The organism is Algibacter sp. (assembly GCF_049667265.1).
Classification (GTDB): domain Bacteria; phylum Bacteroidota; class Bacteroidia; order Flavobacteriales; family Flavobacteriaceae; genus Algibacter_B.
The window spans coordinates 1-47790 of record NZ_JBATHX010000164.1 but is presented as its reverse complement, the minus strand read 5'-3'; the positions used below and the strand labels follow the sequence as shown (position 1 = coordinate 47790).

The window sequence follows — 47790 nt, the reverse complement described above, 5'->3', positions numbered from 1 at the left end:
GATAGAAACATTTGTACGACCGTTTTCGTGCTTATATTCGGCTAGTTTTGTGATTTCTCCAGTTTCTGAATTCCATAGTTCAGGTATTTTACCATCTACTAAAAAACTACAGTTAAGCGTTTCGGATTTTGTTTGATTATGGTTGTAAACAAAATAAATATCTTCGTCATCAGAACGTCTGTGATAGTAATTAAAATCAGGTTGTCCTTCAACAATTAAATCTTTTTGAATGTTGTTTTCTTTAAAAATTGATTCCCATTGAATATCACTATACACTTTAGGGTTTTTCCATATTTTTTCAACAAGAATTTTAAACTCATCAATCGCTTTTTGGCTGTGATTATAACCTCCCATAGTAATAGGTTTTTCCCCAATAATTATAGCACCTTGTTCGGCTAAATTGGCAATACCTTTTAGCGTTTCTAGATTCATTACATCGCTTCTTTGTAGAACCAAGGCATTGTAGGTAATACCATTTGGTAATTTTAGCTTGCCATTTTCTACTGATAATCGATTAATAATTACATCTGCATTAACACAATCGTATTTATAAGCTCCTGGCAATTTGGGGCGCATTTGAGCAGCATGAATAACATGACTTGGTGCTCTATCGCCTACAAAAACTAATAAGTCTACTACAGGATTCCCTTGGCGTAACATATAAGAGCCTCTTGCTAAATATTGAAACCATTCTGGACCTGCATTTTCCCACCACGTTTGCGTGCGGTCAATATGCGAACCCACAAAACTCATGCTCATACCTGGTTTTACATGCGTATTGGATTGATGTGCAAAACGATGAAACATATACTCGTTAATACCATTCGTCCATTCGTAATCACCCTTTTCTTTGGCTAAAGCTGGATGAAAACCCCAATTTAATTTTGTACTTGTAAAAGCTTCGGCAGAAATCACATTTTTACCGTAAATGTGTCCTGATGATACTGCAGCACGTTTGTGATTATTTGGTTTGCCTAACCAAAATTCGCCCATAGGAATATCGGCACTTCTACCGGCATCTAAACTATTAAATGGCCCAACAAAACCGTAAGGTTCTATGTAAGATATCAAACCATCCTGATGGCATAATTCTGTGAAATAATCAAAATAGTTAGTAACCATTAAGTCGCTTACTAATTGTTTCATATCCCAAAAAACACCTTCAATGGTATCGTTATTTTCTATGTATTTACCAGCATACAATGGCAAAAAGGGCGCAAAATCGTATCCAAAACGCTCTTGGAATTTTTGCTCCATATCATCTGTCCAGTTTTGTGGCCCCACTTCATAACTATCAATTTCCACATATTGTAACGCATTTGGCGCATCAATTTTGGCTTGTTTTACTAATTTTCCAACAAAGGCATCGTAATGAATTTTTAGTGCTTCTTTACTAAATTTATCTACTTCAAGTCCTGTACCTTCATCAGAAGCTGGTTCGTTAGTAGCACCTGATGCTGTAAAACCAAAACGCATAATGGTCCAATTTCCTTTAGGTAATTTTACTTTTAAAACGCCTTCATCATTCATTTTTTCAGTTAAAACTATGATGTCACTTTTTTTGATATATGATTCTGCATCTGGGTTTCCTATCGGACGTTTATTTTTTCTGTATGATATAAATTCTAATTGATTACCTAAGGTATGATTTGCCGATAAATTCATTTCATAAATACCGGTATCTAAATCGGAAATTATTCTAAAATAGCGCGCTGTGATAGGTTCAAAATGTTCTGAAAAATAACATTCATCTTTACCAATACGCTCTTCATTAGGTTGATGCGCTTCTGAAAAATTAATGCCGTCATCCGATATTAATAAGGTTAATTTACCTTTTCTTTTATTAATAAAAACCGACATAGAGCGAATAGTATGTGGCTTTCCGAAATCGTATTGTACCCACTCATTTGCTTTTAAATCGGCATGTGTATTTGTTTGATTATCTGTCGCTAATATTGGATTAAACGCTTTATCTGAAGAGGTAATAATTGGGTTAACACTATTATCAATCAATTCAGTTTCTAAAGCCGGATACGCTACAACAGCAATATCTTTGTAATAGTTATGTCTTGCAGGTGGTTGTGGTAATTTTATGTTTACATTGCTACCTCCTTCTACAATAACTTGGCTATTTACTACCACTTTCATAGCATGTTCTGGTGCTACCCAAGGCCCACCACTAGACGTCCAACCATCACAATTATGAACACCAAAACTCAATCCTAATTTTTCACATTCTTTGGCGGCATGTGATAAAATATCACGATGCTCTTGAGAGTTGTAGGCAACATCTCCTTCTGGTAAACCCATAGACACGTTAAAAACCAGAACGCCACCAATACCGGCTTCTTTTATGGCTTTTAAATCTTTGGTAAAACCTGCTTTGGAGGCATTACTACTATTAATATGGTACCAGGTGCGTGGTTTTGACTCTTGTGGCGGAGTTTGGAAACCGTTTACAAGGGCACTTTTTTTCTTATAATAATTCTCGCCTAGTTTAGTTTCAGATTGTGCAAACCCTTTGGAAAAACAAAGAGTAACTACAATTAAAAAAATCAGCCTCTTACTCATATTTTTAAAAATTGAAAATTAAAATTATTTGTTATCATCATTGCAACTAAACTTAAATATCAAAACGTTTAACACCAATAAAACTACTATTATATATAAAACCAAATCCATAACTTCTCTTTGTTTAATCTACAAACAACTCGTCGATATAAGGGCCACTTTCTCCAGTTGTTTCTAATTTTATATTATTAGCTCCAGATTGTAATACTACAATGGTTGGCACAAACTTCCATTCCTTCTCCCAACCACCAGTAGCATTAAATTCTAAAGTACTTATATACTCATCATTTACATATAGTTTCATAGGGTGTAATTGCCCTTCATTATTGTGCATATATCTAAAACGGATACTATAATCACCAGGTTCTCCATCGTTTTCTTGATACCAAGTAATGGCGCCCTCTTTTCCATCAAACCTCACAAAACCGCTTCCTTTATATCGATGTGCATCATTATCGGATTTTGCACCACCTTCTAAAATGCCATCTTCGGCCGAAATATTAACACCTCTACCTATCCACATATCGGCAGCATGTTCGTTGCCCCAAAACAGGCCTTCATCCTTGCCGAAGCGTTCCTCCATAGTAAATAAGGTTATTCCGTTTTGCTTTACGATGGCTTTTACTGTTGTACCATTTGAAACTTTGAAAGCTCCCTTGTATGAAATTCCATTTGTTTCTGGATCACTTCCATCAATTGTATATTTAATTTCTAAATCTGAAGTATTAGCATTATGTAAAATAGAAATTTGACCTACCGAGATAGTAATCTCATCGGAAACATACAAAGACTTATCTCCTAAAATTGAACCTGTGAAAATTATTGTCTTTACAGCGTTCACTTTTTCTTCCAAAAACAATCTGGATTTTCCAAAAAACAGACTTCTAAAATCGGATTTTGTTCTACTTGTAGGGTCAATGGGATTACCATTTTCAATAGATACTTTTTCTAAATCGCCTTGGATATTGTAATACACTTTATTTTCTCCATAAGGATAGAAGTTATTGTTTTCATCTACACTCTCAGATGTTAAAATATAGCTTGCTGCAAATCCGTCTTCTGCTTTTAATTTTTGTAAGGTGGTTTTCAATTTTGTAGGTTGCTTACTGGTGGTAAATGATGTACGCTTTACTTCCTTTCCATCTATATAAGCAATGGCTTCTAATTTCCCTTCTTCGTACGGCACCATCCATTCGCATTGCATTTCATTCCAAACCGTTCCTGGTTTGTCTTTTCCTAAAGTTTTTCCGTTTAGAAACAATTCCACTTCGTCTGCATTTGAATAGACCCAAACAGGAATAACCGTTCCTTTTTCCATTCTAGGATGCGTCCAATGTGGTAACATGTGAATCATAGGTTCTTTAGTCCATTGGCTTTTGTAGAAGTGGTAAAGGTCTTTTTCGAAACCAGCAACATCTAATGCGCCACCCATAAACAAATTGAATGGTAACCCACCGTGTACCAAACCAGCTTCCCCATAATAATCGAAACCTGTCCATCGGAAATGTCCACTATGCCATGGCGTATCTCGCATGACTTCCCAATATTTTCTTGCTGAAACTCTTACTGTGGCATTATCATAGGATGAGTTAAAACGTTGCTTTCTATTTTTCCAATCTTTTGGATTTAAGCCTTCGTAAAAAAAGATTTCTTTTTCGGTTAAATTGGGTAACTCGTAAGTGCCTGGTAATTCATTATCACGCCACCATGTATGTGTTCTGTAGTACCCTCTTGTTTGCCATGTGTGCGGTGCTTCGGTAGAAATGAAGGATTTATCAAACGTTTTGCCTTCTATAAATGATTTGGTTTCTGAACCGCCATTTACACCCTGAATATCCATATCCTCAGGATTTCCTGCACCTGATGTAAATAAACGTGTTGGGTCTAAACTTTTACCAAATTTCACCATTTCAGGTGCTACATCGCTATGTGTTTCGTTCCCTAAACTCCAAACGAAAATACTTGGATGATTTCTATCTCTGGTTATCCATTCTTCTACATCGCGTTGCCACCACTCGTCAAAAGCTTGTTTGCCATAATCTTCTGGAGCTTTTTTGTGCCAACCATCAAAAATTTCATCCATGACTAGTAAACCAATTTCATCGCAGATATCATAAAACATGGGTGGCGTTGGGTTGTGAGAAGGACGAATGGCGTTGATACCCATATCTTTTAACAACTGAAGTTTCCAGCGCAGCATAGGTTTTGTCCAAGCGCCCCCAACAGGCCCACCTTCCCAATGTTCGCAAATACCTTTTAGTTTTACGTTATCACCATTTAACCAAAAACCTGTTTCGGTTTTCCACTCCACGGTTTTAAACCCGAAAGTTATTTCTACTTCATCGATTACTTTTTTACCATCTAAAATTTTGGTAACCGCTTTGTATAGCGTTGGATTTTCTGGGCTCCATAATTGCGGATTACTAACTGCAAGCTTAATACTGTTTTTTGAAGTCGTAATCTTTTCAGATTTCGAATTGAGTAGATTTCCTTCTGGGGAAAATATTTTTACTTGATATGCTAATTCTTTAAAACTGCCATTAACCTCGGCAGCAATATTAACCATTGCTACTTCAGCTTCAATTGAAGGTGTGGTTATAAAAATGGTATTGGGTTTAAAATGAACAGGATTTACCTCGATTAACTTTACCGGAGCATAAATCCCACAAGGATGGTACCAGCGCGCCGAAGGCTCTAAACTATTATCAACTCTAATGGCAATAGTGTTTTCTCCTTTTTTTAAATATTTTGAAATATTGTATCTAAAACTGATATAGCCATAGGGCCGTTTTCCCAATTGATTGCCATTTACCCAAACTTCGCTATTCATATACACACCATCAAAATTGATGTAAGTTGTTTTGGATAAACTTTTTTTATTTACATTGAATTGCTTTCGATACCAACCAATACCTCCATCATGATAACCACCTCCTTGACCTTGGTCGCCACCTTTTCTAACGCCTTTTTCGAAAGACCAATCATGCGGAACATTTAAAGTTTGCCATTTAGAATCATCGATATTTACTTTTGAAAATGATGGATTATCCTCTTGAATGAATTGCCAATTATTGTTGAAGTTGATAATACTTCGCTGAGTATTACCATAAGAAATGGAAAGGGTTAAAACTAAGAACGTTAAAATGTTTTTCATTTGTTTGTTTTGTTCTAAAAACAGTCTAAAACAAACTTAACTTATTACCTATTTAAAATAATCCTGTGGTGTCCTGTACTATTATGTTTATTTAAAGAAGCTACTTTTTTTTAGGGATATCATTCTGTAAAAAAGGTACTGCGTTTCTAGGAAATTGAGTTTTCAAAAGTGTTTTCATTTTTAATTCAATGGAAGCATATTTTGAATTTCCAGATACATTTTCGAAAGCCAGTAGTCCGTTTTTATGCTCATATAATTCGGCTGCTAAAACTTCGTGAGTTTTAGAATCTCTCCATTCGGTATAGCGCCAATTACCATCTGTTGCAGTGCAACCCATAATTTTTTTGCCTCTAGCATAAACGCTTGTTGCCACGCCGTCCCATATCATATTTGGGTTATCAATTACTGCCAGTAAACTTTTTCCATCGGATTTTGGACCTTCTAATTTGCATAATTCTACTAAAGTTGAAAAAATATCTACATTTTCGACCAAAGCATCTGAGGTTGCTCCAGTTCCTCTGTTTTTGTAACCCGTTTCTCTGCTTATAATTAAGGGCACTCGCACATCAATTTCTAAATTCGAATGTTTGCACCATGCCCCATATTCGCCAATTTTATAACCGTGATCGCTCATAAAAATGACCATGGTATTTTTGCGTAAATCTAAATCTTCCAAAGTTTTCATAACTTTTCCAACCTGAGCATCTATATAACTGATGGAAGCGTGATAACCATGAATTAAAGTTCTTGTTAAATTGTCATCTAAATCGCTTTCTTCAGGAATGCCGTGGTAGCCTCGTAGTTCGCCCCAATTTGTTAAGGCTAATTTGTACATATCTTTTGGTTTTTCTCTTGAAGGGATTTCAAAATCGTTTTTGTTGTATAAGTCCCAATATTTTTTAGGTGCGTTAAATGGCAAATGAGGTTTGCTTAGTCCTACAAACATTAAAAATTTATCATTTTTAAGTTCGTTAAGAGTTTCAATGGCATATTTTGCTGCGCGTCCATCTTTATAGGCTTCATCATCAACATCGGCATCTTCAAAAGCTGGTCCTTTTTGTGGTTTTCCTTCAGCTTTTAACCGTTCTAACAACGTCTTATTTTCAGGCTTTAGATAACTGTTTTCTTCTTTTTCGAAGTGCGTTGTCCAACTTGCTTTATCATCAGAAGTATGATGATATACTTTGCCAATACTTACAGTTTTATAACCGTTGTTTTTAAAAAGTTGCGGCATGGTTACCACATCTTTATGTACTTCACGCAATGGCGTAAAAATACTATATATACCCAAAGTTTCTGGACGTAATCCTGTTAAGGTACTCATTCGCGATGGCGCGCAAATTGCTTGTTGTGTGTATGCTTTATTGAACATTACACCGTTTGAGGCCAATTTATCGATGTTTGGTGTTATTGCTGTTTTACTGCCATAACATCCTAATTCTGCTCTTAAATCGTCTACATAAAAAACAAGTATGTTGGGGGTTTCATTTTGTGCATAGATTTTTAAAACACCACAAACAATATAAATTAATAGGATTAGTTTTTTCATTTAAAATAACTTGTTTTAATTAACGTTAATTGTTTTAGTTAACCTTAACAAATTTAGTTTCTTAATTTTTTGATATTATCCTGTAGTGTCATGTTTTTATTGCAACTAATCAAGGTTTAGTTTTTACAAAAACTTTTCCATCAATGGGTACTTCTAAAAATAGTTGAATTTTATTTTGTAATTGAAAAAATTCACTTTATGTATAAAATAATAACATCTGGGTTTTTATTGATTATCACATTGATTCTTACAATAATATCGTTACCGCCTTATAATAAAGAACGATTAATATTAATATTCTTATTGATAATTATTACTGGAGGATTAAGTATTGGATATTTTATGGCCTCATGGTCAAAAATCAATATGAAGAAAGCATTTCGTGAATCCTTGAAAATATCATTTGGAATTTCATGTCTTATCTATTTAGCCGGATACCTGTTTGTATCAATTCAAGGATTAATATGAAAAACACAATAAATAAAGCCTTATCAACTATTGTTACTATTCCAATTACTTATTTCGTATTCATGTTTGGACAAATGCCTTTAATAGAAGGTTATAATGTTTTTGCACCATATATAGATACTGAATTTGCAGAAAACTATACTCCTGAATTATTTGATAAAATAACTACTAAACTTAGTATTGAAAATGTAAAATCAATTGTTGGTGAGCCATTATATATCTCTCAGGATACCATAAATAACTCCAATAAAATAAAATATAATTACACACAAGATGCCTACTATGCGAAAAATGCAAAATCAAACTGGGGAATTGTTAGAGATTTTGCCTGGTATCGTTCAGTAGTTATTTTTAACGAACATGGAGAGATTACTCGTATAGACAAAGGTTGGAGTTATGATTAAAAATAACCCATCCAAAAAACACAACCTCTAGCTTCAAAACAATAGGCTTACTGTCAGACCCCCGCGTTAGGAATTGAACGGCTTGTTGGATCTCCCTACTTTAGGAGGAGCGACTAGTGAAAGCCTGCCTGCCGGCAGGCCCGACCCTTTTTGGTAACGCCCAAACAAATTACTTAATTGGTTTTGGTGATTGTACAACTGGTTTGATGTTACCTATGTCTTTATTATTACCTGTGTCTTCATTAAAGCCCCAATATGGAATAGCGTGTTTCTCCTCATCGAGTTTATAGTTCCATTTTTTTAAGAAGTCATCTCTTGTGCCAAATTCGTCATTAATAGCGACTAATTGCGAATTTAATTTACTGTCTAAATCTTTCTGAATAGCTTCAAATTCAGCTTTACCCAATAAATTATTCATTTGGTAAGGATCGTTTACATTATCAAATAACATACTTGGGCCATCTGGTGTGCGTGCATAAGTATATTGCTTTGTGCGTACCGCTCTATATGCTGGGTCTTTAAAATTAGCGCCAAAAGGTGCTACATTCATCACTAAAGCTGCTCTGTCTGCATTTGGATCTGGATTTTTAACTAAGCCTGATAAGTTTTCGCCCTCAATATCTTCAGGGATTTTAATATTTGTCAAGGCTAATAAAGAGGGTAAAATATCTGGTGTTGTTATTGGCGCATTGACTGTTGTGCCTTTGTTATTTCCGATAGATGGATAATGAATTAAAAAGGGTACCCTTATAGATTCGTCCCAAGCCAATTGCTTAGTAAAAGCTTTAACACCGTGTGCGCCCATCATTTCTCCGTGGTCTGCAGAAAAAATTATAATGGTATTATCGGATAATCCTAGTTCCTTAATTTTATCTAAAACACTTCCTATTGCCTCATCGGTTGCTGTGGCATGTGCATAATAGCCTTGTAATTCTTTACGGCTTCTATCCACTTGCTCTTTAGTTACGTTTGGATTTATTGTTAAAGACTCTGGCGGATACATATCCTTGTATTTTTTTGGTGCACTATTGTGCGGATAATGCGGTGTTCCTAAAGCAATAAATGCTAAAAATGGAGATTCGTCATTGGCATGCTCTGAGATATACTTATTAGCATCTTTTACAATGGCAAATGGCGAATATTCATCCCAATGTTTCAGCTCTGGGTTATCATTATCATAATAGGGCATTTTGGTATAGTTATGCGAACATTCTAAAGCTTTCCAAAAATCAAAACCTTGGCGTCTTTCTTTTGGGATATATGTAGACCGCCCATGACCATCTAAATGCCATTTTCCCCAGTAAGCTGTATTGTATCCTTCGGCTTTAAAAATTTCTGCCATAGTTAATTCTTCAGCTGGCATATATAAATCGTTTAAAAACATGCCTGTTGTTGTAGGAAATTTGCCTGTTAACAAAGCTGCCCGATGTGGTGTACAAACGGGTGTAACCGAAACTGTATTGGTAAAATTTACAGATTCTTTTGCAAAAACATCTAAATTTGGCGTTTTTACATCTGGATTTCCAGCATAGCCTAAAGCAGATCCTCGCCATTGGTCGGTTAAAATATAAACGATGTTAGGCTTTTTAGAATTTGTTTTCGCTTCTGTTTCTTTCTCTTTTTGGCTTTCTTTACAACTAATAAAAGTAATTAAAGAAACTATAATAAGTAACGTTACTCTTTTCATTTAATCCAAATTATTGTTTTATTCTATTTGTCTTTATTCAAACTTACTTACACCTTCTTTGGTAGCGTAAATTTCTTTAATGGTACCGTCTTCGTTATAATATAAATACTCTATGGCTGTATTTCTTCTAAATTTTGAACCTCCATTCCAACCTTGCCAATGATAAAAGAAAAAATTTTGCTCTTTATATTCTACAATGGAATGATGGTCTTGTCTTTGTTTAGGGTTAAGTCCTCCTTTATAGTCAAAGGGACCATAAGGACTATCTCCCATAGCGTAAAACCCGCCTAAACCTGCATTATATGAAAAATAATACTTCCCTTTGTATTTGTGCATATAACTTGCTTCAAAGAAATTTTTTCCTCCATATTCAATTGGTCTTGGTGCTTCGGCTAATTCTAGAAGGTTATCCTTCAATAAAGCTACTTTGGGTTCTCTAACGCCCCAGTACAAATAAACTTTTCCATCTTCATCTTCAAAAACACAAGGATCTAGCCATTGGCCTTCAACACCTTCAATCCAACCTATATCTTTAAATGGACCTTCTGGAACATCACTTACTGCAACTCCACATCGCATATCATCTTTTGTTCCTTTAACAGAATGCGGATACATTAAATAATACTTATTGTTTTTAAAAATAGCTGTTGGCGCCCACATCCAGCCTTTTGCTCCCCAAGGAATAGTTCTGGAGTGTAATACTTCGCCGTGGTCTGTCCAGTTTACCATGTCTGTTGAAGAAAAAGCGTGATAACCATCCATAGAATCGTAAAAAGTAGCATCCTCCATATCTTGAGATGTGTAAATCCACACTTTGCCATCTTCCCAAATATGAGCTGATGGGTCTGCAGTTCGGATATGACGAATTACGGGATTGTTCTCAGTTTGTTCTACTATTTCTTGTTGTTCTGTTTCTGTCTCATTTAATTCCTTTTTTTGATTTTTACAGCTTATTAAACCAATTATCAAAAAAACAAATCCTATTTTAAATTTAAACTTCATTGAATTAAAGTTTAGCTATGAATTTATAATTCCCTGGCTGTACCAATAATTCAAAAGCATCATTATTTGTTTTCAACAGTTTGATATTAGAATTCTCCTTAAAAGAAACACCATTTAGCATCAGCTCATTTTGAGTATTTGCAGGAATGCTCACTTTTGCAGTCGTATTTGGTGGAACAACCACTTCTAATTGAAATTCATTATTTAAAATCTCCCAAGAAGATGACACTTTACCGTAAGGTGTATTTACACTAGCTGCTGCCGATGTTAACGGCTGTCTAGGTTCTGGGGCTATTCTTATAGACTTATAACCTGCTTCTAAGGGTGCTATACCTGCTATGCGTTCGTACATCCACTCACCAATAGCACCATACGCGTAGTGGTTTAAACTATTCATACTCATAGGGTTGAAACCTTCTTCTTTGCTATAGCTATTCCAGCGTTCCCAAATAGTGGTTGCACCTTGGTTGATAGAGTAAAACCATGATGGATAGGTTTCGTTGAATAATAATTTATACATCAAATCAATTTCACCAGTTTCATCTAAAACTTGCGATAATAATGGCGTTCCTAAAAACCCAGTTCTCAAATGATTATCTGCAGCTTCTATGGTTTCTAAAAGATGCTTTTTTGCGTTTGCTTGTTTATCTTCAGATAATAAATCAAAAGCTAAAGCTAATAAATACGAGGTTTGTGTTTCAGTAACATCTTTTACCTTTCCTGTTTCATCAAAAAACTCATTTTCGAATGCTTCCGCTACAGATTTAAATAAGGCTTCGTATTTTGCTTGCCCCTCAGTTTCTCCCAAAATACCAGCAGTTTGCGCTGTTAATTTTGCTGAATGCGCAAAAAATGCGGTGCCAATTAAACTGTGTGATGTATCCCCTTTATTATTGCCATTTGCCGGATAAGGTTGTAACCAATCTGCAAAAGAGTTCATACTTGAAATATAATCTTTTGAGGTTGCTTTATGATGCGCCACCCATTCCTTCATCATTTCATAATTTTCTTCAAGAATGGCTACATCTCCTGTTCTATAATACACTTTCCAAGGAATAATAGTACACACATCGCCCCAACCTGAACTCACTTTATTGTTGTACAACACATCGGGCACTACAAAAGGTATACCACCATTTTCATACTGGGATTCACGAACACTTTGCATCCAACTTGCCCAAAATTTATAAACATCGGCGTTAAAAATTGAGGTTGGACCAAATACTTGCGCATCACCTGTCCATCCCATGCGTTCATCTCGTTGGGGACAGTCGGTTGGAATATCAAAAAAGTTTCCTCTTAAGCCCCAAACAATATTACTTTGTAATTGATTTAGTTTTTTATGAGACGATGTAAATGTGCCATTCTCCTCAAAATCGGAGTATTGTACAATGCCAGTAACCCAATCTTTTGATGGCTCTTTTGAAGCGTCGTAACCACTTAATTCAACAAATCTAAATCCGTGAAACGTAAATTTTGGAGACCATGATATCACACCATCTTCTGAAGCTGTATAATAGTTTGTAGATTGTGCAGTTCTGTAATTTTCGGTGTAAAATGTACCGTCTGGAGAGAGCATTTCAGCAAACCTAACTTTAAGAGTTTGTCCTTTCTTCATTGGAACTTTTAAAAGCGGCACACCCACCATATTCTGTTTTAAATCAAAAATAGCAGCACCATCCTTTTTAATAAGTCCTTTAGTTGCTAATTCAATTTTATTCTTAACTGTGGTATGACGTTTTGGTTCTAAACGAATCGTATCCTCTACAGAAAAGGCATTTACTGCTTCCCATGAATTATCACCAAAATTATTAGTTGTCCACCCTTCCATTTCTAAATTAGCATCGTAGGTTTCTCCATCATAGATTTCAGAAAGTCTAATTGGTCCGTTTGTTGTTCCTTTCCAGCTTTCATCAGAAACAATAACTTCTTTAGAACCATCTTTCATGGTTAATTCTAACTGACATAAAGCCTTTGGTGTTTCAGTATCCAACCAAAGCGATTTCATCCAACCCAATCGTCCTGAATGCCATCCAGAAGCTAGTTCAACACCAATAGTATTTTGTCCGGATTCAATTAAATCGGTTACATCATAAGTAATGGTTTCAATGCGTTCTTTATAAGGCGTATATCCCGGAGGCATCACATCATCACTTACATCTTCCCCATTTATAGCCACATCAAAAACACCTTTGGCTGTAATGTATAATCTGGCGGAAGCCACATCATTAGACAATTCAAATCCTTTTCTGAAATACTGTGGTCTATGAATAATATTTTCTTGACTACCCATTACCTTCTCTTTTTTGGTATCTAAACCAATCCATTTGGCGCTCCAATCATTATTTGATAAAAGACCCAATTCAAAATGGTTGGTGTCACTCCAAGCAGAAGCTTCTTCATCTTGATTCCAATATTTTACCTGCCAATATACTTTTTGGCGCGATTCCAATGGTTTGCCTTCATATTTAATCCATACAGATTGGTCTGTGTCTTGTTTTTTAGAATCCCATAAATCTGCATTGTCGGGTAATAAATCTTTGCTAGTTGCTACTACAATTTGATATGCAGACTGACTTTTATTATTTTCTAAAACTGGTAATTTCCATGAAAAGGTTGGATTAGCATCGTAAAAACCTATAGGATTTTTAAAGTCTTCAGAAATGCTTAGGTCTTCGGCTGATGCTAAAGTTTCTTTTTCAGCACATGCTATTGAACTGAAAAAAACAGCGCAAATAACGAATTGAAAAACGGGTTTTAAATTTTGTCTGTAATTCATTTAATTAAAGTTTAGATCGGAATTGATATGTACCAGGATTGGCCGTTATTTTAATTAACGTGCCTTCTGAATTTTCTAGTTTTAAGTTTGCATTTTCCTTAAAGTCACTACCATTTACTGAAAGATTATCAATTGTACCATAAGGAATAATAACTTCTGCGGTTGTGTTTGGAGGGATTACTGTTTCCAAATTAAAAACATCATTTTCTATATTCCATGAAGCAGATGCTTCTCCGTAAGACGTATTTACACTTGCTGATGCTGAAGTTAAAAACTGAGTATTTGGCATAGGTGCTATTCTTATTTTTTTATAACCAGGCTCTAAAGCTGCTAAACCTGCTATACGCTCATACATCCATTGTCCAACAGCGCCATAGGCATAATGGTTTAAACTATTCATACTTTGTGGGTTATAACCGCCTTCTTTACTATAACTATTCCAACGTTCCCACATGGTTGTAGCCCCTTGATTTATGGAATAAAACCATGACGGGTAGGTTTCCTTGAATAATATTTTATACATTAAATCAATCTCACCCATATCATCTAAAACCTTTGGCAATATTGGCGTTCCTAAAAAACCTGTTCCTAAATGGTAATCGGCATTTTTTATTTCTTCTAACAAATGTTTTTGCGCTTTTACTTTAGTTTCTGGTTTTAGCAAATCAAAATATATCGCTAACAAATAACTGGTTTGAGTTTGTTTTTTACTTATGAATTTCCCCTCTTCATCAAAAAACTTAGATTCAAAAGCAGCTGCAATGTCATTATATAATGCTTTGTATTTTTTTTCATCTTCCGTTTTACCAAGAACACCAGCTATTTTTGAGACTAAATGTGCGGAGTGTGCAAAATACGCTGTGTTTACAAACAACCTTGGTGTATCACCTCTATTTCCCATTTTCCCATCTTTCTCAGGATAAGGTTGCAACCAATCTGCAAACGAGTGTGTATCTGGAATAAAATCTTTTGCTTTAGACTGGTAATAGCCTACCCATTTTTTACCCATTTCAAAATTCTCTTCCAACACGGTTTTATCTCCTGTAATATTATAGATATCCCATGGAATAATGACACAAGCATCCCCCCAGCCTGAGCTTGCATTATTTCTTTGAAGTACATCAGGAATAATAAAAGGAATTAAACCATCATCATGCTCCGTTTGTGTTTCGCGCATACTTTGTAACCAAGCCGTCCAAAGGGCATGCGTATTAAAATTAAACATGGCTGTTGGCGAAATCACTTGCGCATCGCCTGTCCATCCTAATCGTTCATCGCGCTGCGGACAATCAGTTGGTATATCTAAGAGATTGTCGCGCAATCCCCATGTAATATTACTTTGCAATTGATTTAATTTATCGTGTGAAGACGTAAATGAACCGTTTTCTGAAAAATTAGAATGTTGCACCAAACCTTTTATCCAACTCGCATTTGGTTCTACTGAAGCATCATATCCAGATAATTCTACATATTGATACCCATGAAACGTAAATTTTGGTGTGTATTCAATTACACCATCTGTGGCAGCAATATAATAATCGGTTGATTTTGCCGAACGGTAATTATCGGTATAAAACGTTCCATCAGCTAGTAACATTTCGGAAAAACGGATGGTAAGTGTATCGCCTTTTTTCATCGGCACATTTACTTTTGGAACCCCCAACATATTCTGTTTCATGTTGAATATTACGGATTCTTTTGTGGATGATACAATGGCTACATCTTCTAATATCTTTGTCGTTTTAACCGTTGCATGACGCTTAGGTTCTAGCTTTACACTATCTACCACAGCCTCAGTTTCCGCAGTTTTCCATGATGTATCATCAAAATTAGTCGTTGCCCAATTTGGCATTTCTAAATTGGCATCATAAACTTCACCATCATATAAACTTGCTAATCTAATGGGACCATTGGTTGTACCTTTCCATGATTGATCTGAAACGATAGTCGTTTTTGTGCCATTTTTTAAAGTGACTTCTAACTGACATAAAATTTTAGGTGATGCAAAGTTTTCATATAAAGCTTGTCCCCTACTAATTCTTCCAGAATGCCAACCTGATGCTAATTCTACGCCTATGATATTATCTCCTGAAGTCAAAAACTCACCAACATCATAGCTTAGCGTTTCAATGCGTTTATTGTAAGGCGTCCAACCAGGAGGAAGCACATCATCACTCACGTCTTTTCCATTTAAATGCACATCAAAAACACCTTTGGCTGTAAAGTATAATCTCGCAGATTCAACATCTAATGGTAATTCAAAACCTTTTCTTAAGTACTGCGGCCTGTGCATCAAAAAGTTACGAACACCTTTAATACTATCTTTTGCTGTATCTAAACCTGTCCATTTGGCTTGCCAATCTGAATTTTTTAAAAGCCCTAATTCGAACGTATTGATGTCGCTCCACTCCGAAGCTATTCCTTCTTGGTTCCAATAGCGTACTTGCCAAAACACGTTTTGACGTGATTCTAATTTTTTTCCTTGATAATTTACAAAAGTAGATTGCGTACTTTCCTGCTTTTCAGAATCCCACAAATCTGGATTATTTGGCAACATATCTTTTGAAGAAGCTGCAACAATTTGATAAGCTGTTTGTGATTTTATTGTTTCAGAAACCGGAAGTTCCCAAGTAAATGTTGGATTTGGGTTGTAAAACCCTATAGGATTTTTAAAGCCTTCTGAAATTGTTAACTTCTCGGGATTTTGAACAACATCTTTTGAACAGGAAGCGACTCCTAAAAAAAGAAAAAAAAATAAAACTTGATAAAACAGGTTTTTGTAAAGCACTTATAATTCATTTAATTTTTGGAGCTAGCAATATCTCTTTTTTTTAAAACAAAACTATCCTGATGTGTCTTGATATTAACAAATATTTTAGCTTACTGTATTGTGCAGTTCACTTCTGCTACATCTTTGAAAAGCACCAAAAGCACAGGCAGTGGGCAATTCTTGGAACTTGATTAAAAATACGTTCATTTTACAACTCTTAATTTTTATGGTAACATTTGAGGTCACTTTTCTAAAAGTCTGAATTATTTTTTAGTAATGTTGTAATACTCTTGATCCCGGTAAAAAAGCTTTAGAGATATTTAAAACTCAGTTTTTGATTCTCTAAAACTGATTTTTTTAATTTATAGTATTTGAAAATTCGCATAATTTTGCACCCAAGCAGTAAAGTACAGGTGAGTTAATATGTATTTATACTTTAAATTTGAATTTAAAATTTAAAGAGTTGTATAAAACACAATCAAAAAATTAATTAATTATGAGTAAAAATTACAACATAGCCGTTGTTCCAGGAGATGGTATTGGAAACGAAATTGTACCAGAAGGCTATAGAGTTTTAGAAGCAGTAGCAAAAAAACACAACTTTAATATCACATCTCAAAAATTTGATTGGGGTGCTGGATATTATTTAAAAAACGGTAAATTTCTACCGGAAAATGGATTGGAAACACTTAAGAAATTTGACGCCATTTATTTTGGCTCTGTTGGGTTACCCGCTGTTGATGATACACTTCCTGCAAAAGATTACACCTTTAAGGTGCGTGCTAATTTTAATCAGTATGTAAACCACAGACCAGTAAGAACATATCCTGGAGTAACAAGACCACTAAGAACCGAAAAGCATATTGATTTTGTTATTGTTAGAGAGAATGTAGAAGGTGAGTTTGTACAAATGGGAGGTCAATATTTACCCGATTCTGCCGAAGGCATGGGTATTGACACTAGTGTTTTCACTAGAAAAGGTATTGAACGTGTGGCGCATTATGCCTTTAAACTAGCCAGAAAAAGACGCAACAAAGTGACACATATTACTAAATCTAATACTTTAATAAATAGTTTAAGCTATTGGGATCGGGTTATAAAAGAGGTTGCAACACAATACCCAGATGTAGCTCACGACCAAATGTATATTGATAACTGTACTGCTAATTTTGTATTAAAGCCAGAAGATTTTGATGTAGTATTAACAACCAACTTATTTGGAGATATATTAAGCGATTTAGGTGGTGCCATCATGGGAAGTTTAGGTTTAGGCGGAAGTGGAAATATTAATCCAGAGAAAGAGTTCCCATCTATGTTTGAACCAATCCATGGGTCTGCACCAGATATTGCAGGAAATAATATTGCAAATCCTTATGGCCAAATTTGGTCGGCAGCCATCATGTTAGAACATTTAGGCGAGGTTGAGGCTGCTAACAATATCATGCAGGCTATTGACAAAAGCACCGAACAGGGTGTTCTAACGAAAGACTTAGGAGGAACTGCAGGCACAAAAGAAGTTGCTGATGCGGTGATTAAAAACTTATAAATATACATGTCAAGGATTGTAGATCTTACTTTAACATATACTAATGATTTTACTGGTTTTTCAATAGAAACCAGTAAAACCATTGGTAAAGATGGGTGGAATGCGAGTACTTTAACTTTTTACTCTCATTGTGGCACCCATATGGATGCGCCCATTCATTTTAATGTAAGTAATCAAACCATCGATGACATTCCTGTTGCAGATGTTATTGGACGCGCTTGGGTTGTTGATGTTCGGCATATTGGAGCAAGAGGATTAATAAATCCAGAACATATTCCTCAAAATATTAAAGAAAAATTTATCCAAGGTGATAGTTTGATATTATGGACAGGGTGGTCAAAATATGTAAACACTCCAAAATATAGAGATGAATTACCCCGAATTAGTGAATCTTTAGCGTTATGGTGTCTAGATAAAAAGGTCAAAATGATTGGCGTTGAACCACCATCAGTGGCCGATGTTAATAATTTAACTGAAGTTACCACGATTCATGAAATTTTATTGAAAGGCGTAGTTATTATAGAAGGACTTACTAATCTTGAAAAATTACAATCAAATTGTGTTGAACTCATAGCACTTCCTTTAAAAATTAAAAACGGAGATGGTTCTCCTGCTCGTGTTATTGCTATTGAAAAATATTAATGACTACCTCCTTAAAACACATATCAGAACAATTACCATTAGAAGATACTTCTGATTACAGGAAATTGAATAAAATATCGTTTAAAACTTCAAATAAAACATGTATTGTTATCGATGATGATCCAACAGGAAATCAGACCGTCTATGACATTCCACTTTTAACCCAATGGGAGTTAGATACTTTTATAAATGAGTTTCAAAAAGAAACGCCAATTTTATTTATATTAACTAATTCGAGGAGCTTGAGCGAAGAAAAATCTACTGAAATCTATCAGGAAATTTCAAAAAATATTCTAAAAGCGTCACAACTTACAAACCGTAACTTTACCATAATCAGTCGAAGCGACTCTACTTTAAGAGGTCATTTTTCAGAAATTGAAGCTATCCAAAAATCTGGACATTATAAAGATGCTATTACAATGTTCATACCGGTTATGTTTGAAGGCGGAAGAGTTACCGTAAACGACGTTCATTATATCTGTGAAAATGATCAATTAGTTCCTGTTAACAAAACTGCATTTTCTACCGACCATACTTTTGGATATACACATGCCAATTTAAAATCTTACATTGAGGAAAAAACTAGAAAAAGCACAAAAGCAGACACTGTAGTTTCACTTGACATAGAGTCCATTAGAACTCTGAATATTAAATCATTAACCTCAAAAATACATTCCATACCACCAGGAAAGTTTTGCATTATTAACGCCTTAAATTACAATGATTTAGATAAAGTAACTCAAGCTTTATTACAGGCTGAAAAATCAGGAAAACAGATATTATATCGCACCTCAAGTTCGTTTGTTCCCTCATACATAGGCTTAGAGCCAAAACCATTATTAACTCCAGAAGCCATAATTGATTCTAATAATAAAAATGGGGGTTTAACAATTGTAGGGTCTTATGTGCCTAAATCATCGTCTCAACTTAAATATGTTATAGAAAACACCTCAGAAAAAGAGCTCATAGAAATAGATGTTGAAGTTATTTTGAGCGATAAATCAAAAGTTTACTTAGCATTAATAATTTCGAAAATCGACGAAACTATTGGTCATGGCAAAGATGTGATTGTATATACAAGCAGAAAATTAATTATAGGAAAAAGTGCCGATTCAAATATCAATATTGCTTCAAAAGTATCTCAAGCCTTAGTTGATTTAGTAACTGGTATAAAAGAACGCCCAAAATACTTATTGGCTAAAGGCGGCATAACTTCGCATGATTTAGCAACAAAAGGATTAAGAATGCAACGTTCTAAAGTTTTAGGACAGATTTTACCAGGTGTTCCTGTTTGGGGGATGGGCAAAGAAACTAGATTTCCTGGGTTACCATATATCGTTTTCCCTGGTAATGTAGGCAATGAAAAATCACTTTCAGAAATAATACAAAAACTATCATAACATGAGCACAGACCAACCAATACCGAAAAAAAGATATGGATTCTTTGCCGGTTCATTTTTAATAACATTACTGTTATACATTGATCGTGTCTGTATTTCTTCTGCAAAAGATTCCATAAGTGCCGATTTACTTTTGAATGATATAGAAATGGGTTGGGTTTTAAGTGCTTTTGCTTTAGGTTATGCCTTATTTCAAGTGCCAGGTGGCGCATTAGGGGATAAATATGGTGTTAGAAAAGTAATGACTTCCATCATGGTAATATGGTCTATTTTCACTGCATTAACCGGATTTGCATGGAACTATATATCTATGCTTTTAGCACGATTTATTTTTGGAGCTGGTGAAGCCGGTGCATTTCCAAACATTTCAAGGGCAGCATATTCTTGGGTGCCATTAAAGGAGCGTGGCATTTTTCAAGGGATTAATTTTTCTGGATCACGATTAGGAGCAGCCTTTGCACTTCCATTAGTAGCTTATCTTATTGATGCATGGGGATGGCGCACTATATTCTATTTTTTTGGCGCAGTAGGCATTTTATGTTCTATATTATTTTATTTGCTTTTTAGAAACAAACCCGAAGAACATAGTGGTATTTCAGAAATTGAAAAGGATTTTATCATTAAAAACCGTCAACAGAAAAAGGAAACACCGGCTGAACCTTTATCAATAAGTAAAATTTTAAATTCGAAAAATGTCATTCTAGCCATGATTCAATACATTGGCAGTAATTTTATTTTCTTTTTTATGTTAACTTGGTTGTTTCCATACATAAAAGCGAAGTATGATTTGAATTTAGTAACTACAGGATTTTACGCGATGATGCCACTACTGGCTGGTGCATTAGGAAACTGGGTGTCTGGCTATACTGTAGATGCTATTTACAAAACAGGAAAGTGGAAAGCATCAAGACAAATACCAGCAATTATAGGTTTTATATTGGTTATTACAGGGATAATCTCTAGCTTGTATATGGACACAGCCTTAGGTGCGGTTTTATGTCTATCAGTAGCTATTTTTGGTGCTGACATGACTTTAAGTCCTTCGTGGTCATTTTGTATGGATATAGGCAAAGAACACTCGGGTAAAGTATCAGGCATGATGAATATGGCTGGCAATATAGGTGCTTTTGCAACGGCTTTGGCATTCCCATATTTACAGTCATGGACAGGCTCTAACGATCCGTTCTTTTTCTTGGCAGCCATTCTGGGCATGATTGCAATTGTATGTTGGATATATATGGATTCTACTAAACCAATAATTGATGAAAACTAAATTAAAAGGCGTAGCTATAGGTGCAGGTTATTTTAGTAAGTTTCAATACGAAGCTTGGACGCGCATTCCAGAAGTAGAAATTACAGCCTTATGTAATTCAAACAAAGAACGCGCAAAAAATATTATGGAACCTTATGGTGTAAAAAATCATTACACAGATTATAAGGAAATGATTCTTAAAGAAAAACCAGATTTTGTCGATATTATCACGCCACCAGAAACACATTTTGAAATGTGCAAGTTTGCTGCAGACAATGGGGTTCATATTATTTGCCAGAAGCCACTAGCACCGACTTATGAAGAATCGAAAAAGATTGTAGATTATGTATCAAGCAAAAATGTGCGTTTTGTGGTTCATGAAAATTTCAGGTTTCAACCTTGGCATAGAGAAATTAAAAAAATCATCAATAATGATGAGATAGGCGACTTGTTCAGCCTTTATTTTAGATCGAGAATGGGAGATGGTTGGGGAGAGGATGCTTACCTGTCTAGGCAACCCTATTTTAGGGATTATAAAAAATTACTTATTTATGAAACTGGAGTTCATTTTATTGATACTTTTCGTTACCACGCTGGTGAAATAGAAAGCGTTTATGCCTTACTAAAACGATTAAACCCTGTAATAAAAGGAGAAGATTCAGGGCATATGATTCTTAATTTTGAAAATAATTCGCATGCTGTCTGGGATGCCAATCGATATAATGAGAATAATTTTAAAAAACAACGCTATACCTTTGGCGAATATTTAATAGATGGCTCTAAGGGTTCTATTCGATTATATTCTGACGGAAACATAACAGTTCAAAAATTAGGTGAAGTTGAAAAAAATCACAACTACATTCATAACGATATTGGATTTGCTGGAGATTGCTGTTACATTTTTCAAAGAGATTTTATTGATAAATTGTTGTCTGGTGCATCCTTTGAAACGAGTGGTGAAAATTATTTGAAAACATTACAAGCCCAAGAAGCCGTTTATAAATCGGCAGAAAATAATTTGCCAATTTATTTGTAGAATTACATCAACACAAAAATGATTCATTCGCTCGATACTGCTGCTAAAGCTTATATTCCGAAGTGATTATTATTAAAAAAAAACCAGAAAAGTTTATACTTCTCTGGTTCATTCTATTCTATTATAATCTAAAAATTTACTTGATCACCAGCTTAGTGTGATACACTTTTTGATTATCATTTGTTACCTTTATGAGGTAAATACCTGATGTAAATCTACCATCATTTTCTACTTTCATACTACTTCCATTTGTAGAATTCAAATAAACAGGTTTTCCTAACATATCATAAATAACAACATCAACTTTTTGATTACCATCCAACAGAATAGTGAAATTACCATTTGCGGGATTAGGAAATACCTTTATAGAATTACTTGCAGAATTATTGTGCTCTATACTTAGGGGGGCATTATTTGCCAACTCCACTTTCCATTTACTTCTGGCATCAGTAATATTGGCAGTTTTATTTAAATATTCATCTACACCTTCATGATATAAATAGTTATTACCATCTTTAACTGCAAACCTATAGGCTTTTTCAGCTTCTAAGTAATTGGCCGTCCAAACTTTATCAACATCTGTATTTGGAGAGGTTCTATTGGTACTTATTATGGCATTACCTGCTCCAGAGCCAGCACCTCTTAAAACGCCATTAACCTCACTATCAATATTATAATATTCAGTACCGCTAACTGTTGTTTTTACAAAAGTCCAATTTAAGGCATCATCTCCTTCAACATAATCGCTCTCAACTACGTTTGAACCAGATGATTTTAAATATTTTTGAGTTTCCATATTTTTTAATCGGTAAACCTGCCCTGTTAAATCGTTATGATTAAAAGTTTCAATATTAACCGAGATTTCATTAGAAGATACTGTCTCATTACTGGCATTGTATGCAATTGCTTGAATGGTATAAACACCAATTGCATTAGCCAACCAATCAATAGTATATGGAGCGGTATCGTCTTCATCATAAAATACCCCATTAACTCTAAATTCTACTTTTGAGATACTACTATTTTCATCAACGGCATTAGCAGAAATATGTACCGTATCATTTACATAATAGGTTGCGCCATCAAATGGAGATGTTACTGATACTCTAAAAGGCTCTTGGACAATATCTAAATTGATAATTTGAAGGTATAATGGTTGTGCATTTCCAGATTTATTCTCCATTAAATAATAATAAACCTTACCATTGTTAATATGTACTCTACCATGATCGAAAGTTCTTCCTGTCGTGGCTTCGTAAACCGTTGTAAAAGCATTTGTTCCTCCTTCAGCTTTTTGAATAAACACCCTATTATTCTTCAAACCAATAATAAAAACGCTATCGCCCGAGGTGTAAATTGAAGTTCCTCCTGCAAAATCTTCAGACGTTATAAAATCGGTTGCACCAGCTGGTTTATAGGTATGTAAATACTTGGTAACATTATTTTCGTTATCCTTCACCTTACTAATAATATGCACATCTCCGTTATCTGTTACCGTCCAATCAAAATCTCCAACTATATATACTTTGTCTTCTTGGGTAGTCTGTACATAATCGCCAGGCTCCATTACTTTTATAAAATCGGCATCATAAAGAGGTACAGAAAAAGATGCTCCTGAATGATTTTTCCAACCATCTGATCCATCTTGATTATCAGAATAGGCATAATAAACACCATTTTGATATTGGTATTTATCACTATTATTTGCCAACCTTCGTTGAAACCCTATCCTGATTTTTCCGTTTACATATTTCATGTTGCCATACAAACCCCAATTATAACTGATTCCTGGTTGGCTTTTTGCGTTTAAAACATTAAAATGTGTAAAACTAGACCATGTTGAAGTATTGGCGTTGTACTTTGAAAACTTGTACGCTCCATTATTATTTCCACCCTCACGCATGTACATAAAAATGTCGCCTAAATCGTTTAAAAAAAACTGTGGATAGGTTAATGCAGCAAAATTAGAATAATCTTCGCCTCCATTTAAACTTAAATGCTTGTAACCACCTGAGCTGTTTTGTACAAATTTATCTAAGGTAAATTCTGCATCTGGCAAGGAAGCTGTATTTTTTAGGGAATATGAATAACGGAAATAGTCATCACTTAAACTTCCATCAGATGGTCTGGTGCGACTATATGCATGCATATCATACAGCATATGAATCGTTCCATCTATTGGGCTTATAGCTACGGCTATTGTGTTGTGCGACTCTCCAATCCAATATTTATTTTGATAACCCGTATGCCTATGAGGAAACTCTATGGTTGCCATAGCACCAGTTAAAGTATTGTAACGCGTTAACATTACATGCCTGTCTGCTTTTCCTCCTCGGTACCAGGTCATAAACACATAATTACCGTAGGTTTTTATGCAATCGCCGTGTGCAGATATATTTTTTCCAAAAAAATAGTCATAGGGTGCTGTATCTCCTGTATTTGTAGCAGTACTACCCACCTTATTTCCATCAAAATGCAAACCAAGATCGGTTATCTTTACTTCATTTTCAAGAATAACCTGAGCATTTAAGGTTACTGAAAACATCAAGCCTAAAGCTATAAAAACATAGCTAACTAAGCTCTTTTTTAGAGAGTACCTTCTTTTCATATTTTTTTATATTATCCTAAAAAGGGTTATTCGGTAAATTTATTATTAATATATAAATAAAGTATCCTGAGCTATACTGCAAATAAGAACTTGAGATTAATTACTCAAGATAAAACAGTTCCTCCAAAGGAATTGAAACTGGCGAATTATCTGGATTAACCTCCATAATATCTGCCATAAAATCCCACCATTTTTTTACAATTGGGTTATTTGCTAAATCTTGAGAACCTCCTGCTCCTGATACTTTCTGGAATGCAAAAAGCGTATAGGTTTCTTCATCCAAAAAAATGGAGTATTCACTTACTCCATTATCTTTTAGTAATTTCTTTAATTCTGGCCATAATTGATCATGGCGCTTTTTATAGGCCCCTTTTTGACCTTTGTTTAGTTTCATTTTAAAGGCTAATCTTTCCATATTATTAGATACTTTATTTTTTTACTTGAATATGTGTTTTTATAATTTAGACAAAAAAAATCATTCTATCTTTTTAAGATAGAATGATTTTATATTTAACACTTTATTTTATTAAACTTACTGTTTAATAATTTTCTTTGAAAAGCTTCCGCTGTCACCTTGCAATTTAACAATATACATACCAGCAGATAATCCGCTAACATCTAAACTAATATCAGATTTGCTAGATAACTTTTTAGTTAATACCTCACTTCCTAATAACGAGTAAACAGAAACTTGTTTTACATTATCAGTAAGCCCTTTAATACTTAATACCTCATTAACTGGGTTAGAAATAAATATTGAGCTAGTATCAAAATCTGCAGTACTTAATGCTTCTACTAAATGGAATTGAATCACGTCAATTCCTCCACCATCAAACTGGACAGCTTCACCTGCTGCAGATGGAATTACCCCATATCTTGAATTAGTACCAAGTGTATTTCTTAGAAACAATGCATTATTTCCACCTGCTGGGTTAGACCCTCCCTCAGCTGCTGAAAGTGCAAGTCCATCTGCACCAACAGTAGTTTTTCTTCTTTGAAACTGGTCAAGACCCGTATAATCATCTGCAAGAGGTGTTACACTTACTGGATCCCCTGGTCTAGCAATAAGCGATTGATTAGGATGCGCTGAGTCGTCACCTGTACATAAGGTAATGGTTCCTAAACCAGTAATGTTTCCTGTAATTTCCACCAATCCCGCAGAAGCTGGGGTTCTATGCTCATTTATAGTCCAAAGTTGTAGTTCACTATCACCTGATAATTCTTCGGCCCATTCTACAGCTCCTGTAGAAGTGTTAACTGTAACGTAAAGATTCGGAGTTAGACCTGATGTTGAAATTTTATATTTACCAGGCACAGTATATAATGCTTGCCCCTGTATTTGAAGCGCAAACATGGTTAATAATAAAAATGCTGTAATTTTTAATGTAATTTTTTTCATAAGTTTTAGTTTTAGTGTGTTAGTAATAAACTAACTGGATTAATAATGTTATAAAATTAAAAAGAATACTTGACTTCTGTATCCTGCACTTACCTGCTTGGGCCCTATAAGTACTTATTATATATAGGCTTTACAGGTTTTTAAAATCTATTTATTAAGACTTTTTTAATAAAAGCCAAGTAGTTTTTCAACTCGTTTTATGCTAATTTCATGGAATTTCACCGTCTAAAAAAAAAAAAAAATAAAACTCCTCCTTTTAAATATTGCATTATCCTTAATACATTTTAAAATCCTATTTCACATTAAGTATTACTTTTTGCAAATCTTTTTCTAAAGAAGAGCTACCTACAGAAATTGTAAACGTACCAGGTTCTACCACTTTTTTCATGTCTTGATTTAGTACATTTAATTCATCAAAACCTAAATTAAAACTAACTGTTTTTGTTTCTCCTGGATTTAAAGTAATTCGTTCAAATCCTTTTAGTAATTTTAAGTAACGTCCAACGGATGCAAAATCGTCTCGAACATACATTTGAACAACCTCATCGCCTGCTCTTTCTCCTGTATTAGTAACTTCAACCGAAACTGAAGTAGAACCATCAGCATTAATAGTAGCGTTGTCTAGTTTTGGTGTTCCGTATTTAAAAGTTGTATAGCTTAAACCATAACCAAATGGAAATAATGGAGATTTATCTGCATCTTTAAATAAGCCTTTACCCGAACCTATAAAATCTGGACGCTCTAAATACGTTACAGGAACCTGCCCTACAGATCTTGGAAAAGAAACAGTAAGCTTACCACCTGGATTCACATCACCAAAAATAGCATCTGCAATAGCATCACCTGAACGCATTCCTAAATACCAGGTTTCTAAAATTGATGGGATATTTTCTGCAACATAATTAATTGATAATGGTCTACCATTAATTAATACTGCAACAACAGGTTTACCTGTTTTATGAATTGCTTTTACCAATTCTTTTTGCACACCATATAAATCTAAGTCAGCTCTATCTACACCTTCGCCTCCAGTTTTTCTAGAACCACCAATTACCAAAATAACTGCATCAGATTTTTTTGCAGCTTCAATTGCTTTTGGAAACCCTGCTTTAGAATTGCTTAATAAGTCACAACCTTTTGCATAATTGATTTTTACCTTATCTCCTACTTTAGATTTTATGCCATCTAATGCAGAAACATAAAAAGGTGGCAAACCAGAATAGCCTCCTAATAAGGAATAGGTTCCTTTTGTAGGTCTTTCTTCGTGAGCATTTGGACCAATTACTGCTAACGATTTTATTTTAGATAGGTCTAAAGGCAATACATTGTTATCATTCTTTAATAAAATGATGGCTTTTTTTGCCATTTCATAAGCAAACTCTTGATGTTCTTTTTTACCCGCATCTACAGTTTCTGTGTCAATCTCTTTTGGTTCATTATCAAATAAACCCAATTTATATTTTGCAGTTAAAATACGAGATGTTGCTTTGTCTATATACTTTACCAATTCAGGATTCTGTGTTATTGTATCTTTCAACACTTTGGTATTATATGCTGCTAGCTCCTCATTCTTTCCAATCACTAAATCCATATCAACACCGGCTTTTAACCCTAAAATAGCTGACTTAGTTCTGGTTTCAGCAATAAAATGCATGGTTCCTAAACGCGCAATATCATTATTATCAGAAACAATAAACCCATCAAAACCTAATTCATCCCTTAAAATATCCTTTAGTAACCAGGTATTCATATGGTTTGGAACTCCATTATAATCTTGATGCCCTGGCATAATAGAACCTACCTTTGCTTCCTTTACAGCAGCCTCAAAGGGTGGCAAATAAACCTCTCGTAAACGACGTTCAGACATATCGCTAAATCCACCATTGATACCACGTCTGTTTTCTGGATAACCTATAAAATGCTTAGCCGTTGCAATAACATGATTCTCATCAAATCGCTCGTCTCCAGTACCTTGTAAACCTTCGATAAATGCAACACCCATTCTAGATACCAAATAAGGATCTTCACCATAAGACTCTTCTACTCTACCGTATCTTGGATCACCAGAAATCACATCTAAATTAGGTGAATAACAATGCGTAACGCCTAAAGCACGTGCTTCTAGAGCTGTTTGAGAGGCCATCTTTTTGACTAACTCAGGTTGCCAAGTAGAAGCTGCAGCAATAGCTTGAGGATAAACTGTTGTATTACCATAATAATCCAAAACAAGCCATAAGCCATGTAGTGCTTCTCCATACTTCATATATGGAATACCCAAACGATCATTGGCAGGTGCATCTTGCGTCATTTCAGCTATTTTTTCATCTAGCGTCATTTCGCTTATAAGCCGCTCTACTTTTTGAGCAATTTCTGCGTCTTCTTGACTTACTTCTTGATTGCCATTTTTTGAATTACAGCTAAATAATAAGACTGCAACGAAACACGTTAAAATTGTTTTTTTCATTAATGTAGATTTTATGAGATATTGATTTAATTAGTTGAAATTGTGTAATCCTGGAACAATTTTAATATTTAAATTGCTCTTATCCTTGGGCCATTTTAAAATGGTTAATTTTTGAGTGTAAGCATCCCAAATAAAATCTGATGAATTGAAATCTTTAGGTGCCTTATAGGTTTCTAACCTAACTTTTTTTAATGGATTGTGATACATTACAATATTGTCACCAATTAAAATGGAGAAACCATCTGGATAATGGCGGTTTGCTCCAATAAATAGTGTTGAAGCACCTTTACTATTATCTGAAATAATATTAAGGTTTAGAGTTCTCGTAGCAAAATTAAACATAAACGATTGAATATCTCCTGCTATAGTTTGTGGAAAAGGTCTGGATATCACATCTGTGATGTATTTACGTTCAACTGTTCCTGCATCTGTTTTATCACTAAATATAGACCAAGTTGATGGGCCTCCAGAAAGGAAATTTTGCATGGTTCTATTTCCTAAAAACCAAGCTTTGATGGAGCCTACTCCCATGCGGTCAAAAACCTCTGCTGTTTTAATATATAACTCTCTATATTCTAATTGCCCGAGCTTACCAGAAATTATTGTATCGGTTTTTGCAAATGTTGGAAAACCCCATTCGCCAATAAGAATTGGTGCATTGAGCATTTCAGATTCTTTATCGAAACGATCCATTACTGGTTTTACTAAATCCTTTTTACTTTGATATATATGAGGTGCAAAAATGATATTCTTTCTATTAATTGGCGCTGTTATTTCTGCGTACTGATTATTATCAATACCCTCGCCTTTATTCATAAAAACCGACTGAAATAATATTTTTTTGTCAGGATTAATTTTTTGACTTTCATCAATTATCGTTTTATAAAGCGGTATTAAATATTTTGTGGTTAAAGCATTGTAAGAGATATCCATGGATAATTTTCTTGGTTCATTTACCACATCATAACCCAAAACAGATGAGTCATCAGAAAATCGATTCCAAATAACTTTCCAAGCATCGATATACGTTTGGTATTCGCCTTTTTTATTTTGCCAAAATTCTTCCCATACAAATTTATCTACTCCGTAAACGGTCATTTTAAACACCGTTTTAATTCCAGAGTTCCTTCCTAGAGTTACTAAAGTATCTAATTTTTTAAGATAATTTGGCTCTAATTGTCCTCCTGGAAAATTACTGAGCTTACCTAATTCTAATCGAACAACTTGGGTGTTTGCTCCCATTCTGACCATACGGGCATAATCATCATCATTAAAAAAAACTTCTCCTGCATGATCATTGGTATTTACAACAAAGCCTCTTGGTATTACATGGCGACCTTGATCATCTCGTAATCCATGTTTAATTTGAGAAACTACACTTAATGTGGATAAAATACAAATGAGTAGCAGTAATTTTGTTTTCATAGATTATTTTGTATAATACTCAAATATAATATTAACATTTAAGTATTGTGTCCTGCACTATGATGTACCTATTAATAGATTCTACCTATAATATTTTCTAAACAAAACAAAAAAACCGAAAGTCAAATGTCTTTCGGTTTTTAATAAAATAAACTAATTACTAAAACAAACTATTATCTATATCCATTATTTGTTGGATCTGAAGTCAATAAATTAGGATTTAATTGTAACTCGCTTAATGGAATTGGTAATAGAACATGATAATCTTGTATGTTCGCTGCTGGATTCCAAAAACGATATTCTATATTTCGCATAACATCCAATAAAATGCCCCATCTAATTAAATCATATCTTCTAAAACCTTCTCCTGCTAATTCCCATTTACGCTCATCGTAAATAGCTTGTCTAAAATCTACCTGACTAAGACCTTTAATAGCTTCTGCTTCTCCTATGGTAGCATACGAACGTTCTCTTACTTCCTTAATATACTCATACGCAGTAGTTGGATTACCTCCTGGACGTTCGTTCTCACATTCGGCTGCCATTAATTTCACGTCGGCTAAACGGAAAACCAATCTATTGTCTGCATGGTTAAAACGTGGTGAGTTCTCAATTGATAAGTTCCATAATTTTGGCATATATGGGAACACTAAATCAAAGCCTAAATAGTTTTGTAATACGTTATAAGGTCGTCGCAAATCGTTCATTGGAAACTTTTCTGCAAAATCCTTTCCTGCTACTTGTAATCCCGTTCCATTAAAGTATTCTCCCCTATCAGCCAAGGCGGCTCCCAAAGCTGATCTATCAGCAGCATTTAAAGGTTCATCTCTTAACCGAGGGCAAAACATAGATGGCCTCCAATTACCATTACCCCAAGCTGGATTCAAAGTACCACCAGCTTGATCAACCAAACCTTCTTCATACTGTCCTCTAATATCCTTTGCAAAGTCTAAAGACCAAATAATCTCTGAATTATATTCATTTGACAGATCAAAAACTGCTTCAAAGGTTGGCTGCATTTGATGTCCAGACTCATTTATTATCTCAAGGCATTTATCTAAACCTTTTTGCCATTGTTTTTGCTCCATGTAAGTTTTTGCCATAACTACAGCTGCGGCCCATTTTGAAGCTCTCCCTCTCTCATCTTCTGGATAAGAAGATTGAAGGTTATCCTGAGCGAATTGTAAATCGTCTAATACCCCCTCAATGATTGTTGCTTTTGGTGTTCTACCTAATTCTCTTATTTCGTTAATTTTGAGATTTTCAGTATAATACGGAGCATCTCCCCAAAGATTGGTAATATTCCAATACGCTAAACCACGTAGAAATCTAGCTTCTGCAATAATATCTGTTTGGGCTGCTGCCGAAATAGCATTGTTACCTGTTACCCTATCAATAATAATATTAGAGTTTAAAACGATTTTATAGGCATCTTTCCAAGTATCAGACACACTCATTCTCTGACCAGATTCATCGGCAATAGCTTCGTCAAGCGAATAACTCCCTATAGGGTTTACTAATCCAGGACGGTTTGGCTCAACGGTATCGGCTCCATTCTCGTAAAAGGTATCTAACCCTACTTGCCCATACATCGAATTATTTTTGTATATGGCATATACACCTGTAATAGCTTGTCTTGCATCCGACTCTGTAGCAAAGAAATTTTCTGGTGCAATAATGCTACGCGGATCTTCTTCTAAAAAGTTCTCACAACTATAGCATGCGAACATTATAAAGAAGATGTATAAATATTTGTTTTTTATTATTGTTTTCATAAGTATGTTTTTTAAAAAGTTACGTTAACTCCTAGGGTTAAAACTTGGGCATTAGGATATTCTCCGTTAGAAAAACCTTGAGCTATATTACCTAATCCATCATTTCCAAACCTACTAGTTTCAGGGTCTATCAATTTAAAATCTGAGATTAAAAGCAAATTAGTTCCTGAAGCATAAATAGACATTGCTTTTATACCTTTTAAACCAATTTTATCAACTGGAAAGTTATATGTTAATGTTGCTGTTTTTAATCTTAAGTGTGATCCATCTTCTACATCATAAGAGCTTGGAACTACATTAGAAAAACCATCATGTCCTGCTCTTGGAATATCAGAGGTTTGATTATCTGGCGTCCAACGATCTGCTATTTCACTAAACTTAGGATTTTCACCACGAGTCCAGAAATTCCCACGAGTTCTTAAATTATAAACCTCATTACCCACAGTACCTTGAAAGTAAATATTAAGATCAAAATTCTTATAAGAAAAGTTATTTTCAAATCCATAAATTAAATCTGGAAATGGGCTACCTAAAACCACATAATCTTCATTTGATATAGTAGTATCCCCGTTTAAATTCTCAAATCTAGGCCCTCCAACTATTTGTGATCCAGGGTTTAATCCAGATGCATCAATCTCTGCTTGACTTTTCCATGTCCCCAAATAGTTTGCACCTGTAAATACAGGCGCTGATTCACCAACAATGAGACGCAAATTACCAGCACCCACAATTTGATCTACAACTACATCAATAAACTCTTGTCCACCTAAATCAAGTACCTTGTTTTTATTAGAAGATAAGGTTAAAGTTGTATTCCATCTAAAATTAGCATTACTAATATTGGTAGAATTTACTAAAAACTCCCAACCTTTATTTTCTAAAGATCCTACATTTTGTAATTGACTAGTAAAACCTGTTTGTCTTGGTATTGCTACATCAAGTAATATATCGTTTGTCTGTTTTCTATAGTAATTAAATTCAGCAAATACTTTACCTCTAAACAATGAAGCCTCCAAAGCGATATCAAAAGAACTTGTGGTTTCCCATATTAAATCTGGATTTGCTGGTCTACCAAGTGTTACTCCTGGTTGTTGCACTCCATTAAGGGTGGTGTTTGCTTCTTCATATAAAGAAAGTGTACTATAAGGATCTATGGCTTGATTACCCGATTTACCCCAACTAGCTCTTAGCTTTAAATCTTGAAAAACATTTTGATTTTCCATAAATGCTTCTTCAGAAATTTTCCAAGCACCAGCTACTGATGGAAAGAAATTATATTTATTTCCTGGCGCGAAAACCGAACTACCATCACGTCTACCTACTAAAGTTAAAAGGTATTTATCTTTATATGAATAATTAATTCTTCCAAAAAGAGACTCAATTTGATTACTCTCAAAATCACTACCAACTATATTTCTTGTTGGATCTGTTCCTAATGCTAGGTTATTAAAACTAGTGGCATCTGTTGTAATTCCAAAAGCTTGATTTTCAAAACTCTCAAAACTTGTTTTTTGAAAAGATAGCCCTCCAAGCACTGTAACACTGTGGTCTTTTCCAAAATCTTTGGTGTACTGAATGGTATTTTCGTTGTTCCATCCAAAAGATGACAAACCTGTTAACCTCGCATTTCCTGTTTCTCCAACTACAGTAAGATCAGGTCGTTGACTTGAAGTAAATTCATTTCTTTTCCAATTGTTTATTTCTGGATTAAAAGTAGAACGAATAATTAAATTCTCAATTGGGCTATACTCCAAGTAAATTGTACCTAACATGTTACTTGTTGTTGTTTGGTCTGTATCAAGTTTAGCAGTAGCTACTGGATTATTAAATGGTGCCCCAATAACATCATTAAACCCACTATAAGTTCCATCATCATTAAAAACAGGTTGCGTAGGAAGAATATTTAAAAGCCCTCCATAGCCTACAACACCGTTTTTTTGATTTAATCTAGAATAATTTACTCTAAATCCAGATTTTAACTTATCACTTAATTTAAATTCTATATTAGACCTGAAAATAAATTTCTTAATACCAGAATTTTCTATTAAACCATCCTGATCGAAAAAATTAAGCGAGTTGTAATAATTTACATTTCCATTTTCAGAAGCCCCTGCAATAGATACATCAGCATTATATATAGGTGTTGGATTTAATAAAAGGTCGAAAAAATCATTATCTGGATAATCCGATGGATTTCCAGGAAAAGGCTCTGCAACCCCTCTGAAACGGGCATCTTCATTAGTATAGGCTATTTGCTCAGCTTGACTTAAATACTTTGGTCGCTCTGGCACTAATTGCATACTTGTATAAACACCTACATTTACCTGTGGCTTACCCCCACCAATATTTGCACCATTTTTTGTAGTTACCAATATAACACCGTTAGCACCTCTAGAACCATAAATAGCAATTGAGGATGCATCTTTCAAAATCTCGATAGATTTAATGTCATTGGAATTAATATTATTTAAATTGAAATTTGTTCCAACGATAATACCATCAATAACCCAAAGTGGCTGATTACTTCCTGTAATGGAATTACCACCTCTTACTCTAATGGATGTACCTGCACCAGGAGCACCACTTGTTTGTGTTACTTGCACCCCTGCGGCTCTACCTTGTAGAGCTTGATCTACCCTAGCTACAGGAACAGCTGTTATATCTTCAGCACTTACCGAAGACACTGAACCTGTTAAGTCTGATTTTCGTTGTGTACCATAACCAATAATAACTACTTCGTCAAGTTTGTTATCTTCTTCTAGAGAAACATTAATTTGTGTTTGATTACCAACTAAAACTTCTTTTGAAGAATAGCCAACATAAGAAATAGATAGAGTATTGGAAGCTTCTGCATTAATAGAGAAATTTCCATCAAAATCTGTAGTTGTTCCTTTGGTTGTTCCTTTAACAATAACAGTCGCCCCAGGTAAAGGTTGACCGTCTGCTGTTACGGTACCTGATACCGTTTGTGCATTTGTCATTGCCATACAAGACAACGCCAAAATTGCACACATCCAAACTTTCCTAAAATCCGAAAGCATTTTTAATTTAGTTTTTAATTTCATAAATTTTAGTTGAATTTATTATTAGATTCCTAAAATATTTCTTAAATTTTTATTGAGTATCCTGCAGTACCTGTTATGTTCTGTGCTGTAATTTCAATCTTTTTGCTAGGTTTTAACTTAAAAACTAGATATAAATTCATTATTTTTGGAGGTTTTATTTTTTAATTATGTATAAGAAAAAACACATATAATTAACTTAACAATATAAAAAGCTTCACATGTATCATACCTAATTTAATTTTACAACAGGACAGTACGGGTTACTTTACTAAACTCTAGATGTTACTTTTAAAAAAGATAATTACATTCCAAATTGCTAAAATTAAAACTCGCATGTTGCAAATTAGACCAGATGAAAAAAACAAACTTTTTTTTAACATTTTAATCGTTCTACTATTTAACAGTACTATCCTATTGGCACAGGAAAAAAAATTAAGTTTACCAATTATTGATAAAACTGTAATTTTTGAAGAACAAAATGGAATTGTTTCTGTTGAGGCAGAATTTTTCCATAAACAAACTTCTACCGATATAAGGCAATGGTATCGAACTTCAAAAGATGAATTACCTATAATTGGTAGAGATGAAGATAAAGCGCATTGCTATGACGCTAGTAATAATGCCTATCTTGAAATACTGCCTGATACACGTGTAACGCACTCTGATAAATTAGTACATGGTGAGAATTTCTCAAATACACCTGGTAAAATGGCTGTTTTAGATTATAACATAAAATTTAATACTCCTGGGCGTTATTATGTTTGGGTGCGTGCTTTTAGCACAGGTGCAGAAGATAATGGTTTGCATGTTGGCTTAAATGATACATGGCCAGAACACGGACAGCGCATGCAATGGTGTAAAGGTAAAAAGCAATGGACTTGGGACAGTAAACAACGAACGAAAGAAATTCATTGCGGTGTGCCACATAAAATATATTTAGACATTACCAAAGCTGGAATTCACACGATTCAATTTAGCATGCGCGAAGATGGTTTTGAATTTGATAAATTCATTTTAACTAATAATATAAACTTCATTCCTGTTGAAAAGGGTCCAAAAGTAGTTTTAGCTCAAGGTAAACTGCCAGCATCATTTCCTGAGGTAAAAATGCCATCCTATTTCAAAACTATTTCAATGGCTTTACCTGAAAATAGATATATTGCCGCCCAAGAATTTCCTGTAGAAGATACAAACTTCTACAAAAATGGAAAGAATTGGTTGGCGATTAACCCAGAAAAAAATAAAGAAGCAACCTCAACAACAAATTTTAATTTTGAATCGGGAAATTATGATGTTGTTTTTGTGGGTATAGGCGAAAATGATGGAAAATCTACCTTTACTATTTCTATAAATGATATTGAAATTGGAAGTTATTCGCCTGAATTAACCGAAAGACTATTCGAGGAAGGCAAAAAATATAACGCACTATGGAAGAATGTATCCATAAAAAAAGGAAATAAAATTACTGTAAAAGCAAAAGTAGGTAGTGACGGCGAAGAATGGACCAGAGGCCGATGGGCAGGAATTATTTTTGCTCCTGTTGGGCAGGGAGAAACTATTCAAAATGCGGCATCTACTTATTATCAAAACTAAAAACAAATACTGACTAAACATTCTATCAAGTAATATTTCGCATTTTGAAAAAATTTATAAACTGAATTCTAAAATGAAAACTAAAACCTTATTAATACTATTAACCTTCTCATTAATTTCTTTTTTCACATTTGCCCAAAAAGTAAACGCTCCGAAAGGTAGAATAGCCATAGTAGCAGACGGAAACTCTCCAGACCCTGATGATTTAGGAGGAACTGCTATTACCATTGCTTTAATAAGATCAGCTGGTTTAGAAGATAGATTAGTACACTATTCTCATAGTTGTGATTTGGTAAGAGATGATCGCATATCTGAAAAAGCTGAAAAAGAGCGCCACCATTTAATGCAAGTTGCTTGTGATATGACCGCGAGACGCTGGGGTGGTTTTGATAATTTAACCTTTTACGATGCTATATGGCAAAAAGAAGCAACCATCAACGACTTATGTTGGGCTATAAACGCTTCTACAGCCAATGACCCTTTATGGATAATTGAAGCCGGAGAACCTGATATTATTGGTATGGCATTAAAAAAGACCCCTACAGAAAAACACAAATTTATAAAAGTTATTACGCATCATCCTGCCAATGATAATGCTGGAGATTTTTATACATGGCAGCAAATATTAGACTTTGGCATTGAAGAAGTTCGTATACCAGACCAAAATATTAATTTAAAAGTTGATATTGAAAAATGGGATTGGGCCAAAAACCATTCAGACCCTAGAATACAGCTCATTTGGACTATTGGAAAAATAGCTGAAGTTGATAATATCGTTAAATTTCAAAAAGGAAAATGGGACTGCTCTGATGCTGGAATGGTACTTTATTGGATCACAGGAGCTAACGTTAATAACGGATTAAAACAAGGTGATATTGAAGATGTACAAAACATGCTTTTAAACTATATTACTAAGAACCCAGAAATCAAGGTTAAAAAATAATATTTGACATGAATAGACTCGCTTTTATAGTATTTATAGCATTTTTAAATACCAATATCGTGCTTGCTCAAGAAAGCGCAATAAATATTTTAGTATTTTCAAAAACAGAAGCTTTTAGACATAAATCTATCCCAACTGGTATAGAATTTTTATCTAATATGGCGGTAAAAAATAATTGGAACATACACTTTTCTGAAGATTCGGATGATTTTAATATTCCCAACCTTTCCAAATATGATGTTTTAGTATTTCTAAACACTTCTGGTAATATTTTCTCTGAAGATCAAAAATTGGCACTACAAAATTATTTTGCAAGAGGTAAAGGGTTTGTAGGTATACACGCTGCCTCTGATACTGAAAAGCAATGGGATTGGTTTACAGAAATGATTGGAGCTACTTTTAAAAACCATCCTAAAGTACAACCAGCAACGCTAAATATTAATACGGATTGCGAACATCCTGCTATAAAAGGACTCAACAATGAAGAGGTTTTTAGGGATGAATGGTATAATTTTCTGAAGCCTGTAGGTAAACATGTAACTGTTTTGGCTTCACTAGATGAAACTTCCTACGAGGGCAAAAAAATGAACACCAATAATCATCCTATAAGTTGGTATCATATTTATGATGGCGGTCGTGTTTTTTATACGGGCTTAGGTCATACCAATGAAATTTATAAGGATCCTAGATATAATAATCATATTGAAGGTGCTATTTTATGGGCCTCCGGTTTAAAAGATGCAGCTAAATTATCAAAAAAATGGACTAATTTAATGGATGGTGATCCTTATAAAAATTGGGATGTTTTTATAGGTGCACCTCATGCTACAGTTACAGATTTAGAAGGTGTAGACCCGGAAAGTGATGGTAAAAACTCAAAACCACTAGGTCTTAACAATGACCCTAAGAAGGTTTTTAATTTTAAAACTATCGAAGGCGAACAAACACTTCATATATCTGGTGAAATTTATGGTGCTTTAACTTCAAAAAAAGAATATGAAAACTATCATTTAAAACTTCAATTTAAATGGGGAGAAAAAATTTGGGAACCTAGGCTGCTGCGTGAAAGAGATAATGGCCTTTTGTATCATTGCACTGGACCACATGGGAAATTTTGGAATGTTTGGATGCAATCACAAGAATTTCAGGTTCAAGAAAGCGATATGGGAGATTACTATGCCTTAGCAGGAACCTTGATTGATATTCCGTCTATTAAAAAAGAAGGAGAAAAAGAATTTGATTATTTAAATGATGGTGAACTCAACACTTTTTCAAGTGTTGAAAGAAAGTTCCCTGCCCATTGCAACAAAGGCTTTGATAATGAAAACCCACATGGCGAATGGAACACTTTAGAGTTGATTTGTTTTGAAGGTACCAGTTTGCATATTGTTAACGGTAAGGTTGTTATGGCCTTGTTTAATTCAAGACATAAAAATTTAGATGGACAAATTGTACCACTTCAAAAAGGACGCATTCAAATTCAATCGGAAGCCGCTGAAGCCTATTATAAAAATATTGAGATAAAAGCTATTAATAAAATTCCTGGTAAGTATAGAAAATACTTAAATAGTCATATTGGTAATTGAAAATAAATTTAGATTATACGTTTATTTGTTTAAATTACAATTGTTGCAGAGTAATTCAAAAAACAAAGATTGAAATGCCTTGTATAAATGAACTTTTCTGCGTTAGGGTTGAGGCATTTGTTGAAGCTCCCCGACGCAGGAGGGAACCAGTAGAGAAAGCCTGCCTGCCGGCAGGCCCGACCCGAAGGGTAACGCCCAAATAATTTTATTTATTTAATACTTCTTACCAATTACAGTATACATTCTACAATTTTCTGGTGCATCGCCATCACTATTTCCAGCCATAATTATACTTTCGCCAGCTTCGGCAACACGATGAAATACTGACATTGTTACATCTCCAACTTTTATATTATCACCATTATCCTTATAATCTTTTAATAAGAATTCTGGTCTTGGCACGGTATCATCATGCAACACGTAAATATGCATTTTTACGCCAGCAATGAACTGTAGTTGATCTCTGGCCCAATATCGATTATCAGAATTTGGTGTCCTTATATATTCTGCTTCGTTAACATACCTTGGAAGATGCGTATAATTATGTTCCAAATCTGTATGGGCTTTTTTACCCCAATGCATGTTAGTTCTTAACATGGCTTTACCGTCTCCCGTATAACTAAACTTCTTAAATAACTCGCTTCGGTTTTTAATACCCGGTATGTATTCTGGAATTTCAGGTGTATATGCAGGCATTGGTTCTTTGGTCAATACATCTTCATACACTTGTGGCAATTGGGTTGTTAACCCGTTTTTTATTTTAACGGGGTTGGATGTAAGTTCAATACTTGTTGATTTTAATCCTGACTGTCTTACAGTTACTTTCGAAGAGCCTGCTTTCAATAGTGATTTTACAGCTACACGGTTAATACCTGCTTCAATATCTAAATACAAATTATTGGTGGAGTTTGGTTTACCACTATTATAACCTCCTCTCCAAATGCCATCACCTTCGAAAGTAAAATCTACTCGACCTTTAGCTAAAGGATATCTTCTACCTTCAGAATCAACCACCTCAACATCAATTAATGCAATATCAGAGCCATCGGCTTGCCACCCTTTTGGTCCTGTAATTGGTGTTACTTTAAGTGCCACAGGTTCTCCAGCTGTTTCTTTGGTTTGAGTAACTTTTAATTCGTTATTAATATAGCCCTCAGCTTTAATTTCTCCCGCTTCCCATGACACATTTTTAAATTGATATACATAACCATCTTTTGGTGTGTTATTTTCTCCTATAACCTTTCCGTTTACGTATAGCTTAACACCTGCCGTATTTGAAATTACAAAGATGTCTTTTTTCGTACCTTCAGTATAATTCCAATGTCCAACAATATGCACTTGTGGTTCTGGTCGCCACATGGCTTTTAAAGCGTAAAATGCTTCTTTAGGCAAGCGTACCGCATCTACTTCTCCACTAGCTCTGGTAACCTCTGTAGGACAACGCCCACCGTGGGGACCATCAGAGAAAATCCAATTGGCGCCACCAACATGAAATGCCTTTTTACCCATTTTGTTCCACCAATGGTCCGCTTGTTTTACTGCAAATTCTTCGGAGTTTAACTTATATGTATTTTTATTAATGTTTTGGTGATTATAAAAATTATCATCAGGCGATTGTTTATCCCAAATACGTCTTGGTGCTTCTTCTCGATTATACTCGCTTTCAACTACTGGTAATTCTGGATATTCACGTTCCCATCCTTCGGTTCCTATTTCGATGGATACATAGCCTTCGGAATCATTCTTAACATCTGCTCTACGGTTACCCATAAGGCGTTTTCCGTTGGGATCAAATGTATTGATAACATCTAAAATTTCTTGATAATGTGCTTCGGTTTCAGCCCAATTACCACCTTCCCAAATAAAAATAGATGGGTGGTTACGATAATAAACTATCATATCTTTAAAGGCTTTTATACGAATGTCCCAAGTTTCACCTTCATCTTGAGATTCGCCACTTACACCAGGCATTAGCGTTACAAAACCATATTTATCGCCCATAGTAATTTCTGCTGGTGACCCAGCACAATGTCCCCAACGAATAAAATTACCTCCAGCTTCGTCCATTAACTGATACGTGTAATCGCGCAACCAATCTGGTAAGGCTGCACCTAATCCAGCCCATGAATTAGTTGGTTTTTGCCCCCAACCATGTAATTTGGCATATTCGCCATTGTTTGAAAAACCAGTATCTTTATTAAAATCGAAGCTTCTAATTCCTAAAGGTGTATTGTATGAATCTATCGCTTTACCATCAACTTTTAATACGGTTTCTACATTGTACATGTATGGATGACGTGTGTACCAACGGTTAGGATTTGTAACACTTGTTTTGGCCGAAAAAGTAAATTTCTCACCAGCAGCCATACTTTTTTCTGAAGATGTTACCGCTACAACTTTTCCATCATCATCTATAATTTTAGCTACATATACCACATTTTTGGATTCTGGGTATTCATTTTGAACTTCGGCGTTTATTGTAACATCGGCATTTTCTGCCGTAATGTTTTCGGCATATACATAAGTGCCGAGGGTTTCTAAATTATCGTAAAGAGGAAGCGTAATATGAAGTGGTTCCATAACATGAAGAAATACATTTCTGTAAATACCGCCATGATTAGGATGCCAATGTTCATGATGCCATACTAAAGGAAAATTTTCTCTAAAATGGTCACCACGGTCATTATTCACTTTTACAGCTAATACATTATTTTTCCCAAATTTAAGATGTGGCGTTAAATCAAAACCAAAAGGAATAAAACCGGTTTGATTTTGACCAATATGTTTTCCGTTAATATATACATCAGCAATTTGGCGCACGGATTCAAACTCTACAAATACTTTTTTACCAGAATCTTCTTCTGGCAATTTAAAATGTTTGCGATACCAAACTGTACCTCTCCAATGGTTATCTTCCCCATCATGATGTCCATGACTTAAATCATCAAACGTGTCGATATCATTAAAGGTATGTGGGCAACTTATGGTTTCCCAAGAAGCGTCATTAAAACCTAATTCTTGCGCATTTTCTGGGTTTTGCTTAATAAACTTCCAATCTAAGTTAAAGTTATACTTAGTTCGAGGTTCTTCAGAAATATGTACTACACTTTCCTTTTTACTAATACAAGAAAAAATGCCAGTTCCTATTATACATAAAAACATAGCCCTTAAAATTTTTATTCTAATCATTATTATCTATTATGGTATTAATTCTATAAGCTTCACACTATGAGGCTCTAAATCTACTTTTAAGGTCAGGTTTACTTCATGCTTTTTTATTATGAAATCTGTAATAGTTTTTGGCAACTTTGGCATTTCGGCATAGTTCATTAAATTTGCATTAACTGCATCTTTCCATCTATTTTCAAAACGGTCTGAAGTTCATTGTCCATTTATTCGTCCATCTGTTTTTTAGTTACACCTGAAGCTCTTAAAATTGGTTCATCATAATACCAAAGTATGTGTAATTTAAATATATTACCAAGATTATAATTGCTTTAATTTTAAATTCTTAAACTCAACCTTCATGGGTGGACCTACATGCACCTGGACACCTATATATCCCTTATTAGACCTATTGACTGAATCTAAATCAGTTACCTTACTAATCAATTTACCATTTATATAATGTTCCATTATATTATCTTTTACTATAAGGTGAACGGAATTCCAATCATTGGATTTGATAATTGATTTTAGCTGTGATTTAGGGTTAGTTTCTATAATATTTCTAGATTGCCAGCAATTTTTAATTACATTTTTACGCAAGTTACTTTTAGGAATACTATCTGGCATCTGCGGAATAGTTACTATTTCTCCCATATATGCCAATGTGGTTCTTTTTTTCTCTTCGTAGTTTTGACCAGTATATTTATTTTTACCATCAATATCACATTGATAGCCTCGCAAGGCAAAAGGCATGGTCTCAATAATTTCACTTCTGTAATTGATGCCACTATTTCCAGATTCAGTTATTCTATATTCCAATTTCAATTCAAAATTCTCTGGCTGTTCTTTTTCATAAATTATAAAAGAATTACGTTTTAAAATCGTTTCCGGTGTTACCTCTCCTATTAAAATTCCATTTTCAACGCGCCAATATACAGGGTCTCCGCTCCATCCTTCCATATCTTCACCATTAAATATGGATTGAAATTTGTCTTCCTTTTCTGTGGATGCACTTTTACATGATGAAAAACTTATCATGAGACTACACAGTATTACATAAAATATTGAACGCATAATGTTTTTTTTTTAATGAATGTTTTAATCTTCCGTTAGCTTACTTTTCCACCAATTGTCATTAGGTTGAAAATCTTTTGAAAGCACATCAAATCTAGCTCTCTCTAAAGAAGTCCATTTTTGATTTACTATATTAGAATACCTTTTTTGGGCTTTAAGGCTATCATATTGAATATCTTTTTCAGGATATTTTGCACCTACTTCTATTAACCAACTCAATAATTCACCACTCATTTCAATGGCTATTTCAGAATTTTTAGAAAGCACATTTAAATCATCTTCTTCTGTTGATGGTAATTTATACAACTCTTCATGCCCATCTTCCCAATAATGGATTAATTTCCAACCTTCTTTTTGAATTATAGAGGTTGGTTCGCCACCTTGATTTCCGTAATGCGGATAGTGCCAATATAATGGTCTGTTTACCTCTAAATTATTACCTTCTAATAGTGGTTTTAAACTTATACCATCTTTATGTTGTTCGGGGTTTAAGGGCACATTTGCTAAATCTAACAAAGTGGGATAAAAATCAGTATTAATAACTGGAAATCCTGTTGATGCACCTGCGTGTTTTAACCACGGCACTTTTATAAAAAAGGGTTCTCTAATACCACCTTCCCATTGATAACCTTTTCCCCCTCTAAGCGGTAAATTACTGGTGGCGTAATGATCGCCCGATGCAACACCTCCATTATCGGAAGTAAAAACCACAATAGTATTTTTATCTAATCCGTTGTCTTTTAATGCTTTTAAAACAACACCAACGGCGTCATCCATAGTTTCTACTAAACCACCATAAACGGGATTGTCTTGCACTTGACGAATAGGCAGTACACGTTCCATTTTATAGCCAGACTCTGCTATTCCCATACTATCTGCTTTATTGCGGTATTTTGCCCACTTGGATTCTGTAGTTTGAATAGGTGCATGTACTGCATAAAAGGATAAAAAAGCGAAAAAAACCGAATCTTTATGTTTCTCAATAAAACTAGCAGTTTCTTGAGCCAAACGCATGGTTAGGTTTTCTCCTTTCTTTTTGTTTTCTAATTTGGGGTTATTCCATGGGGAGAAAAAACCACCTCTTGGTGATCCTGCATCTATACCAGCTATATTAATATCGAATCCATGATCCTCGGGATAAGAGCCTTTCCCCCCTAAATGCCACTTCCCTGCAAAAAAAGTTTTATAACCACTGATTTTAAAAGCTTCGGCAATGGTAATATCATTTTGTGGTAAAACATGAACATAGTCTGCTGGTAATAATTTATCGTAGTGATTTTTGGTGCGCCAGTCCTCCCCTGTTTTTGCACCTATCCAATCTGTAATGCCGTGCCTTGCAGTAAATTTACCTGTCATGATACTAGCGCGTGACGGACTGCAAACCTGACTCGCAGCATAACCTTGTGTAAAAATCATGCCTTCGTTTGCTAGTTTATCTACGTTTGGAGTTTCGTAATATGTACTTCCTGTAACGCCCAGATCGTGGTAGCCTAGGTCGTCAACAAGAATGAATAAGATGTTAGGTTTAGCAATTTCTATAATATTTTTTGTGTTTTTTTGACACCCTAAAACTGATAGTATTATGATAAAATATTTATAAAATTTAAAATTACACATGAATTATCTGTTTTAATATACAGGGTTTATTCTATTAAATACAAATCCTAAACTTTACCTTTTATGTTCGTGTTAGTGCCGTATAGGCAGCTTTTAGCGAAGCGAAAATCGCGCCAAAACTATTAACAGAAAGCCCAAATCCTTTTGGCTAAAGCCCATAAGTGAGTTGTTTTTATTGAAAATTTATGATATTATATTTTTATAATTTTTTTGACAAAACTAGAATTAGTGGTATTACTAGTTAAAAAATAAACCCCACTTTTTAAATCGCTGATATCCATAGTTTGCTTTCTTGAAGACGTATGAACCGTTTTTACAGTTGCACCTAGTATATTAGATAGAATTAACGTTGTATTAACTGGTAAGTTATCAAAATTTACAAGTCCCTTTGTTGGGTTTGGGTATACTTTTATATTCGCTAACTTATTTTTACTAGTAGATAAAGCTTCATAACAGGAGGATTCAGCGTTCGATAAATCGAATGCTGTGGTTCCTGAAACTGTATTACGATGCAATACCATTTTATCAATAAATAAATATGATGACCTAGCATCTACAGTAATGTTATATTCTTTAGCTTCATTAAAGGTAACCCATACTCTGTGCGAATCGCCATCATTTGTATTGGTTACAAAACCCCAATCTAACCTGTTTCCAAAGGCCTTAATAAAGTTTTGAGTAGAACTTCCTTCAGCACAAGTTAAATTTGTATCATTCTCACACATTGGTTTTGGATATACTTTGGCGCCGCTTTTAATGCCATAAAAATCTTCGCCATCAATCTTTAACCATGCGTCATTATGCTCTCCAGGACTAGTTCCTAAACCTACTCGCATTCTCCAAGCAAACCGATAGGTTCCTGGGTTATTAATTTTAATTTTATAAACAATTGACGCGTTAGAAAGTGCATTAAAAGATTGTGCCCCCGTCCAATATAAATATGTGATATCTTCACCATTAACAGTTTCTGAACCTATTTGCCAGCGATTATCGTTAATAATTCCAGATTCCATTTCTATAGTTAATAACCCATTCTGCTCTTCAAAAGGTAATGTTCCATTGCATGTAGCTGTCTGCGCATATACACCTATAGCAAAGGTTAAAAGAGTAATAATTGTGGTAATTGTAATTTTATTTTTCATTTATGTATTTCTTAGGAAGTAATAATACTTAATTGGTTTCAAAAAAGTATCCTGCTCTATATGGTACTGTATCGTATAAAGTAGAGAAGAAATACAAATTATAGCAGGTTTTCCTGCGATTAGAATCGAATGGCATGTTTGATTAAGATGTTTGTCGGGAACACAGCTAAAGCCTGACCCGACCTTAGGAGCGTCAAGTCGCAAAAATTATTTATCAAGCGTTTATAAATAGGATTATTACTCTATTTTTAATAAAACTAAAGCACTTAAGGGGCCGTCTGGAATAACCTCTGGTGCGTGCTGCCTAAAACCACCGTGTTTCGCTTCCCATTTAAGTAGATATCTTGAACCATTTGATTGCATCGCAGTTTGATCATAAGCTATTCTCACATTCATGCCATTTCTATTGGTCATGGGCTTTCTGAAATCCTCAGGATATTTAAGTTGAATATTAGCTACCTTATCGGTATGTGTTAGAGTTTCTATATCGATGGTATAACGACCTGAATCGCCTTTTTCGGTTTCCCAATTAATGGCCATAATGCCGTCATCGGAAATACCAATAAATTCAAATTTTCCACCAATAGTCATAAAAGCACCACCATCAATAAATTTCCAACGAAAATCCCAGTTTGATATTTGCTTAGTCAGCCATTCACCATTATTAAATTTAGCGAGATAGAGCTGAGTATTTCCTGCTTCATCATATTTAACGTAGCCAATAATGGGCTCGTTATTTTTAGTTAAAATTAGTTTATATCTACTATTATGCATCCCGCCTTTTGATGGTGTTGGGTCCACTAAAACTTTTTCATCTTCTGGTCTAAAAGGAGGGGTCACTTTGTCTCCCGCAGCATTTGTCCAATTTTTTAAATCTGATGTTTTAGCGTAACAAATATTATGACTAGTTTCAACAGCTGGTGTCCAACGCCAAATCCAAGCAAAATGAAAATCGCCATTGGCGTCTTTTACCCAATGATGATAGGCTGCGCGATCGTCATTAGCCTCTATACCTTCAAACAAAGGCTGCTCTAAGTAGCGCTCCCATTTTTCTTCTTTTGGCAAATATCTATTGATTAATATATTGCCGTTACCACATGTTCCAGAGCGGTAAGAAAATAGCAAACTTCCTGTTTTATCATGGAAAAAATTGGGGTATGTTACACTTCCTTCGTCCTGACCTACCATTTTGTTTATGGCAACCATAGTATTGACATCAAACGATTTTGTGCTTCTAAAATATGCTAACGGATCTACATGCTGGTTACCACTTACATGAATATAACCTAACTCATCGATGCCTAATTTTACAGAATTATGCGAATCCCATATAAGTTGGTTTGGAAGTGTTTTTTTTGTCCAATGATTACTACCAATTTCTCTTGAAGCAACCGTCATCATCCTTTTACTATCGAAATAAGCTATGAATTGTTTGTCATTGACGGTTTTCAAATCAAAACCAACACCGTTGGCAGCCCAAACTGAATCAACAACTATTTGTTCAACAATTTCTGGTTGTCTTAATTCAACTGTTTCACTTGCTGCAAGACTTGATTGTTTTGTAGTATTACCACATGAATTTAATAGAATAAATAAAAGTATAATGCCAGCAGCTTTCATATCAATCTTATTTAGATGTTTTTAAATATTGAAGATTATACTCACCTGAAC

At 34.6% G+C, this 47790-nt stretch carries 29 protein-coding genes; 9 read left to right on the top strand and 20 right to left on the bottom strand.

Features of this window, described 5'->3' with window-relative positions:
• The 3 genes from WBN21_RS06155 to WBN21_RS06145 form a co-directional block, all read right to left on the bottom strand.
• The coding region (locus WBN21_RS06155) for a glycosyl hydrolase (protein ID WP_424198480.1) at positions 1 to 2571 on the bottom strand (2571 nt) is incomplete at its 3' end.
• 124 nt (positions 2572 to 2695) lie between these two features.
• Positions 2696 to 5725, bottom strand: a complete 3030-nt coding sequence (locus WBN21_RS06150; protein WP_424198478.1) for a glycoside hydrolase family 2 TIM barrel-domain containing protein — start codon at positions 5723 to 5725, stop codon at positions 2696 to 2698.
• A gap of 100 nt (positions 5726 to 5825) precedes the next feature.
• Positions 5826 to 7274 carry a sulfatase gene (locus WBN21_RS06145; RefSeq protein ID WP_424198476.1) on the bottom strand — a complete coding sequence of 483 codons (1449 nt, stop codon included), beginning with the start codon at positions 7272 to 7274 and terminating at the stop codon, positions 5826 to 5828.
• A gap of 464 nt (positions 7275 to 7738) precedes the next feature.
• Here WBN21_RS06145 and WBN21_RS06140 point away from each other — a divergent pair, with 464 nt between their 5' ends.
• On the top strand, positions 7739 to 8146 hold the full coding sequence (locus WBN21_RS06140) for a hypothetical protein (protein ID WP_424198474.1): 408 nt from the start codon (positions 7739 to 7741) through the stop codon (positions 8144 to 8146).
• A gap of 169 nt (positions 8147 to 8315) precedes the next feature.
• Here the strand turns inward: WBN21_RS06140 and WBN21_RS06135 are convergent, their stop codons facing one another.
• Genes WBN21_RS06135 through WBN21_RS06120 form a run of 4 tightly spaced genes read right to left on the bottom strand, consistent with a single transcriptional unit; the run spans position 8316 to position 16402 of the window.
• On the bottom strand, positions 8316 to 9833 hold the full coding sequence (locus WBN21_RS06135; protein ID WP_424198472.1) for a sulfatase family protein: 1518 nt from the start codon (positions 9831 to 9833) through the stop codon (positions 8316 to 8318).
• Between the two features lie 33 nt (positions 9834 to 9866).
• Positions 9867 to 10835 carry a family 43 glycosylhydrolase gene (locus WBN21_RS06130; RefSeq protein ID WP_424198470.1) on the bottom strand — a complete coding sequence of 323 codons (969 nt, stop codon included), beginning with the start codon at positions 10833 to 10835 and terminating at the stop codon, positions 9867 to 9869.
• 4 nt (positions 10836 to 10839) lie between these two features.
• On the bottom strand, positions 10840 to 13614 hold the full coding sequence (locus WBN21_RS06125) for a family 78 glycoside hydrolase catalytic domain (RefSeq protein ID WP_424198468.1): 2775 nt from the start codon (positions 13612 to 13614) through the stop codon (positions 10840 to 10842).
• A gap of 4 nt (positions 13615 to 13618) precedes the next feature.
• A complete protein-coding gene (locus tag WBN21_RS06120) occupies positions 13619 to 16402 on the bottom strand; it encodes a family 78 glycoside hydrolase catalytic domain (RefSeq protein ID WP_424198466.1) in 2784 nt (927 codons plus the stop codon).
• A gap of 478 nt (positions 16403 to 16880) precedes the next feature.
• Here WBN21_RS06120 and WBN21_RS06115 point away from each other — a divergent pair, with 478 nt between their 5' ends.
• From WBN21_RS06115 to WBN21_RS06095, 5 genes are read left to right on the top strand one after another with little or no spacing between them, the layout of a single operon-like run.
• A complete protein-coding gene (locus WBN21_RS06115) occupies positions 16881 to 17930 on the top strand; it encodes a tartrate dehydrogenase (RefSeq protein ID WP_424198464.1) in 1050 nt (349 codons plus the stop codon).
• Positions 17931 to 17936: 6 nt separating this feature from the next.
• A complete protein-coding gene (locus WBN21_RS06110) occupies positions 17937 to 18572 on the top strand; it encodes a cyclase family protein (RefSeq protein ID WP_424198463.1) in 636 nt (211 codons plus the stop codon).
• Positions 18572 to 19972 carry a four-carbon acid sugar kinase family protein gene (locus WBN21_RS06105; protein ID WP_424198461.1) on the top strand — a complete coding sequence of 467 codons (1401 nt, stop codon included), beginning with the start codon at positions 18572 to 18574 and terminating at the stop codon, positions 19970 to 19972. Before WBN21_RS06110 ends, WBN21_RS06105 begins: the two co-directional genes overlap by 1 nt.
• A gap of 1 nt (position 19973) precedes the next feature.
• The gene (locus WBN21_RS06100) at positions 19974 to 21245 is read left to right on the top strand and encodes an MFS transporter (RefSeq protein ID WP_424198459.1); all 1272 of its coding nucleotides are present in this window, start codon (positions 19974 to 19976) and stop codon (positions 21243 to 21245) included.
• The gene (locus WBN21_RS06095; protein WP_424198457.1) at positions 21235 to 22260 is read left to right on the top strand and encodes a Gfo/Idh/MocA family protein; all 1026 of its coding nucleotides are present in this window, start codon (positions 21235 to 21237) and stop codon (positions 22258 to 22260) included. The genes WBN21_RS06100 and WBN21_RS06095 overlap by 11 nt, the downstream gene beginning before the upstream one ends.
• A 136-nt stretch (positions 22261 to 22396) precedes the next feature.
• Here WBN21_RS06095 and WBN21_RS06090 read toward each other — a convergent pair whose 3' ends face one another.
• The 7 genes from WBN21_RS06090 to WBN21_RS06060 all read right to left on the bottom strand — a co-directional run bounded on the left by WBN21_RS06090 (position 22397) and on the right by WBN21_RS06060 (position 34996).
• A complete protein-coding gene (locus tag WBN21_RS06090; protein ID WP_424198455.1) occupies positions 22397 to 24868 on the bottom strand; it encodes a BNR-4 repeat-containing protein in 2472 nt (823 codons plus the stop codon).
• A 100-nt stretch (positions 24869 to 24968) separates the two neighbouring features.
• Positions 24969 to 25283 carry an L-rhamnose mutarotase gene (gene rhaM / locus WBN21_RS06085; protein WP_424198453.1) on the bottom strand — a complete coding sequence of 105 codons (315 nt, stop codon included), beginning with the start codon at positions 25281 to 25283 and terminating at the stop codon, positions 24969 to 24971.
• 117 nt (positions 25284 to 25400) lie between these two features.
• The gene (locus WBN21_RS06080; RefSeq protein ID WP_424198451.1) at positions 25401 to 26267 is read right to left on the bottom strand and encodes a T9SS type A sorting domain-containing protein; all 867 of its coding nucleotides are present in this window, start codon (positions 26265 to 26267) and stop codon (positions 25401 to 25403) included.
• 292 nt (positions 26268 to 26559) lie between these two features.
• Entirely contained in the window at positions 26560 to 28731 is a 2172-nt protein-coding gene (locus WBN21_RS06075) for a beta-xylosidase (RefSeq protein WP_424198450.1), read from the bottom strand.
• Between the two features lie 30 nt (positions 28732 to 28761).
• The gene (locus tag WBN21_RS06070) at positions 28762 to 30156 is read right to left on the bottom strand and encodes a cellulase family glycosylhydrolase (RefSeq protein WP_424198448.1); all 1395 of its coding nucleotides are present in this window, start codon (positions 30154 to 30156) and stop codon (positions 28762 to 28764) included.
• Between the two features lie 173 nt (positions 30157 to 30329).
• Positions 30330 to 31931: a RagB/SusD family nutrient uptake outer membrane protein gene (locus WBN21_RS06065; RefSeq protein WP_424198446.1), complete on the bottom strand. Its 1602-nt coding sequence runs from the start codon at positions 31929 to 31931 to the stop codon at positions 30330 to 30332.
• 11 nt (positions 31932 to 31942) lie between these two features.
• Positions 31943 to 34996 (bottom strand): SusC/RagA family TonB-linked outer membrane protein, encoded by a 3054-nt coding sequence (locus WBN21_RS06060; RefSeq protein WP_424198444.1) that lies wholly within the window; start codon positions 34994 to 34996, stop codon positions 31943 to 31945.
• 414 nt (positions 34997 to 35410) lie between these two features.
• On the opposite strand from WBN21_RS06060, the gene WBN21_RS06055 reads away from it, so the two are divergent.
• The 3 genes from WBN21_RS06055 to WBN21_RS06045 all read left to right on the top strand — a co-directional run bounded on the left by WBN21_RS06055 (position 35411) and on the right by WBN21_RS06045 (position 39118).
• Entirely contained in the window at positions 35411 to 36589 is a 1179-nt protein-coding gene (locus WBN21_RS06055; protein ID WP_424198442.1) for a hypothetical protein, read from the top strand.
• Between the two features lie 73 nt (positions 36590 to 36662).
• Complete coding sequence (locus WBN21_RS06050) at positions 36663 to 37532, top strand: hypothetical protein (protein WP_424198440.1); 870 nt, start codon at positions 36663 to 36665, stop codon at positions 37530 to 37532.
• An 8-nt stretch (positions 37533 to 37540) separates the two neighbouring features.
• Positions 37541 to 39118 (top strand): ThuA domain-containing protein, encoded by a 1578-nt coding sequence (locus WBN21_RS06045; protein ID WP_424198438.1) that lies wholly within the window; start codon positions 37541 to 37543, stop codon positions 39116 to 39118.
• 213 nt (positions 39119 to 39331) lie between these two features.
• Here the strand turns inward: WBN21_RS06045 and WBN21_RS06040 are convergent, their stop codons facing one another.
• The 6 genes from WBN21_RS06040 to WBN21_RS06015 all read right to left on the bottom strand — a co-directional run bounded on the left by WBN21_RS06040 (position 39332) and on the right by WBN21_RS06015 (position 47739).
• Complete coding sequence (locus WBN21_RS06040; RefSeq protein WP_424198436.1) at positions 39332 to 42307, bottom strand: sugar-binding domain-containing protein; 2976 nt, start codon at positions 42305 to 42307, stop codon at positions 39332 to 39334.
• 9 nt (positions 42308 to 42316) lie between these two features.
• A complete protein-coding gene (locus tag WBN21_RS06035) occupies positions 42317 to 42448 on the bottom strand; it encodes a hypothetical protein (RefSeq protein WP_424198434.1) in 132 nt (43 codons plus the stop codon).
• A 156-nt stretch (positions 42449 to 42604) separates the two neighbouring features.
• On the bottom strand, positions 42605 to 43360 hold the full coding sequence (locus WBN21_RS06030) for a 3-keto-disaccharide hydrolase (protein ID WP_424198432.1): 756 nt from the start codon (positions 43358 to 43360) through the stop codon (positions 42605 to 42607).
• A gap of 24 nt (positions 43361 to 43384) precedes the next feature.
• Positions 43385 to 44977: a sulfatase gene (locus WBN21_RS06025; protein ID WP_424198430.1), complete on the bottom strand. Its 1593-nt coding sequence runs from the start codon at positions 44975 to 44977 to the stop codon at positions 43385 to 43387.
• Between the two features lie 191 nt (positions 44978 to 45168).
• On the bottom strand, positions 45169 to 46119 hold the full coding sequence (locus WBN21_RS06020) for a T9SS type A sorting domain-containing protein (protein WP_424198428.1): 951 nt from the start codon (positions 46117 to 46119) through the stop codon (positions 45169 to 45171).
• Positions 46120 to 46356: 237 nt separating this feature from the next.
• A complete protein-coding gene (locus WBN21_RS06015; RefSeq protein WP_424198426.1) occupies positions 46357 to 47739 on the bottom strand; it encodes a BNR repeat-containing protein in 1383 nt (460 codons plus the stop codon).
• Between the last annotated feature and the right edge of the window lie 51 nt (positions 47740 to 47790).

Bases quoted from the DNA above. Each gene is read 5' to 3' on its own strand.
- WBN21_RS06150 (WP_424198478.1), bottom strand. From the start codon at position 5,725: ATGAAAAACATTTTAACGTTCTTAGTTTTAACCCTTTCCATTTCTTAT.
- WBN21_RS06145 (WP_424198476.1), bottom strand. From the start codon at position 7,274: ATGAAAAAACTAATCCTATTAATTTATATTGTTTGTGGTGTTTTAAAA.
- WBN21_RS06140 (WP_424198474.1), top strand. From the start codon at position 7,739: ATGAAAAACACAATAAATAAAGCCTTATCAACTATTGTTACTATTCCA.
- WBN21_RS06135 (WP_424198472.1), bottom strand. From the start codon at position 9,833: ATGAAAAGAGTAACGTTACTTATTATAGTTTCTTTAATTACTTTTATT.
- WBN21_RS06130 (WP_424198470.1), bottom strand. From the start codon at position 10,835: ATGAAGTTTAAATTTAAAATAGGATTTGTTTTTTTGATAATTGGTTTA.
- WBN21_RS06125 (WP_424198468.1), bottom strand. From the start codon at position 13,614: ATGAATTACAGACAAAATTTAAAACCCGTTTTTCAATTCGTTATTTGC.
- WBN21_RS06115 (WP_424198464.1), top strand. From the start codon at position 16,881: ATGAGTAAAAATTACAACATAGCCGTTGTTCCAGGAGATGGTATTGGA.
- WBN21_RS06110 (WP_424198463.1), top strand. From the start codon at position 17,937: ATGTCAAGGATTGTAGATCTTACTTTAACATATACTAATGATTTTACT.
- WBN21_RS06105 (WP_424198461.1), top strand. From the start codon at position 18,572: ATGACTACCTCCTTAAAACACATATCAGAACAATTACCATTAGAAGAT.
- WBN21_RS06100 (WP_424198459.1), top strand. From the start codon at position 19,974: ATGAGCACAGACCAACCAATACCGAAAAAAAGATATGGATTCTTTGCC.
- WBN21_RS06095 (WP_424198457.1), top strand. From the start codon at position 21,235: ATGAAAACTAAATTAAAAGGCGTAGCTATAGGTGCAGGTTATTTTAGT.
- WBN21_RS06090 (WP_424198455.1), bottom strand. From the start codon at position 24,868: ATGAAAAGAAGGTACTCTCTAAAAAAGAGCTTAGTTAGCTATGTTTTT.
- rhaM (WP_424198453.1), bottom strand. From the start codon at position 25,283: ATGGAAAGATTAGCCTTTAAAATGAAACTAAACAAAGGTCAAAAAGGG.
- WBN21_RS06080 (WP_424198451.1), bottom strand. From the start codon at position 26,267: ATGAAAAAAATTACATTAAAAATTACAGCATTTTTATTATTAACCATG.
- WBN21_RS06075 (WP_424198450.1), bottom strand. From the start codon at position 28,731: ATGAAAAAAACAATTTTAACGTGTTTCGTTGCAGTCTTATTATTTAGC.
- WBN21_RS06070 (WP_424198448.1), bottom strand. From the start codon at position 30,156: ATGAAAACAAAATTACTGCTACTCATTTGTATTTTATCCACATTAAGT.
- WBN21_RS06065 (WP_424198446.1), bottom strand. From the start codon at position 31,931: ATGAAAACAATAATAAAAAACAAATATTTATACATCTTCTTTATAATG.
- WBN21_RS06060 (WP_424198444.1), bottom strand. From the start codon at position 34,996: ATGAAATTAAAAACTAAATTAAAAATGCTTTCGGATTTTAGGAAAGTT.
- WBN21_RS06050 (WP_424198440.1), top strand. From the start codon at position 36,663: ATGAAAACTAAAACCTTATTAATACTATTAACCTTCTCATTAATTTCT.
- WBN21_RS06045 (WP_424198438.1), top strand. From the start codon at position 37,541: ATGAATAGACTCGCTTTTATAGTATTTATAGCATTTTTAAATACCAAT.
- WBN21_RS06040 (WP_424198436.1), bottom strand. From the start codon at position 42,307: ATGATTAGAATAAAAATTTTAAGGGCTATGTTTTTATGTATAATAGGA.
- WBN21_RS06035 (WP_424198434.1), bottom strand. From the start codon at position 42,448: ATGAACTATGCCGAAATGCCAAAGTTGCCAAAAACTATTACAGATTTC.
- WBN21_RS06030 (WP_424198432.1), bottom strand. From the start codon at position 43,360: ATGCGTTCAATATTTTATGTAATACTGTGTAGTCTCATGATAAGTTTT.
- WBN21_RS06025 (WP_424198430.1), bottom strand. From the start codon at position 44,977: ATGTGTAATTTTAAATTTTATAAATATTTTATCATAATACTATCAGTT.
- WBN21_RS06020 (WP_424198428.1), bottom strand. From the start codon at position 46,119: ATGAAAAATAAAATTACAATTACCACAATTATTACTCTTTTAACCTTT.
- WBN21_RS06015 (WP_424198426.1), bottom strand. From the start codon at position 47,739: ATGAAAGCTGCTGGCATTATACTTTTATTTATTCTATTAAATTCATGT.